We start from the raw sequence: 56,461 nt of genomic DNA, 5'->3' as shown, positions 1-56,461 counted from the left end.
GCGGCGGCCTGCGCACCCCGATGCGCACGCCGTACGAGATCGGCGACGAGGAGTACGCCGCGAAGATCGAGGCCGTCGGCGAGGTGGACGTGCTGTGCACGCACATCCCGCCGGACGTGCCGGAGCTGGTCTACGACACGGTGGCGCGCCGCTTCGAGCGGGGCAGCCGCGCGCTGCTGGACGCGATCCGCCGGACCCGGCCCCGCTACGCCCTGTTCGGCCACGTGCACCAGCCGCTGGCGCGGCGGATGCGGATCGGGGCGACCGAGTGCGTGAACGTCGGCCACTTCGCGTCGACGGGGAAGCCGTGGGTGCTGGAGTGGTGAGCCCGGACGGCCGGACTGTCGCGGGCGGGTGGTGACATCCGCCCTGTCCGTGCGCGATAGCCTTCACGCGGCACACACGTGCGCGCCGCGCGCACGACGATCCTCAGTACCCGGCCCGCATCTGGAGGAGCCACGGCGATGGCGGAACACACCAGCTCGAGCATCACGATCGAGGCGGCACCGGCCGACGTCATGGAGGTGATCGCCGACTTCGCCCGCTACCCGGACTGGACCGGTGAGGTGAAGGAGGCGCAGGTCCTCGCGACCGACGCGCAGGGGCGTGCCGAGCAGGTCCGACTCGTCATGGACGCCGGGGCGATCAAGGACGACCAGACGCTGGCGTACACCTGGACCGGCGACCACGAGGTGTCCTGGACGCTGGTCAAGTCCCAGATGCTGCGTTCGCTCGACGGCTCCTACCTGCTCCGGCCGGCCGGGTCGGGCACGGAGGTCACGTACCGGCTCACCGTCGACGTCAAGATCCCGATGCTCGGCATGATCAAGCGCAAGGCCGAGAAGGTCATCATCGACCGGGCGCTGGCGGGCCTGAAGAAGCGCGTGGAGTCGGTCCCGAAGTAACCGCCGGACCGCAGGACCGGTCGCGCCGAGGCGCCCGCGAGACGCGCGCCGACCGCCGCCGGCGCCGCGACGGCCCGGCGGCACGCGGCGCATCCGCCCGGCAGCGGCCGCCCACCCGGCCACGGGCGTGCGCGCCGCGGGTCGGGGGCGGCGTCACAGGCCCCCGTGGGCGTACGCCGCGAGCTGTACGGCACCCACCGGCCGGGACGGGGGCGAAGGTAGCGTTCAGCCTCATGCGCACCATCCTGATCACGGGTCCGGGCGGCAGCGGTCGTACGACCGTCGCGGCCGCCACCGCGCTCGCCGCCGCCCGTGCCGGCACCCGCACCCTTCTGCTCGGCGCCGACCGCGACGACACCCTCGGCGCCGCGCTCGGGGTGCGCACCGGCCCGCGGCCGGTCCCCGTCGAACCCGGCCTCACCGTCCGGCGGCCCGACGCCGCCCAGGGTTTCCGGGACGGCCTCGCCGCCCTCCAGGACCGTGCCGCCTCCGCCCTCGACCTGTTCGGCGCCGCCCGCCTGGACGCCGAGGAACTCACCCCCCTGCCCGGCGCCGACGAACTCGCCCTGCTGCGTGCCCTGCGCGACGCCGCCCTCGCCGAGGACGCCGGCTCCCCCGAACTGGTCGTCGTCGACCTCCCGCCCGCCCCGCGCGCCCTCGCCCTGCTCGCCCTCCCCGAGGAACTGCGCCGCTACCTGCGCCGCCTGCTCCCGCCCGAGCGGCAGGCCGCCCGCGCCCTGCGTCCCGTCCTCGGCCGGCTCGCGGGCGTCCCCATGCCCGCCGAGTCGCTCTACGAGGCCGCCGCCCGCTGGGACCTGGAGCTGGCCGCCGCCGAGGCCGTCCTCGCCGACCGGAACACCGTCGTACGGTTCGTCGCCGAGCCCGGCCCCGCCGCCGCGGACGCGCTCCGCACCGCCCGCCTCGGCCTCGCCCTGCGCGGCCTGCGCGCCGACCTGCTGGTCGCCAACCGCGTCCTGCCCGAGGACGCCCCCGCGGACAGCTGGCTCGCCGGCCCCCTCGCCCAGCAGCGCAAGGCGCTGGAGGAGTGGCAGGGGACGTACGACGTCCGCACCGTCGCCCACCTCGGACGCGATCCGCGGGGCACGGACGACCTGGCCGCCCTCCACGCGCCGGGCGCAGGCCAGGACGTCACCCCGGTCGAGTGGCCCGTCACCGACCGGCTGGCCGACGACGGCGTCCTCGTCTGGCACATCCCGCTGCCCGGCGCCATACGCGAGGAACTCGACCTCGTCCGGCGCGGCGACGAACTGGTCGTCACCGCCGGACCGTTCCGCCGGATCGTGCCGCTGCCGTCCGCCCTGCGCCGCTGCACCGTCGACGGGGCCGCCCTGCGGGAGGACACCCTCGCCGTCCGGTTCGCGCCGGATCCCCGGCTGTGGCCGCGGGGACGCTGATCCCGTCACGCCCGTTCGGGTAACGTCGGAGGGACGAACCGTAGTCAGGAGTCCGTCATGAGCGAAGAGCTCCCCCCGCCCGAGGCCGCTCGCCACGACGAGGCCGACGCGGTCGGGCCGGCCGGACCGGCCGGCGAGGCGCGGGCGACCGACGCCGACGCCTGGGCGAGGGCGTGCGCCGAGGACCTGGAGGCCGAGAAGGCCCGCCGCCGCGCCGAGCGCGGGCCACAGCCGGGCTCGGCCGCCGAGGAACTCCGCAAACTCGTCGACGCGGTCGCGGACAAGCTGTCCGGCCTCCAGACCCCGCTGCTCGGTCAGGTCGCCGGACCGGCGGCCCAGCAGGTGGTCCGACAGGTCGTCCAGCAGGCCAAGGCCGCCGTCGAACCGGTCATCGAGCGCAATCCGGATGTTTTCGACCACCTCGCGGCCGCCGGCGGTGAACTCCTCGCCGCCTACCGCTCCGCCGTCCAGAACCAGGAGCGCCGCTGGACCTCCGGGACAACCGGTGCCGAGGACCCTCGTAACCCCCGCGACCTGGGCGAATCCCGCGACGACGGCGACGAGGGCACCGGCCCCGGCCAACGCATCGACGTGGACTGAGGTCCCCCTCGGGTACGGTTGGCCGTAGCGGGGCTCGACCGAAACTGAGGGATTCATGGGACTCACCATCGGCGTCGACATCGGCGGCACGAAGATCGCGGCCGGCGTGGTCGACGAGGAAGGCAACATCCTCTCGACCTTCAAGGTGCCGACCCCCACCACACCCGAGGCCATCGTGGACGCCATCGCCTCGGCGGTGGAGGGCGCACGCGCGGGGCACGACATCGTCGGCGTGGGCATCGGCGCCGCCGGATACGTCAACCGCCAGCGCTCGACGGTCTACTTCGCGCCGAACATCGACTGGCGCAACGAGCCGCTCAAGGACAAGGTCGAGGCCCGCGTCGGCCTCCCGGTCGTCGTGGAGAACGACGCCAACGCCGCGGCCTGGGGCGAGTACCGGTTCGGCGCCGGCAAGGGCCACCGCAACGTCATCTGCATCACCCTGGGCACCGGCCTCGGCGGCGGCATCATCATCGGCAACAAGCTGCGCCGCGGCCACTTCGGCGTGGCCGCCGAGTTCGGCCACATCCGCATGGTGCCGGACGGCCTGCTGTGCGGCTGCGGCTCGCAGGGCTGCTGGGAGCAGTACGCCTCCGGCCGCGCCCTCGTGCGCTACGCCAAGCAGCGCGCCAACGCCACCCCCGAGCGCGCCGAGGTGCTGCTCGCGCTCGGCGACGGCACCCCCGACGGCATCGAGGGCAAGCACATCTCGGTCGCCGCCCGGCAGGGCTGCCCGGTCGCCGTCGACTCCTACCGGGAGCTGGCCCGCTGGGCCGGCGCCGGCCTCGCCGACCTGGCCTCGCTCTTCGACCCGTCCGCCTTCATCGTCGGCGGCGGCCTCTCCGACGAGGGCGACCTGGTCCTCGACCCGATCCGCAAGTCGTACAAGCGGTGGCTGGTCGGCGGCAACTGGCGCCCGGTCGCCGACGTGATCGCCGCCCAGCTCGGCAACAAGGCCGGCCTGGTGGGCGCGGCCGACCTGGCCCGCGAGCCCGACCCGATCATGTAACGGTACGGAGCTCGGACGTCCCCGAAGGGGCGCGGGGCGGAGTCCATCCGGGGCTCCGCCCCGCGGGCGCGACAAGCCACGACGTACCGGCAGTCGCCCACGAACCTCGCGCCCCGAGCTGTCGGGCGTACTGTGATCCACATGGAGCCGCTCCCCAACTCCCGCACCGAGCCCGACGGTTCCGCCGTCATCCGGGTCCTCGGCTACAACATCCGCTCGATGCGCGACGACACCGACGCCCTCGCCCGCGTGATCGCCGCCTGCGCCCCGGACCTCGTCCTCCTCCAGGAGGCCCCCCGCTTCTTCCGCTGGCGCAAGAAGCTCGCCCGGCTCGCCGCGGCCTCCGGGCTGGTGATCCTCTCCGGGGGCGCCCCGGCCGCCGGACCGGCGCTCCTGTGCTCCCTGCGGGCCACCGTGGAGCGCACCGAGGACGTACTGCTCCCGCTCACCCCCGGCCTGCACCGCCGGGGCTTCGCCACCGCCGTGGTCCGCTTCGGCGGGGCCCGGCTCGGCGTCGTGAGCTGTCATCTGTCGCTGCAGAAGGACGAGCGGTACGAGCAGGCCGGCCTGCTCCTCGACCGGATCGCCGCCATGGGCGTGGAGCACGTGGTGGCGGGCGGTGATCTGAACGAACGCCCCGACGGCCGCGTCTTCCGGCGGCTCGGCGACGGGCTGCGGGACTGCTGGACCGTCGCGCCCTGGGGCGGCGAGTACACCTCCACCGCCGCCGACCCGCACCAGCGCATCGACGCGATCCTCGCCACCGAGGGCGTCGAGGTGCTGGGCTGCGGGGTGCCCACGGGGCTTTCCGGGGTGGCCGAGGACGACCTGAGGGCGGCCACGGACCACCTCCCGGTCCTGGCCGCCCTCCGCGTGCCCGCGGCCTGAGACCCTCCGGCGCTCAGGCCGCCGCCGGCCTCAGACCACCGCGCCCCGCCCCGGGTCGTCGTCGTCCTCGTCGCCCGTCCGCATCCGCATCACCAGCGTGGCGAAGCCGCCGAGGAAGCCGCCGACGCTCAGGGTCGTCAGCCACCAGGTCATCTCCCAGCCGAGCACCACCGCCAGCAGGAGCAGCACCGGGCCGCCGAGCGCGCCCAGCCACGCGAACTTCGACGTGGTGTCGCCCTCGGGCAGCGGCGGCGGCTCGGGCGGCACGAAGTGGCCCTCGTCGTCCTCGCCCAGATCGTCGTCGGAGGGCTCGGCCAGGCTGTGGTCACGCGGCCCGACACCCGGTGCGAAGGCGACGGAGCTGCCCAGCGGACGGGCCGAGGCCGGCCGCTCCGGCTCGGGCCCGTCGTCGTTCGTCTCCGGCTCCAGCAGAGCCAGGTCCTCCACCGACTTGAACGGCTTGGCGCCCGGCGGGTCCGGCGGCTCCTCCCCGTACCCGGCGACGATCGCCGCCCAGGCCGCGTCCTCGTCGAAGGGCACGGGCCGCTCCTTCGGCGCGCGCTCCTCCCCGGGGCCCGGCCCCTCGCGGCCCTCCCGCTCGACGTCCCGCTCGCGGTCCCGTTCCACGTTCCGCACCTCCTCCCGCTCTCCCCGCTCCTCCCGGTCCTCGCGGTCCTCGCGGTCGGAGCCGTGCTCAGCCACCTGCGGTCGTCCCTTCCTCACCGAGACCGGGCCCCGGCTCCTTGACGGAACCGGGCGCGAGCCGGCCGATGAACGCGATGCTCTCCGCGAAGATCCGGTCCGCGTCGTGGTCCAACGTCGCCACGTGGTAGCTCTGTTCCAGCAGGACCTCCGTCACGTCCGTCGACGACACCCGGCCGAGGATGCGCGCCGAGTCGGCCGGGGGCACCACATGGTCCTGCGGACTGCGCAGCAACAGCAGCGGCTGCGTGACCTGCGGCAGATCGCCGTCGGCCAGACGGAAGAACGTGCGCAGCGAGTGGGCCGCGTGCAGCGGCACCTTGTCGTACCCCAGCTCCGTGCTGAGCGGCTTGGCGATGTCGCTGGCGATGCCCTTCGTCGCGGGCAGCAGATGGCGCAGGACCGGCAGGGCGTGCTGGGCCACGCCATGCATCCGGTTCGCCGGGTTGACGACCATGACGCCCGACACCGCGTCCCCGTGCTTCGCGGCGAGCCGCAGCGCCAGGGCCCCGCCCATCGACAGTCCGGCCACGAACACGCGCGCGCAGCGCTCCCGCAGGGCGCGCAGCTCGCGGTCCACCTCCGCGTACCAGTCCTGCCAGCCGGTGACCTGCATGTCCTCCCAGCGCGTGCCGTGTCCGGGCAGCAGCGGCAGCGCTACGGTCAGATCGCGCTCCGCGAGATACCGGGCCCACGGGCGCAGTGACTGCGGGGAACCGGTGAAACCGTGGCAGAGGAGGACGCCGGCCTCACCGCCCTCGTGGCGGAACGGCTCGGCTCCGGGCAGGACCGGCACGTCTCGGTCTCCTGTCGTCAGGGGTCGGCAGAGCCGGACCGTCGGGTGCGATGGACGCGTGTGCGGTACTTGCGGGTACCTCACCGTACGCGACCGCACCGGCACCGACCAGGGCCGTCGGAGCCATTGGCGGTGCCCCGGGATAGGGTCTGACCCACAGACACAGGAGGCACTCGGTTGTTGTACGGCGCGATGAAGGTCACCGTCGGGGGTTCGCTGAAGCTCGCCTTCCAACCCTGGGTGGAAGGCCTGGAGCACATCCCGGCCGACGGCCCCGCCGTTCTGGCGAGCAACCACCTGTCGTTCTCCGACTCGTTCTTCCTGCCGGCCGTCCTCGACCGCAAGGTGACCTTCATCGCCAAGGCCGAGTACTTCAACACGCCCGGGGTCAAGGGCCGGCTGACCGCCGCGTTCTTCAAGGGCGTCGGCCAGCTCCCCGTGGACCGCTCCGGCGCGCGCGGCGCGGGCGAGGCCGCCATCAAGAGCGGCATAGAGGTCCTGGAGCGCGGCGAGCTGTTCGGCATCTACCCCGAGGGCACCCGGTCCCCGGACGGCAGGCTCTACCGCGGCAAGCCCGGCGGCCTCGCCCGCGTGGCGCTCGCCACCGGCGCCCCCGTCATCCCGGTCGCCATGATCGACACGGAGAAGATCCAGCCGCCCGGCAAGGTGATACCGAAGCTGATGCGCCCCGGCATCCGCATCGGCAAGCCCCTGGACTTCAGCCGCTACCAGGGCATGGAGCACGACCGCTTCGTGCTCCGGGCGGTGACCGACGAGGTCATGTACGAGATCATGAAGCTCTCCGGCCAGGAGTACGTCGACGTGTACGCGACCGCCATGAAGCGGCAGCTCGCGGAGGCGGCGAAGGCCGAGAAGGAGGCGGGCAAGGCGGCGAAGGCCGCGCTCGCCCAGGCGGAGAAGGAACGGGCGGAGAAGGAACAGAGCGCGAAGGAGAAGGCGGCCGGGCAGGACGGGGCCGCCGAGCAGGGGACCGAGCCCTAGCCGGGCCGGTGCCGGGGGTGGGGGACATGGCCAGGCGCGAGAAAGTCATGAGGATGTCGGTCGAGCAGCCGCTGTGGCGCGCGCTCGCCGGCTATCGCGTGCTCACCATGCTGTACGCGATCGGTTTCTTCGCCACCGCCTGGTCCGGCTTCACCCGGCCCTGGCTCGCCGTCGCCTACTACGCCGTCCTCTTCGTCTGGACCCTGGCCACCCTCCCCAGGGTCTCGGGCGCGGCCGGCTGCACCAAGGGCTTCCTCGCCGCCGACCTCACGATCGCGCTCACCGGCGTCCTGCTGACCCCGTTCGCCGACGCGCCCGAGCGGATCATGGACGGCGGACCGACCCTGCCGTCGATATGGACCGCCGGTTCCGTCCTGGCCTTCGCCGTCAAGGGCGGCTGGCGCTGGGCGGCCGTGGCCTCCACCCTCGTCGCCGTCGCCAACCTCGTCGAACGCGGCCACCCGGCCCGCGACACCGTCCACAACGTGGTCCTCGTCTGGGTCGCCTCCATCGCCATCGGCTACGTCGTCGAGGTCGCCCGCGCCTCCGAGCGCACCCTCGCCCGCGCCCTGGAGATCGAGGCGGCGACCCGGGAGCGGGAGCGGCTCGCCCGGGACATCCACGACAGCGTCCTCCAGGTCCTCGCGATGGTGCAGCGGCGCGGCGCCGTCATCGGCGGGGAGGCGGCCGAACTGGGCCGCATGGCCGGCGAGCAGGAAGTCGCGCTGCGCAGCCTGGTCTCCGGCGGACTCGTCCCCGTCTCCCGGGTGTCGTACGACACCGCCGAGGGCGCCGTCGTACGGGCCGTGGAGGAACCGGAGGAGGACGCCCCGGACGCCCCCGTCGACCTGCGCGCCCTGCTCGCCCCCCATGCCGGCGCGCGCGTGCACCTCGCCGAGCCGGGCGCCCCGGTGCCGCTGCCCCCGGTCGCGGCACGCGAGCTCGCCGCCGCCGTCTCAGCAGCCCTGGACAACGTCCGCAAACACGTCGGCGAGGACGCGCGCGCGTGGATCCTCGTCGAGGACGAGCCGGACGAGGTGATCGTCACCGTCCGCGACGAGGGACCCGGTATCCCCGAGGGACGGCTCGCCGAGGCCGAGGGCGAGGGGCGGCTCGGCGTCGCCCTGTCCATCCGGGGCCGGCTGCGCGACCTCGGCGGCACGGCCGAACTGATCTCGGTGCCCGGACAGGGCACGGAGGTCGAACTCAGGGCGCCGAAGGCGCCGGACACATCCAAGAACACCGGCAGCACAGCACGGGGGAAGGCGGACCGATGACCGAACGACAGGATCCGATCAAGGTCATGGTGGTCGACGACCACCCGATGTGGCGCGACGCCGTGGCCCGGGACCTCGCCGAATCCGGCTTCGAGGTGGTCGCCACCGCCGGCGACGGCGACCAGGCGGTGCGCCGCGCCCGGGCCGTCGCACCCGACGTCCTCGTCCTCGACCTCAACCTGCCCGGCAAACCCGGCGTCCAGGTCTGCAAGGAGGTCGTCGGCGCCGACCCGACGCTGCGCGTCCTCGTGCTGTCCGCGAGCGGCGAGCACGCCGACGTCCTGGAGGCGGTCAAGTCCGGCGCCACCGGCTACCTGCTCAAGTCGGCCTCCACCGAGGAACTGCAGGACGCGGTGCGCCGCACGGCCGCCGGCGACCCGGTCTTCACCCCGGGCCTGGCCGGACTGGTCCTCGGCGAGTACCGCCGCCTCGCCTCCGAACCGGCCCCCGCCGCGGACACCGGCGAACCCGGGGCGCCCCGGCTCACCGACCGCGAGACCGAAGTGCTGCGCCTGGTCGCCAAGGGTCTGAGCTACAAGCAGATCGCCGAACGCCTCGTCATCTCCCACCGCACCGTGCAGAACCACGTCCAGAACACCCTCGGCAAGCTCCAGCTGCACAACCGCGTGGAACTGGTGCGCTACGCGATCGAGCGGGGTCTGGACGACGCGTGACCCGCGCGGGACAGCGACCCCGGCCGCCCACCGCGGCAAAGGGGTCGTGCGACGGGGGCCGGAGCAGCGACCGGGGGCGGTGACCGCCCCGGGCCCGGCGCCTTCGACCGCCGGCTCGCGGCCGGGGCCGGCCCGCAGCCGTCGACCGCGTCCGCGACGGCGGCTTCGGCACCCCGGCCGCCCTGCGCGGCACCGGCAGCGTCCGCGTCCCGACCGCCGGGGCCGCGGCCCGGTTCGAGACGGTCGGCCCGAAGCTCTGCGAGGAGACCGGGACCTGCTCCGGCCGACCGGCGGCCGCGGGCCGGGCGCCGTATATTCGGCCCGGAATCCAGCGGAACGGGAGCGGTCATGGAGATCCTGGCCTTCGGCGTCCAGGCCGACGAGAGGCCCCTGATCGAGGAGGCCTTCCACGGCCACCACGCCGTCCACTGCCTGGACGTCTTCCTCACCGAGGACACCGCCCCCATCGCGGCCGGCCACGAGATCGTCTCCACGTCCGTCAACGCCGACCTCGGCGCACGCGTCCTGGAGATCCTCGCGGCCGGGGGCACCCGGATGGTCGCTCAGCGCTCCACCGGCTTCAACAACGTCGACCTCGACACGGCCGAGCGGCTCGGCATGACCGTCGCCCGGGTCTCGTCCTACTCCCCGTACTCGGTCGCCGAGTTCGCCTGGACGCTCGCCACGGCCGTCAACCGCCGCATCGTGCGGGCCTCCACCCGCACCCGCGACTTCGACTTCCGCCTGAACGGCCTGATGGGCCGCGACCTGCACGGCCGCACCGCCGGCGTGCTCGGCACCGGCAAGATCGGCGCGGCCTTCGCCCGCATCGCCCACGGCTTCGGCATGCGGCTGCTCGGCTGGGACGTCGCCGAGAACCCCGCCTGTCTGGAACTGGGCATGCGCTACGTCCCCAAGGACGAGCTGCTCGCCGAGTCCGACCTGGTCAGCCTGCACGTCCCGCTGATGTCCGACACCCGGCACCTGATCGACGCGAACGCCCTGAAGGCGATGAGGGACGACGCGATCCTGGTCAACTCCGGCCGGGGCGGCCTGGTCGACACCGAGGCCCTGGTCGGCGAGCTGCGCGCGGGCCGTTTCACCGGCGTCGGCCTGGACGTGTACGAGGCGGAGGCGGGCCTGTTCTTCCTCGACAAGTCCCTGGAGGCCATCGCCGACGACACCCTGGCCCGCCTCGTCACCTTCCCGAACGTCCTGGTCACTTCGCACCAGGCGTACTACACCGAGGACGCCGTCCGGCAGATCGTCGCCGCCACGGTGAAGAACGTCCTCGACTACCGGGCCGGGCGCCGCTCGGAGAACGTGCTCGTGCCGCGCAGCTGACCGGCCAGCTCCCGCACGATCGCCGCGCCGTTCAGCGTCAGCACCGACTCCGGGTGGAACTGCACGCCGGCGAATGCGGTCCTGGGCACGCCTCCGGCACGACCGGGACCGCGCAGCGCGTGCACCTCGTGCCCGGCGTTCCGGCTCACCTCCACCCCCTGCGCGGCCAGCCGGGCGGCCGCCTCGTCGTCGCAGCGGGCGGTGAAGCTGTTGTAGAAGCCGACCGTCTCCCGCCGCCCGAACAGGTCGATCTCCGTCTGCGCGCCCTGGTACGGCACCTCCTTGCGGACGATGTCCAGTCCCAGCTCGGCCGCGATCAGCTCGTGCCCCAGGCAGACCCCGAGGACGCCGTGCCGGTTGTCCCGGAGCACGTCGGCGGTCAGCGCGCGCAGGAAGCGCATCTTGGGGTCGGCGGGGTCGGACGGGTCACCGGGACCGGGGCCCAGCACCACCGGGCCGTCGTGCCCGAGCACCGTCTCGCGCAGCCCCGGCATGTCGTACCGGCGGACGGTGACGCCGAGCCCGGCCGAGCGCAGCACGTGCGCGAGCATCGCCGTGAAGGTGTCCTCCGCGTCGACGACCAGGGCGTGCCCCGTGAGCGCGTCCGACGGCTCCTGCATCCGCAGCCAGAACGGCGCCAGCGAGGCCCGGCGTCCGTCCAGCGCCGCCCGCACCCGGGGGTCGTCGGCCAGCTTCGGCCGCCCGGCCTCCGCACGCGGCCGGGCGGGACGCACCCCCAGCGCCGCCAGCACCCCGGCCGCCTTGGCGTGCGTCTCCGCGACCTCGCCCGCCGGGTCCGAGCCCCGCACCAGCGTGGCGCCGACCGGCACCCGCAGCCGCCCGTCGGCGTCGATGTCGGCGGTGCGGATGAGGATGGGGGAGTCGAGGGTCTGCGCCCCGCCCGGGTCCCGGCCCAGCAGGGCCAGCGCACCCGCGTAGTAGCGCCGCCCCCCGACCTCGTGGCGTTCGATGACCCGGCAGGCGTTCTGCACCGGCGAGCCGGTCACCGTCGCCGCGAACATCGTCTCCCGCAGCACGTCCCGCACGTCCAGCGAGGAACGGCCGCGCAGCTCGTACTCGGTGTGCGCGAGGTGCGCCATCTCCTTCAGCCGGGGCCCGACGACGACGCCGCCCATGTCGCCGACGGTGCACATCATCTTGAGCTCCTCGTCGACGACCATCGACAGCTCCTCGATCTCCTTGCCGTCGGCGAGGAAGTCCAGCAGGTGCTCCGGGGTCGGCCCCCCGTCGGGATAGCGGTACGTCCCGCTGATCGGGTTCATGACGACCGTCCCACCGGACATCCGCACGTGCACCTCGGGGCTCGCCCCCACCAGCGTCCGCTCCCCGGTGTGCACCACGAACGTCCAGTACGCGCCCCGCTCGCCCACCAGCAGCCGCCGGAACAGGGCGAGCGCGTCGGCGCGCCCGAACCCGGGGATGCGCCCCTCGTACGTCCGCCGGATCACGAAGTTGGCGCCCTCGCCCCGGCCGATCTCCTCGTCCAGCACCCGCCCGACGATCCGCGCGTACTCCTCGTCGGCCACGTCGAAGCCGCCGCCCTCGACGCGGACGTCGTGCGCGGGCAGCTGCTCCAGGGCCCGGGCGAGCGGAATGCCGTACCGCTCCTCGGGGCTCAGCACCAGCAGGGGCGTGCCGTCGTCGCGCACGTCGAAGCCGCGCTCGCGGATCTGCCGGAAGGGCACCAGCGCCAGTCCCTCGTCGGGCAGGGTGGCGAGCCGGTCGTGTTCCGTCACCGGGCCGAGCAGCAGCTCCACGGTGTCGGGCGCGTGGCCCGGGGTGCGGCGGCGGAGCAGGGCGAACGGACGGGGGTCGTCGAGCAGGTCCAGCAGGTTCATCGGTCGTGTTCCCTCGGTGCAGGAGAGACGACCCGGAGCCCGAGAACACCGAAGGCCGCCTCTCGGGCGGCCTTCGCGAAGTCTTGCGTACGCGCAGTCAGTGGGCCGCCGGAGGGACGGTCCACCACCAGTTCTGGATCGAGTGCGCGAACATGGGATGGACCGTACACCATGGGGCCGTGCCCCGGGGGCCCGTCGTTGTCGTCGCTCCTGCCGTGCTCCCCGCCCCCGTGGCGCTGCGAGCCGGGGCGCGCCCGTCTCACGGACTGGGCGCGGTGCTGGACGCCGTGACCGACCGCGTACTGTTGAGCGTGTGACCGTGAACGCTGATTCCCGAAGCGTCGCCGCTCAGGCGACTTGGCGAAACCTGCCCGCGGCGCAGCAGCCCGAGTACCCGGATGCCGAGGCTCTGCGCGATGTGATCGCCGAGCTCGAGTCGTATCCGCCGCTCGTCTTCGCCGGAGAGTGCGACCAGCTGCGCACTCGCATGGCCGCGGTCGCCCGGGGAGAGGCTTTCCTGCTCCAGGGCGGCGACTGCGCCGAGTCGTTCGACGCGGTGTCCGCCGAGCACATCAGGGCGAAGCTCAAGACCCTGCTCCAGATGGGCGCCGTGCTGACGTACGCCGCCTCCGTGCCCGTGGTGAAGGTCGGCCGGATCGCCGGCCAGTACTCCAAGCCGCGCTCCAAGCCGACCGAGACCCGCGACGGCGTCACCCTGCCGACCTACCGCGGCGACTCCGTCAACGGCTTCGACTTCACCGAAGAGGCCCGGATCCCGGACCCCGAGCGGCTCAAGCGCATGTACCACGCGTCGGCGTCCACGCTGAACCTGGTGCGCGCCTTCACCACCGGCGGCTACGCCGACCTGCGCCAGGTGCACGCCTGGAACCAGGACTTCGTGAAGTCGTCCCCGTCCGGCCAGCGCTACGAGCAGCTCGCCCGCGAGATCGACAACGCGCTGAACTTCATGCGGGCCTGCGGCACGGACCCGGAGGAGTTCAAGACCGTCGAGTTCTTCTCCTCGCACGAGGCGCTGCTGCTCGACTACGAGTCGGCGCTCACCCGCGTCGACTCCCGCACCGGGCAGCTGTACGACGTCTCCGGGCACATGGTGTGGATCGGTGAACGCACGCGGCAGCTGGACCACGCCCATATCGAGTTCGCCTCGAAGATCCGCAACCCGATCGGCATCAAGCTGGGCCCGACGACGACGGCCGAGGAGGCGCTGCAGTACATCGAGCGCCTGGACCCGGAGCGCGAGCCCGGCCGGCTGACGTTCATCGTGCGGATGGGCGCGGACAAGATCCGCGACAAGCTCCCCGAGCTGGTGGAGAAGGTCACCGCGTCCGGTGCCGCCGTCGCCTGGATCACCGACCCGATGCACGGCAACACCTACGAGGCGGCCTCCGGCCACAAGACCCGCCGCTTCGACGACGTGCTCGACGAGGTCAAGGGCTTCTTCGAGGTCCACAAGGCGCTCGGCACCCACCCGGGCGGCATCCACGTGGAGCTCACCGGTGACGACGTCACCGAGTGCGTGGGCGGCGGCGACGAGATCTTCGTCGACGACCTGCACCAGCGCTACGAGACGGCCTGCGACCCGCGCCTGAACCGCAGCCAGTCGCTCGACCTGGCCTTCCTGGTGGCGGAGATGTACCGGGACCAGTGACGGTCCGCCCCGAACGGGGCGGCGGAACGGGGAATGGGGCGCGGGTCACACACGATCCGCGCCCCCTTCCCTTTTGTCGCCCTGCGCGATGGGTTAGGTTAGGTTTGCCTCACCGATCAGTCGGGTCTCCCGGTCGTCGGTACGGCACGACCTTGTACCCCGCTCGGGAGGTGAACCGCGTGTTCGTCTGCAGCTGCTTCGGTGTCACCGAGGAACAGGTGAGGAGCCACGCGGAAGCCGGCGCCTGCACGCCCCGGCAGATCGCCTCCGCCTGCAAGGCCGGCACCGACTGCGGCGGCTGCGTGCGCCGCATCCAGGCCCTGCTCGGCCGCGGCGCCTGCCCCCGTCGGCAGCTGGCCGACCAGGGGGAACCGGTCCTCTCGGAGCTTCCGGAAGCCGCCTAGCCTCAGATCGGCTTCGGCCCCGAGGAGTCCGGCTGGGACTGTTCGATGACCGTCGACAGGTAGAGCGACTCGCCCAGTTTGTCGATCAGGTCCAGCTGGGTGTCCAGGTAGTCGATGTGGTGCTCCTCGTCGGCGAGGATCGCCTCGAAGACGTTGGCCGACGTGATGTCGTTCTTGGCCCGCATCACCTCGACGCCCCGGCGCAGCCGGTCGATGGCCTCGACCTCGATCTCCCGGTCCGCCTGGAACATCTCCGTCACGCTCTGGCCGACCCGCACGTGGAAGAGGCGCTGGTAGTTCGGCAGGCCGTCGAGGAGCAGGATGCGGTCGGTGAGCAGCTCGGCGTGGCGCATCTCGTCGAAGGACTCGGCCCGCGTGTACTTCGCGAGCTTGGTCCAGCCCTTGTGGTCCTGCAGCTTCGAGTGCAGGAAGTACTGGTTGATCGCGGTGAGCTCGGCGGTCAGCTGCTCGTTGAGGAACTCGATGACCTCGGGGTCGCCCTGCATCGCGTAAGGCTCCTTCCACGCGGGAACTGGCGGGTTGCGCCGCATGATTGCACCGACGCCGAAGATCTTCCAGTAAGTCCTGACTTAGTAAGTGCGTACATACTTGGCCATGTTTGCTTATTTTTGGCATGTCTATCCGATGTGCCCGATGTAGGGGGTCGTGTCAGGGGCACCGGCCCCGGTCTGTCAGGATGGAGGCATGGGTCAGCCGGTGGAACACGGGTCGGGAGAGGGCGGTTCGCAAGAGGCGCCGCGGTTCGAGCTTCCGCCGGGACAGCGGCTCCAGCGCGGCTGGCCGGTCACGCACTACGGCCCGGTCCCCAAGTTCCGGCCCGAGCGGTGGGAGTTCCGGGTCTTCGGCGCCACCGCCGACGGCGACAAGCACTGCTGGACCCACGACGAGTTCACCGCCCTGCCGTACACCACGGTCGTGGGCGACCTGCACTGCGTGACGAAGTTCAGCATGCTCGGCTCCGAGTGGGGCGGCGTCCCGGCCCGCACGATCCTCGAGATCGCCCCGCCCGCGCCCGCCGTCACCCATGTGATGGTGTGGGCGGAGTACGGGTTCAGCTCCAACCTCCGGTTGTCCGACTTCGCCGCCGAGCACACCCTCTTCGCCACCCACAAGGACGGCGAGCTGCTGACCGCCGAGCACGGCTTCCCGCTCCGCCTGGTCGTTCCCCACCTGTACGCCTGGAAGGGCCCGAAGTGGGTCCGCGGCATCGAGTACATGACCGCCGACCGCCGCGGCTTCTGGGAGGAGCGCGGCTACCACAACATCGGCGACCCGTGGCGCGAGCAGCGTTACTCCTACCAGGAGGAGCCCGGGGACGGCCCCGAGCTCTGACCCGGCCGCCCGATCAGCCGTCGCGCAGCTTCTTCAGCCGCTCCACGTCCGCGGCGTGCCCCTCCTTGCCGCCCGGCGTCTCGATGACCAGCGGCACGCCCTCGGTCGCGGGGTGCGTCATCAGCGCCCGGAAGGGATCCTCGCCGATGTGGCCGGCGCCGATGTTCTCGTGCCGGTCCTTGTGCGCGCCCGCCACGTCCTTGGAGTCGTTGGCGTGGATCAGCTTCAGCCGGCCCTCGCCGACCGTGTCCACCAGCAGGTCCAGGGTCTGGTGCATGCCGGCCGGGCCGGTCAGGTCGTGTCCCGCCGCGAAGACGTGGCAGGTGTCCAGGCACACGCCCAGCTTCGGATGGGAGTCCAGCGCCTCGAAGTACGGCCCGAAGTCCCAGGTCCGCGAGCACAGGGAGGCGCCCTGGCCGGCGGTCGACTCCAGCAGCAGGTACGGGTCGTCGTCGTGGGTCAGCTCGTCCAGCAGCGGCAGCATGAACTCCCGTACCTGCCTCAGCGCCACCGAACGGTCCCGGCCGCCGGTCGCGCTGCCGGTGTGCACGACCACGCCAAGCGCCCCGATCGCGCGCGCCCGCCGCAGCGAGTGCCGCAGCGACTCGACCGACCGCTCCACCGTCGCCTCGGTGTGCGAGCCGAAGTTGATCAGGTACGGCGCGTGCACGTACGCCGGGATCGACCCGGCGGCGCAGGCCTCACGGAACGCCTCGTCCTGCTTCGGGTTGCCGGCCGGAGTGGCCCAGCCGCGCGGGTTGGCGACGAAGACCTGTACGGCCTCCGCCCGCAGGTCGCGGGCGTAGGACAGGCCCACGGAGTGCAGGCCGCCGGCCACGGGCACGTGACCGCCGACGGGGTTGCGCGGGAGGGCGGACTGCTGACTGTTCACCCATTCAGGGTGTCATGCCGGGTCGTGCGTCCGGACCGTGAGAGCCGTCACCTGATGGTGATCTTTATGGAGGAGCCCTTGGGCGCCGTGTCCCCGCCGTCGACGGACTGGTCCTTCACGGTGTCGCCGAACAGCCCGAGCAGGCCGCGGTCCTCCTTCACCTCGAACCCGGCGTCCTCCAGGGCCCGCCGCGCCGCGTCCACGCTGTCGCCGACCACGTCCGGGACCTCGATCATCTCGGGACCCTTGGAGAGGATCAGCGTCACCGTGTCGCCCTCGGCGGCCCGGCTGCCGGCGCCGGGCGTCTGCCGGGCGACCTGGCCCTTGTCGTAGTCGGAGGTGACCTGCTCGGCGGCGACCTTCACCTTCAGACCGGCGTCCGTCAGTTCCGCCCTCGCGTCCGCCAGGTCGGTGCCGGTGACGTCCGGCACGTCGATCGGGCTGCCCTTGCTGACGACGAGCGCGACCGCCGAGCCCGCGCGCACCTCGGTGCCCGTCCCCGGGTCCGTGGAGATCACGAACCCCTTGGGGACGTCCTGGCTGAACGCCTGTGTCACCATGCCCGGCTCCAGTCCCTCGTCCTTGAGGAGGGACCGCGCCCGGTCCAGCTTGTAGCCCTGCACGTCCGGCAGCTTCACCCGGTCGGGGCCGTCGGAGATCGTGAACGACACCGAGTCGTTCTTGCGGATACGGGTGCCGGCCGCCGGGTCGGTGCTGATGACGGTGCCGCGTTCGACGGTGTCGCTGTAGGCGTGCCGGACCTTGCCGACGTCCAGCCCGGCCTCCTCCAGCCGGTCCTCGGCCTGCGCCCGGGTCTTCGACAGCAGCGGCGGCACCTTGGTGAACTGGCCGGAGTTGATGTACCAGATGCCCGTACCGACGCCGAGGACCAGCAGCACGGCGACGACGATCGTCAGCGGGCCGCGCCCGACCCGCAGGCGGCGCCGGGGCGGCAGCGGCGGGGGCGCCGTCAGCCGGCTGGTGCGGTGGACGCCGTCCGCGGGAGCCGCGTCGCCCCGGACGCCGTCCCCGTCCTCGTCCTCGTTCACCGGCAGCGGCCGGGGCATGGTCAGCGCGCGCGGGATCACACTCGTGCGGTCCTCGGCGTTGTCGTGGTCCGCGGCGAGGGCCTGCGGGGGCACGGTGTCCAGCTGCTCGGCGCTCAGCGCCCCACGCGCCTCACGGACCCGCGCCAGCAGCGCCACGGCGTCGTGCGGACGGACCTCCGGTGTGCGCGCGGTCGCCGACGCGACCAGATCGTCCAGCGCGTACGCCATCCCCGGGACGGCGGCCGACGGCGGCGGCACGTCCTCGTGGAGGTGCTTGTAGAGGATCTGCGCGGGGGAGTCTCCCTCGTGCGGCTTGCCGCCGGTCAGCATCTCGTACAGGACGACACCGCACGCGTACACGTCGACCCTCGGATCGGCGGCGCCGTGCTCGATCTGCTCGGGTGCCAGGTAGGAGACCGTGCCCAGGACCGACCCGGTGGTGCTGGTGACCGTGTCCACGGCCCGCACCAGCCCGAAGTCGGCGACCTTGACCCGGCCGTCGTCCCCTATCAGCACGTTCTCCGGCTTCATGTCCCGGTGCACGAACCCGGCCCGGTGCGCGGCGCCCAGCGCGGCCAGCACCGGCTCCAGGATGTCCAGCGCGGCCCGCGGCTGGAGCGCCCCGCGCTCGCGCAGCACGTCGCGCAGGGTGCAGCCGGCGATGTACTCCATGGCCAGGTAGACGTACGCCCCCTCGGCCCCCTGGTCGAAGACCTGGACGACGTTGGGGTGGTCGAGCCGGGCCACCGACTTGGCCTCGCGGATGAACCGCTCGACGAAGGAGGCGTCGGTGGCGAGCGTCGGGTGCATCACCTTCAGCGCGAGCACGCGGTCCAGGCGGGTGTCCACGGCCCGGTAGACCGTGGCCATCCCGCCGACCGCGATCCGCGCCTCGACGCGGTACCGGCCGTCGAGCACCTGCCCGACCAGAGGGTCCTGAAGGGTCGTGTCCACGCAGGCGAGTGTACGAGCCACCGCGGACCCCACGCCGCCACGCCCGGAAAGACGGGGCGCCACTGCAACGGTCCTGTGACGCTTCCCACGCCGTCCGCGGGCGGGGCCCGCCTCTCGACCGGCCGGAAACGGGTGGTGCCTGGGCGGAAGGGCTCGGCACCGCAGCGCGCGGTCACTGGAAAGCGGGCCGCTCCGGATCGAGCACCGCCAGGCCCTCCGCAGGAGAGGACGCCTCGGCGAAGTGCCGCCGCGGCATCCGCCCCGCCCGCCGCGCCAGCCGCCCCGCCTCCACCGCCGAGCGCATGGCGGCGGCCATCAGCACCGGTTCCTGCGCCCGCGTCACCGCCGAGGCCAGCATCACACCCGCACACCCCAGCTCCATCGCCAGCGCCGCGTCCGACGCCGTACCGGCCCCCGCGTCCAGGATCACCGGCACGCGCGCGTGCTCCACGATCAACTGGAAGTTGTGCGGGTTGCGGATGCCGAGCCCGGATCCGATCGGCGACCCGAGCGGCATGATCGCCGCACACCCGACGTCCTCCAGCTTCCGGGCGAGGACCGGGTCGTCGTTCGTGTACGGCAGCACCGTGAAGCCGTCGTCCACCAGCGTCTCCGCCGCGTCCAGCAGCTCGACCGGGTCCGGCAGCAGGGTGCGCTCGTCGGCGATGACCTCCAGCTTGACCAGGTCCGTGCCGAGGGCCTCGCGCGCGAGGCGGGCGGTGAGGACGGCCTCCCCGGCGGTGAAACAGCCGGCCGTGTTCGGCAGCACCCGGATGCCGAGCTTCTCCAGGACCGACAGCACGGACCCGTGCACGGACGGGTTCACCCGGCGCATCGCGACGGTCGTCAGCTCCGTCCCGGACGCCACCAGAGCGTGCTCCAGCACCTCCAGGCTGGGCGCACCGCCGGTGCCCATGATCAGGCGGGACGAGTAGGCCGTACCGCCGAGGACGAAGGGATCGTCGGCCATGGGTCAGCCTCCTTGGACGGCGGTGAGCACTTCGACGCGGTCGCCGTCGGACAGGGCGGTGGCGGACCACCGCGCGCGCGGGACGACGGTCTCGTTCAGGGCGGCGGCCACTCCGGACGGCGCCGCGGTGAGCGTGCCCACCAGGGTGTCCAGGGCGGTGCCGGGAGCCACCTCGCGCGGCTCCCCGTTGACGGAGATCTTCATACGGTCCGCTCCGTGAGTGCGGCGGCGCCGAAGCGCCGGGGAGTGAAGGGACGGGCCTCCTCCGGGAGCTCCCCGGTGACCAGGACGTGCGCCATGACGTCGCCGGTGACCGGGGTCAGCAGGACGCCGTTGCGGTGGTGCCCGGTGGCCAGCAGCAGCCCCTCGAGACCGGCCGGGCCGAGCAGCGGGGCGTTGTCCGGGGAGCCGGGGCGCAGACCCGCGCGGGTCTCCGCCAGCGGCAGCTCGGTGATGCCGGGGACCAGCTCGTGGGCGTCGCGCAGCAGCTCGTAGACGCCGCCCGCGGTCACCGTCGTGTCCCATCCCAGCTCCTCGCTGGTGGCGCCGACGACCAGCTCGCCGCTCTCCCGGGGCACCAGGTAGAGCGGGTTGCCGCGCACCACGGCCCGCACCGTCCGGCTCAGCAGCGGCCCGTGCGTCCGCGGCATGGTCAGGCGCAGCACCTGCCCCTTCACCGGCCGCACCGGCGGCAGCACGGCGTCCGGCACGCCCGCGAGGCGCCCGCTCAGGCTGCCCCCGGCCAGTACCACCTGCCCGGCCTCCAGCGCCGTGCCGTCGGCCGTGACGACGCCGGTCGCCCGGTCCCCGGCGACGGTGAGCCGGTCGGCCCACACCCGGTGGAGGACCACACCCGCACGCTCGCAGGCGGCCACCAGCGCGCCGGCCAGACGCCGGGGGTCGATCTGGTGGTCGCCGTCCACCCGCAGCCCTCCGCGCACGCCCGGCGCGAGCATCGGCTCCAGGCGCCGGCACTCGCGCCCCGACAGCCACTCGGAGTCCAGACCCGAGCGCTCCTGCAGCGCGTGCAGTTCCCGCAGGTGGGCGCGGTCGTCGGCGTCCAGCGCGACGGCCAGGGTGCCACAGCGGCGGTACCCGAGGTCGTGGCCCGTGAGGTCGGTCAGCTCGGCGGCGAACTCCGGATAGCGGCGGGCCGAGGCGAGGTTCAGCGCGAGCAGCGTCTGCTCGCCGTGGTGCAGCTCCGTGACGGCGGCCAGCATCCCGGCCGCCACCTGGGCGGCGCCGCCGCCCGGCTCCGGGTCCACGAGGGCCGTGGCGAGCCCGCGCTGCGCGGACCGCCAGGCCGTGACCAGGCCGATGATCCCGCCGCCCACGACGAGGACGTCCGGCGTCCGCGGTGACGTGCGGGGTGACGACGGTGCGGACGGTGTGATCGGTGGGGACGACATGGGCGTCCAGCCCCTCCCTTCGCCGGCATGACCCGGATCAGGTTCGTACGGTCGGAGGCCGCCAGCCTCCCTCTCAGCCCGGTGCGTCCGGGCTCCCGCGAGTGCTTTACGTTGGCCACCCTAGCCCGCAGCCGGTCCACCTCGTAAGGGAGCCTCCGCCATGGCCCGTTCGCTCGACGGTCTCGTCCTCGCCCCGGTCGCCGACCAGGCCCCCGGCCAGGTGGGCACCCGCACCCGGTTCGCCTACCACGAGGCGGACGGCGAGGTCTGGGCCGAGTACGCGGGCGGCGACGTCGTACGGGGCCGGCTGGTGGGCACCCGCGAGGGCGACCGGCTCGACTTCCGGTACGTGCAGCTCAGGACCGACGGCAGCACGTCGTCGGGCCACTGCGTGTCGACGGTCGTCGACCTGCCCGACGGGCGGGTGCGCCTGGAGGAGACCTGGGAGTGGGAGTCGCGCCGGGGCAGCGGGACGAGCGTTGTGGAGCAGATCACCGCGTCCGAGGACTGACCGGCGACCCGCCGGGTGCCTAAGGTGATCAGGTGAGCGAGCAGACGCAGGAGCGGGGAGCGGACGCGGGGCGTCGTGTGGTCGTCGTCGGTGCGGGCATGGCGGGCGTGCAGACCGCGGTCGCCCTGCGCGAACAGGGCTTCACCGGCACCGTGACCCTGATCGGAGCCGAACCCCACCAGCCGTACGACCGTCCCCCGCTGTCCAAGGCCGTCCTGCTCGGCACGGCCGAGGGCTCCGCCTTCGACGTCGACTTCGAGGCGCTCGGCATCGAGCTGCGGCTCGGCTGCGAGGCGCTGGGCCTGCGTCCCGACGCGCACCTCCTGGACACCTCCGCCGGGCCCGTGCCGTACGACGCCCTCGTCGTCGCGACCGGCGCCGAACCGGTCCGGCTGCCCGGCGGCGAGGGCGTCCCCGGCGTGCATCTGCTGCGCACCCTGGACGACGCCGAGCGGCTGCGCCCGGTGCTCGCCCGGCAGCACGACATCGTGGTCGTCGGCGCGGGCTGGATCGGCGCCGAGTTCGCCACCGCCGCGCGCGAGGCGGGCTGCGCGGTGACCGTCGTGGAGGCCGCCGACCGGCCCCTCGCCGACGCGCTGCCCGCCGAGGTCGCCGCCCCCATGACCGCCTGGTACGCCGACGCGGGCGCCGTACTGCGCACCCACGCGCGCGTGGAGCGCGTCGAGCCCGGTGAGCCCGGCGAGTCCGGTCACGTCGTCGTCCTCGACGACGGTTCGCGGCTGCCCGCCGGCGCCGTCGTCGTCGGCATCGGCGCCCGGCCCGCCACCGCCTGGCTCGCCGGCTCCGGCGTCGAGCTCGGCCCGCACGGCGAGATCCTGGCCGACGACCACCTGCGCACCTCCGTGCCGGACGTCCACGCGGTCGGCGACTGCGCCTCCTTCCCCTCCGGCCGCTACGGCGAGCGGCTGCTCGTCCACCACTGGGACAACGCCCTCCAGGGCCCGCGCACGGTCGCCGCCGACATCCTCGGCGCCGCCGCCGGCGAGGCCCCGGCGGCCTACGACCCGGTGCCGTACTTCTGGTCCGAGCAGTTCGGCCGGTTCGTCCAGTACGCGGGTCACCACACGTCCGCCGACACCACCCTGTGGCGCGGCGATCCCGCCGGCCCCGCCTGGACGGTCTGCTGGCTGCGCGAGGAGCGGCTGATCGCCCTGCTGGCGGTGGGCCGCCCCCGGGACCTGGCCCAGGGCAGGCGCCTGATCGAGGCGGGCGCCAGGATGGATCCGCGTCTGCTCGCCGACCCCGCGAGGCCGCTGAAGGCGGCGACGGCGTAGTTTGCCGTCGGCGGGTTGGGGCGGCCCCGGCTTCCGACTGTCAGTGCCAGATGGCAGGCTGGAGACGTGACCGAGATTGACGCAAAGATCGATGCTCTCGTACCCGCCTGGCTCACCGTTCCCGACATCGCCGAGATGCTCGGCGTCGAGGTGACCCGCGTGCGGCAGCTGATCAAGGAAGGCCAGCTCATCGCCGTACGCCGCGGGGAGAACCGCGCGCTGCACATCCCGGCGGCCTTCATCGACGGGGACAAGGTCGTCAAGGGCCTGGCCGGGACCCTGACCCTGCTGCGGGACGACGGCTTCACGGTCGAGGAGATGCTGGAATGGCTCTTCACGCCCGACCCGAGCCTGCCCGGCACCCCCGCGCAGGCGCTGAGCGAGAATCGTGGCACGGAGGTGAAGCGCCGCGCCCAGGCGCTCGCCGTCTGACCTGACGCACCGCCCGGCGTACGGGCCGCGGCACCCGAGGCCCGTACGCCACGGCCGCCACCGGCGGCGGCCCCGTGCGACGCCGCCGCCCGTACGCCACCGACCTGGGGGACACACGTATGCCCGAGACCGCCGCCACCGCTCGCGCCCGGCTCGCCGAGGCCCGGCTCTACCTGTGCACGGACGCCCGCCGGAGCCAGGGCGACCTGCCCGAATTCCTGGACGCGGTGCTGGCCGGCGGCGTCGACATCGTGCAGCTGCGCGACAAGGGCATGGAGGCCGCCGAGGAGCTGGAACACCTGCGGGTCTTCGCCGACGCCTGCGCCCGCCACGGCAAGCTTCTCGCGGTGAACGACCGGGCGGACGTCGCCCACGCCGCCGGGGCCGACGTGCTGCACCTCGGCCAGGGCGACCTCCCGGTGCCCGCCGCCCGGGCCATCCTCGGCGACGACGTCCTCGTGGGCCGCTCCACGCACGCCGAGTCCGAGGCCGCCGCGGCCGCCGCCCAGGAGGGCGTGGACTACTTCTGCACCGGCCCGTGCTGGCCGACCCCCACCAAGCCCGGCCGTCACGCGCCCGGCCTCGGCCTGGTCCGGTACACCGCGTCCCTGGGCACCGACCGTCCCTGGTTCGCCATCGGCGGCATCGACCTCGGCAACCTCGACGAGGTGCTGGACGCGGGCGCCCGCCGGGTCGTCGTCGTCCGCGCCATCACCGCGGCGGACGACCCCGGCGCGGCGGCGGCCGAGTTCGCGAAGCGCCTGCGGCAGGCGTAGGACGCGAGCGCGTCCGGCGCGGTTGCCGGCGGCATGTGTCCAAGGGATGGACAACAAGTCGACAATACGGACAAATTCCCGCATCCGGTTGGGAGGCCGCCGCTCCCTGGCTAACCTGCCCGTATGGCCCTCGGAACCGCATCCACCAGGACTGATCGCGCACGCACCGTGCGGGACATCCTCGCCGCCGGCAAGACGACGTACTCGTTCGAGTTCTCCGCGCCGAAGACGCCCAAGGGCGAGAGGAACCTGTGGAGCGCGCTCAGGAGGGTGGAGGCGGTCGCCCCCGACTTCGTCTCCGTGACCTACGGCGCGGGCGGCTCCACCCGCGCGGGCACGGTCAGGGAGACCGAGCAGATCGTCGCCGACACGACCCTGACCCCGGTCGCCCACCTCACCGCGGTCGACCATTCCGTCGCGGAACTGCGCAACATCATCGGCCAGTACGCCGACGCGGGGATCCGCAACATGCTGGCCGTGCGCGGCGACCCGCCCGGCGACCCGACGGCCGAGTGGGTCCCGCACCCCGAGGGCCTCACCTACGCCGCCGAACTGGTCAGGCTCATCAAGGAGTCCGGCGACTTCTGCGTCGGCGTGGCGGCCTTCCCGGAGATGCACCCGCGCTCCGCGGACTGGGACACCGACGTGAGGCACTTCGTCGACAAGTGCCGGGCCGGTGCCGACTACGCGATCACGCAGATGTTCTTCCAGCCCGAGTCGTACCTGCGCCTGCGCGACCGGGTCGCCGCGGCCGGCTGCGAGACCCCGGTCATCCCCGAGGTCATGCCGGTGACCAGCGTGCGGATGCTGGAGAGACTGCCGAAACTCAGCAACGCCTCGTTCCCGGCCGGGCTGAAAGAGCGGATCCTCTCGGCACAGGACGATCCGGCGGCTGTACGCTCCATCGGTATCGAGTTCGCCACGGAGTTCTGCGCGCGACTGCTGGCCGAAGGTGTGCCCGGACTGCACTTCATCACGCTCAACAACTCCACGGCGACGCTGGAAATCTACGAGAACCTGGGCCTGCACCACCCCCCGCGGGCCTAGACCGGCCGCATGCGTGTACGACACACTGCGTAACGGCCACTGGGAGAGGGGCGTACATGGGCTGGACGGTCCTCTACATCGCGTTCGGCATCGTCGCGTTGTGGCTGCTGGGCGAGGTGCTGCTGCAGTACAAGGCGCGGCTGCGCTGGCGGCTGCTCGCCTTCGGCGGGTTCACCTGCGTGGTGGCCGGCGTGCTGATGTCGAACGTGCTCGTCATCGGGGTGGGCGCCGCCGCCTTCGCGGTCGGCCAGACCTACGTCACCCTGTCGTTCCGCCGCGGCTTCGAGGCCGGGTGGGCGGTCAACGCCCCGGAGGGCCTGGTCGGCGGCAAGCGCCGCCGACCCGAACGGGGCCGCCGCGAGCCGACGTTGGAGGTCTCCGCCCTGGAGGCGGGCGACGCCGTTCCCGCCACCCTCGGTGATGCCGCCCCCGCCTCTCACGAGGATCCCGCGCAGGGCCACGACGGCCTCTCCTACGGTCACGACGACTACGACCGGGACGACGTCTTCACCCCGGTCCGCCCCGCCGAGACCACCGCCGTCTACGCGCCGCAGCCCCTGCCGGACGACACCGGTTCGTACGGCGTGTACGGCGACGACCCCGGCTACGGCCGGGACCGGCAGACGCCGGCCGCGCAGAGCCCCGACCAGGCCTACGCCCACGACCGCTCCGGCTACGGCCAGGAGAACTACGGCTACGACACCGGGCAGCAACAGCAGTACGCCGCCTACTCCGACCCGTACATCGGCACCCACACCTACGGCGGCGGAACGTACGACACCGGCGGCTACGACACCACCGGCGGGGCGCAGTACGGCCAACAGGACTACGGGCAGAGCCAGTTCCCCGCAGGCGTACCCGGCGGCCATGTCGGCGAGACCCCGCCCGGCGGCGTATGGGTGCCGCAGCAGCGCACCGCCGACGATCCCTATGGCGGCGAACTCCCGCCGGAGCAGACGTACCCGTACCAGGGCAACGGCCAGGCGCAGGGCCCGAGTCAGGGATACGACGAGCAGTACCGCTACTGACGGCGCCCGGGCCCGGTGACGGGCCCGCCGGTCGTTCCGGTCACTGCGAGCCCCGGAAGTCCGGTCCCTCCACGACGAGTCCGGCGACCAGCGCGCCCGACATGCCCGCGTGCGGCAGTCCGCCGCCGGGATGCGACCAGCCGCCCGCCGTGAACAGTCCCTCGAGACACGTGCTGTTGGCCGCGTGCAGCAGCCGCCCGCCCGCCGCCGCCAGTGCCGGAGCCGGAACCGCGCCGCCTGCCGCCCCGGTCTCCGCCGCGATGTCGGCCGGGGTTCGCACCTCCTGCCACAGGAGACGGTCGCGCAGTCCCGGTACGGCCCGCTCGGCGACGGTGACGAGACGCTCGGCACGGCCTTCCACGTCGGCGCCCGCGGGCACCACCGCCGTGAGCGTGACCGCCTCGTGGTCCGCGTCGGGGACCAGCCCCGGGTCGTCGGGCCGCAGGATCGTGACGGTCGGAGCCGCGGGCACATCCGGCGCGGCACCGAACAGGGAGTCCAACTCGCCCGCGCGGTCCTGGGCGTGCACCACCGTCCGGTGTGCCGTGCCCCCGGGACGGCCGCCCCGCAGCGCCAGCAGCACCGTGACCCGGCTCGCCGCCGAGCGCTGCGGCGGGACCTCGTCCGCACCGCGCACCACCGTGTCCCCGGCGAGGCGGTCCAGCACGCCCGGCGCCACGCCGGCGACCACGTACTCGGCCTCGGCGAGTTCGCCGCCGGCCAGCTCCACGCCCGCCGCCCGGCCGTCCTTCTCGACGATCCCCGTGACCTCGGTGTCGAAGCGGAACTCGACCCGGCGGGCCCGGCACCGCTCGTACACCGCCCGCGCCAGCTCCCGCAGACCGCCGCGCACGTACCACATGCCGAAGGCGTGCTCCATGTACGGCAGCACGGCCGCGTTCGCCGGGACCGTCCGCGGATCGAGGCCGTACGCCAGCGCGTGGCTCTCCAGCAGGGCGGTGAGCCGGGCGTCCCGCAGTTCCCAGGCGGCGACCTCGGCGAGCGTGCCGGCCCGGCGGGTGCGCAGCAGCCGCTTGTGGGGGACGGCGGGGTAGGGCTCGCGTTCGGCCAGCACCCGCCAGTCGGGCCACAGGGGCTCCTCGAGCAGCGGCCGACGGGTGCGGTCCCAGGCATCCCGGGCCCGCACCAGCAGGTCACCCCAGCGCTGCCCGGCGGGCGGGCCGAGTGCCTCGTCCAGGGCGGCGACCACGCCCGCCCGCGACGCGTTCGGCAGGGAGACCTCCGTGCCGTCCGCGAACACGTGCCGTGACGACGGGTCGACCTGGACCAGCTCGACGCAGGACTCCAGCGGCTCCTTGCCGGTCTTGACGAACAGGTCGCGCCAGACCGCGGGCAGGGGCAGCAGCCCCGGGCCGGTGTCGAAGGCGAAGCCGTCCCGCTCGAAGCGGCGCACCGCCCCGCCGTACGTCCCGCTCCGTTCGTACACCGCCACCCGGTGGCCCGCGACGGCCAGCCGGGCGGCGGCCGCCATCGCGCCCATCCCGGCGCCGATCACCGCAATCCGTGCCATGCCAGGGACTTTATCCGCCGCCACCGACGGTCCGGCCCGAGGGGCCGTGAGGGACCCGGGAGTCCGGCCTGGGGGGACTGGACGGGCCCGGCGCACGCCGGCCGTGCCGTGTCGGGGCCCGCCGGGTACGCCGACGGGCGTTCGGACGGCCGGGCGGTGCCGCGCCCCGGTGGGCACGCGTGCGCAGGACTGAGTACCCGTACCTAGCCGAGGAGATGAGTACGCACGCGGATGGGTCCCGGTCCGCGATGACGAGAGAGTGGGGGCCACGGAGACGGGCACGGCTCCGGCACCGGCGACACGGGGTGCCGGAACGGAGCCGGGCCCGCGATCCGCTCCTTCCGCCGGCCGTGGCCGGCGGGAGCGAGGCACGGGGGACGACCGGGAACGGGGGTCCACGGGGGATGTACGGGGGATGTACGGGGGAGCAGGAGAAGGCGCCGGTCCGACGGTGGCCCGCGGGGGACGCGGCCACCGCGGGCCGGCGCCCTTCATGTCCGGACCGCGCCTCCCGGTCCGTGTCTCAGGGGCGGCCGCTCACCCGCCCCTGGAGCAGCCGGGACAGGGCCACGTGCACGTCGTCGAGGGACCGCTCCGGCTGGAACGACTTCCAGTCCAGCGCGGCCACCAGGACCATGCCGACCAGCGCCGCGGCGGTCAGCGGCACGTCGATCTCCTCGCTGAACTCACCGCTCTCCACCCCGTCGCGCAGCACGCCCTCCACCACCGCCACGGCCTGCTGCCGGACCACCAGCAGCGTGGACTGCCAGGCCCGGTTGGTCCGCCACAGCTCGGCCACGTACAGCTGGGTGAAGGCCGGGTAGCGGTCGATGAAGACCAGCCCCGCGCGGATCATCGCGTCCAGGGCGTCCACCCGGCCCCGGCCCTCCCGCGCAGTCCGCTCCGCCGCCTCCCGCAGAGAGGCCGTCAGGAGCTCGACACCGTGCCGCAGCAGCTCCTCGAAGAGGACGGACTTGCTGGCGAAGTTGTAGTAGACCGTGCCCTTCGCGACGCCGGCGCGCTCGGCGATCTCGTCCACGGTGGTGGCGGAGAAGCCCTGCTCGGCGATGAGGGTGACGGCCGCCTCGTAGAGCTTCTGCCGGGTGGCCTCGCGCCGGCTGCCGCCCTGCGAGGCGGTGCTGCTGCTTTCCATGGTCCCGATTCTCACAGCACCCCGCCCGGGGCTGTCACCGCAGGGCTCGGCGCCGCACCAGGAACCGAACGCACGATCGCGTCGAAAGTCCAGGTCGGAACGGATTGTCAGTGGCATACCGCACGATGGGCGCATACGGCACCTCGTCACCGTGCGTGCCGTCACGGAGACGACAGGAGGATCGTCATGGCCCACTCGTCCGCAGCCGCCGCCCGGCGGCCCCGCGCAGCCGGCCCTGCCCCCTCACTGAACGGCCCGGCGAGCGACGTGCACCCCGTGCTCCGCCGGGCGTCCGCCCCGCCCGCCGCCCTCGACCTGCTCGCCCAGGCCCGCGCCGGACTGGCGGAGGCCGCCGTCCTCGAAACGCCGAACGAACGGTACGCGACGGCCCACCTCGCCGCCCTGCGCACCGCCGCCGCCGTGCTCGCGGCGCGCGGCCGGCCCGAGACCACCCCGCGGGCCCGGGCCCGCATCCGCAGCGCCTGGGACGTGCTCCCCGAGATCGCGCCCGAGCTCGCCGACTGGAGCGCGCTGTTCGCCTCGGGCGCCCGGCGCCGTGCCCGGGCCGAGGCGGGCATCCGGGGAGCGGCCGGCAACCGGGACGCCGACGACCTGATACGCGACGTGGCGATGTTCCTGCGCATCGTGGAGCGGATGCTCGCCCTCCAGCCGGTCCTGCCCCAGCCCCGCCCCGACACGCAGAGCCCGGACCCCGACCGTCCGGTCCCGGACCGTCCGGGCCGGGACCGCCCGGATCCGCCCGTTCCCGGCCCGGACGGCGCGGGCCGTGAGCTGCCCGACGCGGGATGAACGCGCCGGTCCGCCGGCGGCGGGCGGCGGTACCCGGAGTGACCGGCCGGCGCACCGGAGGCAATAGGGTGGGAGACGCCTGAAGCCTGCCCCTTCCCGCTCCCGGGCCGGGGAGGCAGCCCGTTCGCTCCGCCCCTGCCAGAGGCGGTGCCGCGCCGAGGAGTCAACTGCCGTGTCGGACCCGATGCGCCCGCCCGCCTCCCCCCACCGCCCCCAGGCGGAGTCGCTGCGCTCCGACCCCTCCCGGTCCCGCGCCGCCCTGCGCACCGCCGTGGTCTGGGAGGTCCTCCAGGACGCCCTCGACCGCCGGGTCAAGGCCACGGGCCGCCAGGCGCTGGACGTCCTGGACACCGGAGGCGGCAGCGGCAACTTCGCGGTGCCCCTGGCCCGCCTCGGCCACCGCGTCACCGTCGTCGACCCCAGCCCCAATGCGCTCTTCGCCCTGGAGCGCCGGGCCGCCGAGGCCGATGTCGCCGACCGGGTGCGGGGCGTGCAGGGCGACGTCCACGGCCTCTTCGACGTCGTCGAGCGCGGCGGCCACGACGTGGTGCTGTGCCACGGCGTCCTGGAGTACGTGGACGACCCCGCGGAGGGCGTCCGCAACGCGGTGGCCGCCCTGCGCGCCGAGGGCGTCCTCAGCCTGCTCGCCGCGGGCCTCGGCGGCGCCGTTCTCGCGCGGGCCCTCGCCGGCCACTTCACGGAGGCCCGGCAGGCGCTCGGCGACCCGGACGGCCGCTGGGGCACGGGGGACCCGATGCCCCGCCGGTTCACCGCGGAGCAGCTCACCGGCCTGGTCGAGGGCGCGGGGCTCCGGGTCGGCGCCGTGCACGGCGTGCGGGTCTTCGCCGACCTCGTCCCCGGCGCACTGGTGGACACCGAGCCCGGTGCCCTGGAGGCGTTGCTCAAGCTCGAGGCCGCGGCGGCCGAGCTCGCCGCCTTCCACTCCGTGGCCACGCAACTCCATGTGCTCGGCGAGACCGGGGAGACCGAGGAGGCCTGAGCGCTGGCTCGTGAGGCAGGGCGTTGATCAGGACCGCGGCGGCAGATGGAGTACGCCACAGGCCACCCGAACGGGGGGTCGGCGCCGTATGATCGAGGGAGACCGCCCGGCATGACGGGTCGGCCGCTGGGGAAAGGAAACTTCAGCGAGCCGGCGCGGCCATGACGGACTCCGGTTGGCCAATTGGCGTAGAGGGGCGGGTTTCACGGGGGCGATTCCCTGCCTATCCTGAAGGGACCCCCCGGGTCGCCCCGGCGACTGCACGATGAGGAGGACTCCGTGCCGCTCTCGGAGCACGAGCAGCGCATGCTCGAGCAGATGGAGCGAGCGCTGTACGCCGAAGATCCCAAGTTCGCGTCGGCGCTCGAGGGAAGCGGGCTGCGTACGTACACCCGGCGGCGGGTCTACCAGGCGGTCGCGGGCTTCCTCGTGGGAATTGCGCTCCTCATGGCCGGTATGGTCGCCAAGCAGGTCTGGCTCAGCGTGATGGGTTTCCTCGTCATGCTGGGGTGCGCGGTCCTCGCCGTGACCGGCTGGCGCAAGGCGCCCAAGCCGGGCGAGCAGCCCGCCGCGGGCGTCGTGGGCGCCGGACCACAGGTACGCCGCCAGGTGCGGCAAAGGCGCTCCATGATGGCCCGCATCGAGGAGCGCTGGCAGCGCCGCCGGGACGAACAGCAGGGCGGCCAGTAGTCGGCCGCCGCCCACCACGACGGTTCGCGTGAGGGGTGACCACCGATCGGTGGTCACCCCTCACGCATGTCTGCACCCCCCCCCGCGAGACCCGTTACCGGGCCGGGGCCGGGGCCCTTCGTGAGAGACCCGCCACCGGCACCGGACCCGTCGCGTGAACGACCGGGCCCGGTGCTCCCTCGCGCTCGTGGAACTCGGCCCTGCCGCCGCTAGGCCTTCCGCAGAGTCGGCCGGACCGCCGCGATCCGCCGCCTGAGCGCCGCCCACCGGGCCGACACCCCCCACACCGCCCGGACGGCGGAGCGCGGGACGAACCGTGCGCGCAGTGCCGTGCGACGGCTGACCGTGCCCCGCAGCCCCGTACTCACGCGGTGCGCGTCCTCCGTGAGACCCGCGACCGGTCGCGGCCGGGGTGCGTAGAGAACCTGTTCCACGGCGTCCGCCACCCGGTGCACCGAGGTCGCCGCGGCCGCGTCGAGCCGTCCGAGCCGGACGATCCGGTCCGCCGCCCTGCGGGGCGTCTGCGACTCCTGTGGCGGGATGCCGAAGTCCCACGCCGTGTCGGTCAGCTCCTCCCAGACCGCCAGGACGTGCGGCGCCGCGTCCGCCTCGCCACGCCCGTGCGCCCCCAGCCGGACCGACCGGATCCGCATCCGCCACAGCATCGGTGCCAACGGGAGCACCAGTACCGCCAGCCCGCCCAGCGACCAGGCCAGGACCGCGTACCACGTCGGCCCGCCGCCACCCGTGACCGGCACCGCCGCCGCCGACTCGCTCGGGCAGGCTTCCAGCTTCTTCTGCTGGGCCGAGCAGCTCTCGCCCACCGAAGGCGCCGCCGACGGCTCCGACGTCGTGTTCCGGGACGGCAGCGCGGGGTCGGGGACCGCGTTGCCCGGCGTGTTCTGCACCGTGTAGGAGGGCACCGAGCCCCGGGTCGGCGTGGGCTCGAACCGGGTCCAGCCCACACCCTCGAAGTACAGCTCGGGCCAGGCGTGCGCGTCCCGCAGACCCACCGCCACCGAACCGTCCGCCTGCGGGGAGCCCGGCGCGAACCCGACCGCGACCCGCGCCGGTATGCCCAGGGACCGGGCCATCGCCGCCATGGCGAAGGAGAAGTGGACGCAGAAGCCCTGCTTGTCCTTCAGGAAGCGGGCGATCGCCTGCGAACCGCTGCCGACCTGCACCTGGGTGTCGTACTCGAAACCGCCGGTGACCGCGAAGTACTCCTGGAGCGCGACCGCCTGCTCATACGCGTTCGACGCTCCCTCGGTCACCTCCCGGGCGGTCCGCGTCACCACCGACGGCAGCGAGTCGGGCAGCTTGGTGTACTCCCGCATCAGGGACGCCGGCGGCTGCGGTGCCGAGGCGAGCTGATCCGCCGTCGGCCGCACCTCCAGGCTCCGCACCTCGTACGTCAGCCCGCGCGTGTTCTGGCCGTGGTCGCCGACCAGCGTCATGCCGACGGGCTCGTAGCGCCAGTTGCCGTCGACCCGGACACCGCTCGGCGGGTACGGCATCGGCAGCCAGTCCTGGGCGTACCAGTCCGCGGCCGAGATCGTGGTCTCCGTCCGGACGCGCTCGACGTCGGGGCCGAGGCCGGCCGGGGTGGGGAACGTGCCCTCCGGCACGGCGGTGATGCGCCGCTTGGACGGCTTCCAGGTACTGCCGTCGAAATCGTCCAGGGAGACGATCCGCAGGTACAGATCGGAGAGGGCGTCCGAATCGGTCTTGACGGACAGGACCTGGCGGTCCTCGTCGACGTTGAGGCTGTCGCGCAGGGAGACCAGCGGGTTCACCGCGGAGATCGTGCCGCCGCCCCCGGTCCCGGAGCCGACGCCCGTCCCGGTGCCGTCGAGCAGCCCGCCGTCCATCGCGGGCAGCGCGAGCGGCACCACCAGGGCCACGCCCAGCGCCAGCGCGCCGATGCGGCGCCCGGTGCGGACCGGCACCGCCGGGCCGCCGCGGTCACCGCCCGGCGGACGCGGTGCGCCGCCGAAGACCCGGCCCCACTGCGAGAGCCGCTCGCGGCCCTCGGTCAGCAGCAGCATCAGATAGCCGGCCGCCGCGACCAGGAACCACAGCCAGTCGGCGCCGCCGTCGGACAGCCCCGCGGCCACCGAGTACAGAGCGAGCAGTGGCAGCCCGGCCGGGGCCGCGCTGCGGAAGGTCACGGCGAGGGTGTCCACCAGCAGGCCGATCACCAGCACGCCGCCGACCAGCATCAGACGGATGCCGTCGGACTCGAGCGGTGCCGGGATCGCGTACCGCGCGATGTCGTCGCCGCCCTGCCGCAGCAGTTCGGCGAAGCGCCGGAAGGCCTCCGGGCCGGGGATCAGTCCGGCGAGGGCCTGCCGACGGGCGAAGTCCAGGGTCAGCAGCACCAGCCCGGTCACGGCCTGCGCGGTGATGGTCAGCGGCCGGGCCAGCGGCACCCGGCGGGCCGCCGCGCCCACCCCCGACTGGACCGCCAGCAGGATCGCCGCCTCGACGATCCAGGAGGCCGGGTCGACCAGGGGCAGCAGCGCGCACGCCGCCATCAGCGTGGCCGCCCAGGCCCACAGCGCCAGCCGCGCCCGCCCGCTCACCACGCCCCCTCCGCACGACGCGCCGCCGCCGGTCCGCCGGTCCGGCGGTCCGTGGCCGCCGGGGCGCACGGCGCCGGCCGTGCCCGTCCGCTCATCGTGCGCCCTCCCCGCCACTCGCCGCCGCGAGCCCCGTGCGCTCCCGGTCCGCCAGCCGCCACAGCTCCTCCAGGCCGGTCCCCCGCGGCACGCCCACGGCGCTCCAGCCCGCCTCGCGCAGCATCCGCAGCCGTTCCCCGCTCCCGTCCGAGGGGCCGGGCACGTCGCCCGGTTCCCGCCGCCACGTCTCGCCGTCCAGCACGAAGGCGACCGCGCCGCCGCTGCGCTGCCGCATCCTGGCGGCCACGCCGGCCTGCTCCTCGTCCAGATCACCGAAGAACGCCACCAGCAGCCCCTCGTTCCCGCCGCGCAGCACGTCGTAGGCCCGGGACAGGCCCGTGCCGTCGGAGTGGCCGATCACGGCGAGGGTGTCCATCATCAGGCCGGCCGCCTCGGCCGACCCCTGGCTCACGCCCGCGAACCCGTCGGTGCCCTCGCCGGGCACCGAGTCGCCGGTGTCGGTGAGCAGCCGGACGGAGTACCCCTGCTCCAGCATGTGCACCAGCACCGACGCCGCGCCCGACACGGCCCACTCGAAGGCCGAGTCGGGGCCCGCGCCCTCGAAGGCCGCGCCCCGGGTGTCCAGGAACACCGTGCACCGGGCGCGCTGCGGCTGCTCCTCGCGGCGCACCATCAGCTCCCCGTAGCGCGCGGTGGAGCGCCAGTGCACGCGGCGCAGGTCGTCGCCGTAGCGGTACCCGCGGGGGATCACGTCGTCCTCGCCCGCCAGCGCCAGCGAGCGCTGCCGTCCGTCGCCGTACCCCTTCGCCTCACCGCTCAGCCGCACCGGCGGCAGCGGCTCCACCCGCGGGATCACGGTCAGGTCGTCGTGCGTGGAGAAGGACCGGGTCAGTTCGCACATGCCGAACGGGTCGGTCAGGCGCAGCTGGAGCGGGCCCAGCGGATAGCGGCCGCGCAGGTCGGAGCGGACCCGGTAGGACACCTCCCGGCGGCCGCCCGGCTCCACCCGGTCGAGCACGAAGCGGGGACGCGGCCCGAGCACGTAGGGCACCCGGTCCTGGAGCATCAGCAGACCGGTGGGCAGCCGCGAGACGTTGTCGACGCGCAGATGGACCCGTGCCTCGCTGCCCGCGGGCACCCGCCCGGGGGAGAGACGACGGCTGCCCGCGACCCGGTAGCGCGTGCGGTACAGCACCGTCGCGCACACCAGCGGCAGCACGCCGAGCAGCAGCCCGACCCGCAGCAGGTCGCTCTGCCCGAGAACGAAGGCGCAGACCGCGGCGGCGATGCCGGCGGCCAGGAAGGAGCGCCCGCGGGTGGTCAGGCCCGCCAGGGCGGTGCGGACGCCGCCGGTCCCCCCGCGGTCGCTCCCCGCCCGCCCCGTCCCCCCGGCGTCCATCACAGCCTCCGAGGCTGCTGCCGGCCGTACGCCGGCTCACCGTGGCCCACGCCGTAACCGGTCTGCTGCTGGGGCGCCGCGGGCACCGGGGTGCGCTGCAGGATCTCCTGGACGATCTGCTCGGCGCTGCGGCGGCCCAGCTGGGCCTGGGCGGTGGGCAGCAGGCGGTGCGCCAGGACGGCGACGGCGAGGGCCTGCACGTCGTCCGGCAGCGCGTACTCCCGGCCGCTCAGGGCCGCGGACGCCTTCGCCGCGCGCAGCAGGTGCAGCGTCGCGCGCGGCGAGGCGCCGAGTCTCAGCTCCGGGTGGATCCGTGTGGCGGCGACCAGGTCCACCGCGTACCGCCGCACCGGGTCCGCGACGTGGACGCCCCGGACCGCCTCGATCAGCTTCACGATCTCGTGCGCGTGCGCCACCGGCTGCAGATCGTCCAGCGGGCTCGCCCCGCCGTGCACGTCGAGCATCTGCAGCTCGGCCTCCGGGCTGGGGTAGCCGATGGAGACGCGGGCCATGAAGCGGTCCCGCTGGGCCTCCGGCAGCGGGTAGGTGCCCTCCATCTCGACCGGGTTCTGCGTCGCCACCACCATGAAGGGGCTGGGCAGCTCGTAGGTCTGGCCGTCGATGGTGACCTGGCGCTCCTCCATCGACTCCAGCAGCGCGGACTGCGTCTTCGGCGAGGCGCGGTTGATCTCGTCGCCGATCACCACCTGGGCGAAGATCGCGCCAGGCTTGAACTCGAAGTCCCGGCGCTGCTGGTCCCAGATGGACACCCCGGTGATGTCCGACGGCAGCAGGTCCGGCGTGAACTGGATCCGCCGCACGGAACAGTCGATCGACCGCGCCAGCGCCTTGGCCAGCATGGTCTTGCCGACTCCCGGGACGTCCTCGATCAGCAGATGCCCCTCGGCGAGCAGCACGGTCAGCGAGAGCCGTACGACCTCGGGCTTGCCCTCGATCACGCCCTCCACCGAGCCACGCACCCGCTCGACCACGGCGGTCAGATCGTCCCCCACCCTCGAATACGCTCGGGCGGGGGTACCCCCATGGCTCGCCTGATCGTCATAGGTCGTCACCCGGCCCTCCTCGGCCTTGCCCCGCGCTTCCTCGAAAGCGCGGGGTACCCCAGCATTCCGGACCGGCCCCGTACGGCCGGCCGGCCCACCCCGAATCACGGGTGTCGCGCGGAAACAGTTCCGCGCGGCACCGCACTTCCCCGCATTCTTGCCGCCGTTACCGATTAGTGTCACTCGCCTGTGGACAACTGACCTCGATATGTCGGTTCTTACGGCCTTTGCGGGTCTTGCGCGGCGGGGGCCACCGGCGCGGAGGCGGCCGAGGCGGCCGAGGCGGCGAGGGTCAGACGGACGTGACCTCGCTGAGCCGGCCCGTCCTCACGTCGAAGACGAAGCCGCGCACGTCGTCGGTGTGCAGCAGGAACGGTGAGGTGCGCACCCGCTCGATCGACTGGCGGACGTCCTGCTCGACGTCCCGGAAGGACTCCACCGCCCACACGGGACGCTGGCCGACCTCCAGCTCCAGGTCGTGCCGGAAGTCCTCGGTGATGGTCTCCATGCCGCAGCCGGTGTGGTGGATGAGGACCACACTGCGGGTGCCCAGCGCCCGCTGGCTGATGGTGAGGGAGCGGATCACGTCGTCGGTGACGACACCGCCCGCGTTGCGGATGGTGTGGCAGTCACCGAGATCGAGGCCGAGCGCGGCGTGCAGGTCGAGCCGTGCGTCCATACAGGCCACGATCGCGACGCGCTGGACCGGGCGGGCGTCCATCCCGGGATCGGTGAACGCGGCGGCGTACCGTGCGTTCGCCTCGACGAGCCGGTCGGTGACGGTGCTGTCGCCGACTGTGGCGGATTCTGAACCTGTGGGAACCGATGCGGAAGTCGTCATAACCATGACGTTACTGGCCGCTCGTGCCCGGAGCCCGCTGTGAAGAGGGACAAAGAACGCCATCACGGCTTGTTGTGAGCCAATCCACAGGGCGTGAGAATGCGCCTGTACGGGTGGAAAGCCTCGCCGTACCGGTTTGCGTGCGCCGGTGTCCGCGACGCGCAGGCCGGTTGATTGACCGGGCGACAGGGTGGACTAAAGTGACGCGAAGCGGGAGGCCAAGCTCTCCCTGCTGGACTGAACACCCCGGAGACCTGGGCGATGTCCCACCAGATCTCCCCACGTGCGCGGCGCGTACGTACGGCTCGGCCTCCTCCCGCTCCCGGCCGGCTGACGCTTTTGGCGCCGGCAGGCCTCCCCTTCACGAGCGAGCGGGAGGGGACCCAGCGGTGCGTGACGCCGTGCCGGACCCGAGAGGCCGTCCCACTTGAGCCAGAGTCGACACGTCCCGGTGATGCTCCAGCGGTGCCTGGACCTGCTGGCACCCGCCCTCCAGGAGCCGGGAGCCGTGGTGGTGGACTGCACGCTCGGGCTCGGCGGACACAGCCAGGCACTGCTCGACCGCTTCCCCGAGGCCCGTCTCGTCGCCCTCGACCGGGACAAGGAAGCCCTGCGCCTGTCCGGCGAACGGCTCGCCCCGTACGGGGAACGCGCCACCCTGGTCCACGCCGTCTACGACGAGCTGCCCGACGTCCTCGACCGGCTCGGCGTCCCCCGCGTCCAGGGCGTGCTGTTCGACCTCGGTGTCTCCTCCATGCAGCTCGACGAGGCCGACCGGGGCTTCGCCTACGCCCAGGACGCCCCGCTCGACATGCGCATGGACCAGACGACCGGCATGAGCGCCGCCGAGGTCCTCAACACCTACCCCCCGGGCGAACTCGTCCGCATCCTGCGGGCCTACGGCGAGGAGAAGCAGGCCAAGCGGATCGTCTCCGCGATCGTGCGGGAGCGCGAGAAGGAGCCGTTCAGCAACAGCGCCCGGCTGGTGGAGCTGATCCGCGCCGCCCTGCCGCAGGCCGCCAAGCGCACCGGCGGCAACCCGGCCAAGCGCACCTTCCAGGCCCTGCGCATCGAGGTCAACGGTGAGCTGTCCGTCCTGGAACGGGCGATCCCGGCCGCCGTCGAGGCGCTCGCCGTGGGCGGACGGATCGCCGTGCTGTCGTACCACTCCCTGGAGGACCGGCTGGTCAAGCAGGTGTTCGCGGCCGGCGCCGCCAACACCGCGCCGCCCGGACTGCCGGTGGTGCCCGAACGCTACGCGCCCCGCCTCAAGCTGCTCACGCGCGGTGCCGAACTTCCCACCGAGGAGGAGATCACCGAGAACCGGCGGGCGGCACCGGCACGGCTGCGGGGAGCCGAGCGGATCAGGGAGTCCATCGGGTGAAACGAGTGAGGCAGACCAGGCGGGCCCGGGTGTGCCAGCCGGGTCGAGGGGAGGGCGAGTGAGCGGGAAACCCCAGCTGAGGGGGAGGGCCGCCCGGCTCGCCCGGCTCCTCCCGCCCGGCAGCGGACGTGCCCGGGCCGCCCGGGCGCCCTTCGTCCTCCTCGTCGTCCTCCTGCTGGGCGGCGGACTCATCGGGCTCCTGGTCCTGAACTCCGCCCTGAGCGAGGGTTCGTTCCAGCTGGACGACCTCGAGCAGGAGACGAAGAGCCTCACCGACGAGGAGCAGGCGCTGCAGCGGGACATCGACGCCTACTCCGCTCCGCAGGCCCTCCAGTACCGTGCCCGCGAACTCGGCATGGTGCCCGGCGGAGACCCCGCCTTCCTCGCCCCCGACGGCACCGTCAAGGGCTCGCCCCGTCCGGCGGCGGCGACCGCCGCCGCTCCGCTCGTCCTCGCCCCGGAAGCACTGATCGGGCTGTCCGCCCCAGCCACCCCGACCCCGACCCCCGGCAGGTGACGGAAGTGTCCGACAGGCAACCGCCGCGCCGCCGTGTGCCCGGACCCGCGAGGCCCGACCGCCCCGGCGGCCGACGGCAGCCCGGACCGGGCGCCCGCCCGTCCCGGCGGCCCGCCCCGCCCCGGCGGCCGGGCGCGCCCCGCACCATCCGGCTGGGCAGCCCCCGGCCCCGGCTGCGCATGGTCGCCCTCGCGCTGACCCTCGTCCTGGCCGCCTTCGTCGTACGGCTGCTCCAGGTGCAGGCCGTCGACGCCGGCACCTACACCGCCAAGGCCGAGCAGAACCGCTACGTCGTCCACACCCTGACCGCCGACCGCGGCGGCATCACCGACCGCAACGGCGTCGCCCTCGCGGCCACCGTGGACGCGTACGACATCACGGCCGACCCCACGATGTTCACCCGCGAGGCGCTGAAGATCGGCGACGGCCCCGAACAGGCGGCGGCGCTCCTCGCGCCGATCCTCGGCATGGACCAGCGGGAACTCGTCGACCGGCTCCGTCCCGAGAACAGGAAACTGCGGTACGTCCGGCTCGCCCAGCGGCAGACCCCGCAGGTCTGGAACCAGATCAAGGACCTGAAGACCGCGCTCGGCAAGAAGGCCGAGACGGACAAGTCCGCCGTCAACGTCCTCGCGGGTGTCCTCGCCGACCCGAGCAGCAAACGCGTGTACCCGGGCGGCGACCTCGCCGCCGGCATCCTGGGCTGGGTCGGCGCCGACGGCAAGGGCGGCGGCGGCCTCGAGCGGCAGCTCGACAAGACGCTGGCCGGCAAGGACGGCGAGATCCGCTACGTGCAGTCCGGCGGACGCCAGGTGCCCACCGCCGACGCCAGCGAGACGCGCGCCGTGCCCGGCAGTGACGTCGAGCTCACCATCGACCGCGACATCCAGTGGGCCGCGCAGGACGCCATCAGCCGGCAGGTGGAGAAGTCCAAGGCGGACGGCGGCTACGTCATCGTCCAGGACACCCGCACCGGCGAGATCCTGGCCCTGGCCAACTCGCCCGGCTTCGACCCGGGCGACCTGGCCCACGCCGACCCCGACGCGCTCGGCAACGGAGCCCTCCAGGACGCCTTCGAGCCCGGGTCCACCGCCAAGGTGCTGTCGATGGCGGCCGTGCTGGAGGAGAACGTCGCCACGCCGGAGACCCGCCTCACCGTCCCCAACCGGCTCAAGCGCGGCGACCGGCTCTTCAAGGACGACATCGACCACCCCACCTGGCACCTCACGCTCAACGGCGTGCTCGCCAAGTCCAGCAACATCGGCACGATCATGGCCACCGGCGAACTGGGCAGGACCCAGCAGGAGGCCAACCGGGTGCTCTACTCCTACCTGCGCAAGTTCGGTCTCGGCGAGTACAGCGGGCTCGGCTTCCCCGGTGAGACCAAAGGCATCCTCGCGCCGCCCGACCAGTGGTCGACCTCGCAGCAGTACACGATCCCTTTCGGCCAGGGCGTCTCCGTGACCGCGCTCCAGGCGGCCTCCGTGTACTCGACGATCGCCAACGGCGGCGTCCGTGTGGAACCCACGCTCGTACGCGGCACCAAGGGGGACGACGGGCGCTTCACCCCGGCCCCCGAGCCCGAGAAGACTCGTGTGATCAGCGAGAAGACCGCCAAGACCCTCGCGCAGATGCTGGAGTCCGTCGTCGACGACGAGGAAGGCACCGGCACCAAGGCGCGCATCCCCGGGTACCGCGTGGCGGGCAAGACGGGCACGGCCAACCGGGTGGATCCGGCCACCGGCAAGTACCGCGGCTACACCTCGTCGTTCGCCGGGTTCGCCCCCGCCGACCAGCCCCGCGTCACCGTCTACTGCGCCATCCAGAACGCCACCGCGGGCAGCTACTTCGGCGGCCAGATCTGCGGCCCCATCTACAAGCAGGTCATGGAGTTCGCCCTGAAGACCCTTCAGGTCCCGCCGACCGGGGCCGCCCCAGCCAACCTCCCGGTCGCCTTCAAGCCCTGACCGGCCGAGAGACGCCGACAGACCCAGCACCGAGCCAGCACCGAGCCACCAGGAACCATCCGTGACAACGATCACCCCGGATCCCGGGAACCAGAGCGACCCCCACCCCTCGCTTCGCCCGGAAGCGGGTACTCCCGGTACGCTCACCGCCGTGCCACACGCTGATCAGTCCCAATCCACCCAGAAGGGCCACCCCGTGACATATCCGGGACCGCCCCGGCCGGTGCAGGTCTCCGCCACACCCGTCGCGGAACTCGCCGATCAGCTGGGTGTCGTCGCGCCGGACAGCACCGTCGGGGTCACGGGCATCACCCATGACTCCCGCGCCGTCCGCCCCGGTGACCTGTACGCCGCCCTCCCCGGAGCCCGTGCCCACGGCGCCGACTTCGTCACCCAGGCCGCCGGTCTCGGCGCCGCCGCCGTGCTGACCGACCCGGCCGGCGCGGAGCGCGTCGCCGCGACCGGACTGCCGGCGCTGGTCGTCGACGACCCGCGCGCGCGGATGGGCGAGCTGGCGGCCACGATCTACGGCCACCCCGGCCGCGATCTCCTCCGGATCGGCATCACCGGCACCTCCGGCAAGACCACCACCGCCTACCTCGTCGAGGGCGGCCTGCGCACCGCGCGGACCACCGGGCTCATCGGCACGGTCGAGATGCGCATCGGCGACGAACGCATCAAGTCCGAGCGCACCACGCCCGAGGCCACCGATCTCCAGGCCCTGTTCGCGGTCATGCGCGAGCGCGGCACCGAGGCGGTCGCCATGGAGGTCTCCAGCCACGCCCTCGTGCTCGGCCGGGTCGACGCCTGCGTCTTCGACGTCGCGGTGTTCACCAACCTCAGCCCGGAGCACATGGAGTTCCACTCCGGCATGGAGGACTACTTCCAGGCCAAGGCGCAGCTGTTCACGCCGGAGCGCAGCAGGCTCGGGGTCGTCAACACCGACGACGAGTACGGCCGCCGGCTCGCGAACGAGGCCACGGTCCCCGTCGTCACCTACTCCGCCGAGGGCCACCCCGACGCCGACTGGCGCGCCGAGGACGTCCGGGTCGGACCGATGGACTCGACGTTCACCGCGGTCGGCCCCAAGGACGAGCGGATCAGCGCCAGGTCGCCCCTGGCCGGTCCCTTCAACGTGGCCAACACCCTCGCCGCGATCGCCGCGCTGGCCGCCGCCGGCCTCGACCCGCAGACCGCCGCCGACGGCATCGGCGCGGTGCCGGGGGTGCCGGGCCGGCTGGAGCGCGTGGACGAGGGCCAGCCCTACCTCGCGGTGGTCGACTACGCCCACAAGACCGACGCCGTCGAGTCCGTGCTGCGGGCCCTGCGCAAGGTGACCGAGGGCAAGCTGCACGCCGTGCTCGGCTGCGGCGGCGACCGGGACACCACCAAGCGGGAGCCGATGGGCGCCGCCGTGGCCCGGTTCGCCGACACGGCCGTCCTGACCTCCGACAACCCCCGTTCCGAAGACCCCCTGGCCATCCTCGCCACCATGCTCCGGGGCGCGGCGTCCGTGCCCGCGCACGAGCGCGGCGAGGTCCAGGTCTTCGAGGACCGGGCCGCCGCGATCGCCGCCGCCGTCGCCCGGGCCGAGCCCGGCGACACCGTGCTGGTGGCGGGCAAGGGCCACGAGCAGGGCCAGGACATCGCCGGAGTGGTCCGCCCCTTCGACGACCGCCAGGTGCTTCGCGAAGCCATCCGGAAGACCCAGGGATGAAAATCCTGAAGACCCAGGGGATGAACTTGTGATCGCCCTCTCCCTCGCCGAGATCGCAGACGTCGTCGGCGGGCAGATGCACGACATACCGGACGCGTCCGTCGAGGTCACCGGGCCGGTGGTCCGGGACTCCCGGGAAGCGGTGCCCGGCAGCCTCTTCGTCGCCTTCGTCGGCGAGCGCGTGGACGGCCACGACTTCGCGTCGGCCGTCGTGGAGGCGGGTGCGGTGGCCGTGCTCGGCTCCCGGCCCGTCGGTGTGCCCGCGATCGTCGTGGACGACGTCCAGGCCGCCCTCGGCGCCCTGGCCCGCCACGTCGTGCGGCGCCTCGGCACCACCCTCGTCGCACTCACCGGATCCGCCGGCAAGACCAGCACCAAGGACCTCATCGCACAGGTCCTTGGGCGCAAGGCGCCGACGGTGTTCACGCCGGGCTCGCTCAACAACGAGATCGGGCTGCCGCTGACCGCCCTCACCGCCACCGAGGAGACGAAGTTCCTCGTCCTGGAGATGGGCGCCCGCGGCATCGGCCACATCCGGTACCTGACCGAACTCACCCCGCCGCGGATCGGCCTCGTCCTCAACGTCGGCAGCGCCCACATCGGCGAGTTCGGCGGCCGGGAGCAGATCGCCCAGGCCAAGGGCGAACTCGTCGAGGCGCTTCCACCGGCCGAGGAGGGCGGCGTCGCGGTCCTCAACGCGGACGACGCCCTCGTACGTGCCATGTCCTCCCGTACGAAGGCGAAGGTGATCCTTTTCGGAGAGTCCGACGAAGCGGACGTTCGCGCCGAGAACGTGCGACTCACGGACAGCGGACAGCCTTCCTTCAGGCTTCACACACCCTCCGGTGCAAGTGATGTGACCATGCGCCTGTACGGTGAGCACCACGTGTCGAACGCGCTCGCCGCGGCCGCCGTCGCCCACGAGTTGGGCATGTCCGCAGACGAGATCGCCACCGCGCTCTCCGATGCGGGCTCCCTCTCCCGCTGGCGGATGGAGGTCACCGAGCGCCCGGACGGCGTGACGGTCGTCAACGACGCCTACAACGCGAACCCCGAGTCCATGAAGGCCGCGCTGCGTGCGCTGGTCGCCATGGGAAAGGGGCGTCGCACGTGGGCGGTGCTCGGCAAGATGGCCGAGCTCGGGGACGAGGCGCTCGCCGAGCACGACGCGGTCGGACGGCTCGCCGTCCGGCTCAACGTCAGCAAGCTCGTCGCGGTCGGGGGCAGGGAAGCCCGATGGCTGCAACTGGGCGCATATAACGAGGGTTCGTGGGGTGAGGAGTCGGTGCACGTGTCCGACGCACAGGCGGCGATCGACCTGTTGCGCAGCGAGTTGCGCCCGGGGGACGTCGTCCTCGTGAAGGCGTCCCGTTCGGTGGGTCTGGAGAGCGTCGCCTCGGCGCTGCTCGAGACCGGCGCCGAGGGTGAGGTCGCCGCCCGATGATGAAGCAGATCCTGTTCGCGGGAGTCATCGGCCTCTTCCTGACCTTGGTCGGCACCCCGCTGCTGATCAAGCTGCTGGCCCGCAAGGGCTACGGCCAGTACATCCGCGACGACGGCCCGCGCGAGCACGCCAGCAAGCGCGGTACGCCGACCATGGGTGGTATCGCCTTCATCCTGGCGACGGTCATCGCCTACTTCCTGGCCAAGGTGATCACCGGCTACCTGGACGAGGAGGCCGACGCGGGGCCGACCTTCTCGGGCCTGCTGGTGCTGGGCCTCATGGTCGGCATGGGCCTGGTCGGTTTCCTCGACGACTACATCAAGATCGTCAAGCGGCGTTCGCTGGGCCTGCGGGCCAAGGCGAAGATGGCCGGCCAGCTCATCGTCGGCATCGCCTTCGCGGTCCTCGCGCTCCAGTTCGCGGACAACCGCGGCAACACCCCGGCGTCCACCAAGCTGTCGTTCATCACCGACTTCGGCTGGGCCATCGGCCCGGTGCTGTTCGTGGTCTGGGCGCTGTTCATGATCCTCGCCATGTCGAACGGCGTGAACCTCACCGACGGCCTCGACGGCCTGGCCACCGGCGCCTCCGTCCTGGTCTTCGGCGCCTACACCTTCATCGGCGTCTGGCAGTTCCAGGAGTCCTGCGCCAACGCGCTGACCCTGACCAACCCGGGCGCCTGCTACGAGGTGCGCGACCCGCTCGACCTGGCCGTGGTCGCCTCCGCGCTGATGGGTTCCTGCCTCGGCTTCCTGTGGTGGAACACCTCGCCGGCCAAGATCTTCATGGGCGACACCGGTTCGCTCGCGCTCGGCGGTGTGCTCGCGGGTCTCGCGATCTGCTCGCGCACCGAGCTGCTGATGGCCATCCTCGGTGGCCTGTTCGTCCTGATCACCATGTCGGTGGTCATCCAGGTCGGCTCCTTCCGCATGACCGGCAAGCGGGTCTTCCGGATGGCGCCGCTCCAGCACCACTTCGAACTCAAAGGCTGGTCCGAGGTCCTTGTCGTGGTCCGCTTCTGGATCATCCAGGGCATCTGCGTGATCGTCGGACTCGGCCTCTTCTACGCGGGATGGGCAGCGGACAAGTGACCTCCTCGGTGCCTTCGGACTTCACGGGCAAGCACGTCACCGTCGCCGGACTGGGCGTCTCCGGCGTCCCGGCGGCCAAGGTCCTGCACGGCCTCGGCGCGCACGTCACCGTCGTCAACGACGGCGACGACGAGCGCGCGCGGGCGCAGGCGGCCGAACTCGAGGCGCTCGGCGTCACCGTGCGCCTCGGTGACGGGGACACGCTCCCCGAAGGCACCGAGCTGATCGTCACCGCGCCCGGCTGGAAGCCGGACAAGCCGCTGTTCACGGCGGCACGTGAAGCGGGCGTCCCGGTCTGGGGCGACGTCGAACTGGCCTGGCGCCTGCGCGGCCCCGACGCCGCGCCCTGGCTGGCCGTCACCGGCACCAACGGCAAGACGACCACCGTCCGGATGCTGGCGTCCATCCTGAAGGCGGCCGGTCTGCGCACGGCCGCCGTCGGCAACATCGGCGTCTCGCTGCTGGACGCGGTCACCGGCGAGGAGGAGTACGACGTCCTCGCCGTGGAGCTGTCCAGCTACCAGCTCCACTGGGCGCCCTCCCTGCGCGCCCACTCGGCCGCGGTGCTCAACCTCGCCCCCGACCACCTCGACTGGCACGGCTCCATGGAGGCGTACGCCGCCGACAAGGGCCGTATCTACGAGGGAAATCGCGTCGCCTGCGTCTACAACGCCGACGCCACCGACAAGCCGTCCACCGAGGACCTCGTCCGCGCGGCCGACGTCGAGGAGGGCTGCCGGGCGATCGGCTTCACCCTGGGCACCCCCGGCCCCTCCCAACTCGGCGTCGTGGAAGGCATCCTGGTCGACCGCGCCTTCGTGGAGAACCGGCAGAAGAACGCCCAGGAGCTCGCCGAGGTCTCCGACGTGAACCCGCCGGCCCCGCACAACATCGCCAACGCCCTCGCCGCGGCGGCCCTCGCCCGCGCCTACGGCGTCCCCGCCGCCGCCGTCCGCGACGGACTGCGGGCCTTCACGCCCGACGCCCACCGCATCGCGCACGTCGCCGACGTCGACTCGGTGGCGTACGTGGACGACTCCAAGGCCACCAACACCCATGCCGCCGAAGCCTCGTTGGCGGCGTACGAGTCGATCGTGTGGATCGCGGGCGGACTGGCGAAAGGCGCCACCTTCGACGAACTGGTCGCCGGGGCGGCGAAGCGGCTGCGCGGCGCCGTCCTCATCGGCGCCGACCGCGCCCTGATCCGCGAAGCCCTGGCGCGACACGCGCCGGAAGTACCCGTGGTCGACCTCGACCGGACCGACACTGGGGCGATGCTCCAGGCCGTCCAGGAGGCGCGGCGGCTCGCGCGGCCCGGCGACACGGTGCTGCTGGCTCCGGCCTGTGCCTCCATGGACATGTTCACCAACTACAACAAGCGCGGTGACGCGTTCGCGGAAGCCGTTCGCGGACTCGGCGCCTGACCCGGCCACTCCTGCGCCGGGTGATCTCGGGAGGGACGCGTGGGACGGTCCAGGCCGATGTACAGCGGAGGCAGCGATGCCCGGTAGCCGCACCGGACGCCCGCCCGTGCAGCGGGCCGTCAAGCGGCCGGCCCCGTCGGGGCCGCCGCACGAGAACCCGGCCCTCGGCCTCTACCTCCGCCTGCGCCGCGCCTGGGACCGGCCGCTGACCGCGTACTACCTGATCTTCGGCGGCAGCCTGATGATCACCGTGCTCGGTCTGGTGATGGTCTACTCGGCCTCCCAGATCACCGCGCTCCAGCTCTCCCTGCCCGGCTCGTACTTCTTCCGCAAGCAGTTCCTGGCCGCCCTGATCGGCACCGGGCTGCTGGTGGCCGCCATGCGGATGCCGGTGAAACTGCACCGGGCGCTGGCCTACCCCATTCTCGCCGGGGCCGTCTTCCTGATGGTCCTCGTGCAGGTGCCGGGGATAGGGATGTCGGTCAACGGCAACCAGAACTGGATCTCTCTGGGCGGCTCCTTCCAGATCCAGCCGAGCGAGTTCGGCAAGCTCGCCCTGGTGCTGTGGGGCGCCGACCTGCTCGCGCGCAAGCAGGACAAGAAGATGCTGACCCAGTGGAAGCACATGCTCGTCCCGCTGGTGCCGGCCGCGTTCATGCTGCTCGGGCTGATCATGATCGGCGGCGACATGGGGACGGCGATCATCCTCACGGCGATCCTCTTCGGTCTGCTGTGGCTGGCGGGTGCGCCCACCCGGCTGTTCGCCGGGGTGCTCTCGGTCGCCGCGCTGCTCGGTGTGATCCTCATCAAGACCAGCCCCAACCGCATGGCCCGGCTGAACTGCATCGGCGCCACCGACCCCGGTCCGGGCGACTCCTGCTGGCAGGCCGTGCACGGCATCTACGCCCTCGCCTCGGGCGGGCTGTTCGGGTCCGGGATCGGTGCCAGTGTGGAGAAATGGGGCGAACTCCCCGAAGCGCACACCGACTTCATCTTCGCCGTCACCGGTGAGGAACTGGGCCTGGCGGGGACGCTGTCGGTGCTCGCCCTGTTCGCGGCTCTAGGCTATGCGGGTATCCGCGTGGCCGGACGCACGGAGGACCCCTTCGTCAGGTATGCCGCGGGAGGCGTGACCACCTGGATCATGGCGCAGGCCGTGATCAACATCGGTGCGGTCCTCGGACTGCTGCCGATCGCCGGTGTTCCCCTCCCGTTGTTCTCCTACGGAGGATCCGCCCTGCTGCCGACCATGTTCGCCATCGGCCTGCTCATCGCCTTCGCACGCGACGAGCCCGGTGCGCGGGCGGCGCTTGCGCTGCGGCAACCTCGCTTTGGTAGAAAGCGGGGAACGGGGGGAACCGGGGGCTCCGGGTCCAAGCGGACCCCCCGGAGTCGGAACACGATGCGACGACGTGCCTCGGCGGCGCGCTCGTCCGGAGAGCGGTGAATTTCGGTGCATGTCGTACTCGCCGGCGGAGGAACCGCGGGCCACATCGAGCCCGCGCTCGCCCTCGCGGACGCCCTGCGCAGGCAGGATCCGACCGTGGGCATCACGGCCCTGGGCACGGAACGCGGCCTGGAGACCCGGCTGGTGCCCGAGCGCGGTTACGAGCTGGCGCTGATCCCGGCCGTTCCGCTGCCGCGCAAGCCCACGCCCGAGCTGATCACCGTCCCGGGCCGGCTGCGCGGCACCATCAAGGCGACCGAGCAGATCCTGGAGCGCACCAAGGCGGACTGCGTGGTGGGCTTCGGCGGTTACGTCGCGTTGCCCGGCTACCTCGCGGCCAAGCGGCTCGGTGTGCCGATCGTCATCCACGAGGCCAACGCCCGTCCCGGCCTGGCCAACAAGATCGGCTCGCGGTACGCGGCCCAGGTCGCCGTCTCCACGCCCGACAGCAAGCTGCGCAACGCCCGTTACATCGGCATCCCGCTGCGCCGCTCCATCGCCACCCTCGACCGCGCCGCCGCGCGCCCCGAGGCCCGCGCGGCGTTCGGGCTCGACCCCAACCTGCCGACGCTGCTGGTCACCGGCGGCTCGCAGGGCGCCCGGCGCCTCAACGAGGTGGTGCAGCAGGTCGCGCCCTGGCTCCAGCAGGCCGGTATCCAGATCCTGCACGCGGTCGGCCCGAAGAACGAACTGCCGCAGGTGCACCAGATGCCGGGCATGCCCCCGTACATCCCGGTAAGTTACCTGGACCGGATGGACCTCGCGTACGCCGCGGCCGACATGATGCTCTGCCGCGCGGGCGCGATGACCGTCGCCGAACTCTCCGCCGTCGGACTCCCGGCCGCCTACGTCCCGCTGCCCATCGGCAACGGCGAACAGCGGCTCAACGCCCAGCCGGTGGTGAAGGCCGGTGGCGGTCTGCTGGTCGACGACGCGGAACTGACGCCCGAGTGGGTGCAGCAGAACGTCCTGCCCGTGCTCGCCGATCCGCACCGGCTGTACGAGATGTCCCGCGCCGCCGCCGAGTTCGGCCGCCGGGACGCCGACGACCTCCTCGTCGGCATGGTGTACGAGGCGATCGCCGGCCGCGCACACCGCTAGGGAACGTACCGGCGAGTGAGCCGAAGGGGCGCGTCGGTGCCGACAGGGCGAGCGCGCGGAGGCCCGAAGGGTTGAGCACGGTCGGGCTGTCGGCACCGACCGAGGCGCCCCGGAGGTGAACGGAGCCAGGAAAGGGAGTGCGCGTGGCCGGACCGACCACCGCCGAACGCGGTGAACGCCAGCAGGAGTCGTCCGGCCCGCCCGGCGCGAGGCGGTTCAGGCTGCCCCGTCTTCGTACGATCATCATCTTGACCGGCGTGCTCGTGCTCGCCGGGGGTGTGACGCTGTGGGTGCTGTACGGGTCGAACTGGCTCCGTGTGGAACGGGTGTCGGTCTCCGGCACCCGCGTTCTGACGCCGGCCCAGGTCCGCGAGGCCGCCGACGTGCCCGTCGGGGACGCACTGGCCTCCGTCGACACCGAGGCGATCGCGGACCGGCTGAGCCGGAAATTGCCCCGTATCGACGAAGTCGACGTGGTGCGTTCCTGGCCGCACGGAATCGCGTTGAAAGTGACGGAGCGCACTCCGGTTATGGTGGTGCAAAAAGGCCGAAACTTCATCGAAGTGGACGAAGAAGGCGTCCGATTCGCCACGGTTTCCCAGGCCCCGAAAGGCGTGCCCGCGCTGAAATTGGAGCCTGCGCGTTCGGGTCCGGCCGCGGCGAGCCTGCGCCGCTTCGGCGAGGACCGTCTGGTGCGCGAGGCGGTACGGGTGGCCGGGAGCGTCCCGGACGCGGTCGCGCGGCGGACCCGCCAGGTCAAGGTCCGTTCCTACGACGACATCTCGCTGGAGCTCGCCGACGGCCGGACCGTGGCCTGGGGGAGCGGTGAGCAGGGCGAGCGCAAGGCCCGGGTGCTCACCGCGCTGATGAAAGCGACGCCCGACGCGCGGCACTTCGACGTCAGTGTTCCCACCGCACCGGCGTCATCGGGGAGTTGACGGGTATACGTGCAGGCCAGCACCCTGGTTGGGCAGCGCTACGGCTGATCACATAGGGTGAAAAGAAAAACGGGAGGTTCGGCGTGTTCGTTGAACGCGCGCCACTTGTCGACTTAGTGTCCTGTTCAGAAGACTCCAAGGAACAGACACACTGGTAACCCTAAACTTCAGCGTTAGGGTTCGGGTCGGCGCTACGGACCGTCCCATTCGGCATCAGTCGTCGGTCGCGGGGCATCAGTGCTCCGGTGATCCGACGACACGTAACTCGAGGCGAGAGGCCTTCGACGTGGCAGCACCGCAGAACTACCTCGCAGTCATCAAAGTCATCGGTGTCGGCGGCGGTGGTGTCAATGCCATCAACCGGATGATCGAGGTCGGTCTCAAGGGCGTCGAGTTCATCGCCATCAACACCGACGCGCAAGCTCTGTTGATGAGCGACGCCGACGTCAAGCTGGACGTCGGCCGCGAACTCACCCGCGGACTCGGCGCCGGAGCCAACCCGGCCGTCGGCCGCAAGGCCGCCGAGGACCACCGCGAGGAGATCGAGGAGGTCCTCAAGGGGGCCGACATGGTCTTCGTGACGGCCGGTGAAGGCGGCGGCACCGGCACCGGCGGGGCGCCCGTCGTGGCCAACATCGCCCGCTCGCTCGGCGCCCTCACCATCGGTGTGGTCACGCGCCCGTTCACCTTCGAGGGACGACGCCGCGCCAACCAGGCCGAGGACGGCATCGCCGAGCTCCGCGAAGAGGTCGACACCCTCATCGTCATCCCCAACGACCGGCTGCTGTCCATCTCGGACCGCCAGGTCAGCGTGCTCGACGCCTTCAAGTCCGCCGACCAGGTACTGCTGTCCGGTGTGCAGGGCATCACCGACCTCATCACCACGCCCGGTCTGATCAACCTGGACTTCGCCGACGTCAAGTCGGTCATGTCCGAGGCCGGTTCGGCCCTCATGGGCATCGGCTCGGCCCGCGGCGACGACCGCGCGGTGGCAGCGGCCGAGATGGCGATCTCCTCGCCGCTCCTCGAGGCGTCCATCGACGGCGCCCGCGGTGTGCTGCTCTCCATCTCCGGCGGGTCCGACCTCGGTCTGTTCGAGATCAACGAGGCCGCCCAGCTGGTCAGCGAGGCCGCGCACCCCGAGGCCAACATCATCTTCGGCGCGGTCATCGACGACGCTCTCGGCGACGAGGTGCGGGTCACCGTGATCGCGGCCGGCTTCGACGGAGGCCAGCCGCCGGCCAAGCGGGACAACGTCCTCGGCTCGGCCTCGGCCAAGCGCGAGGAGCCCGCCCCGGCACGGCAGCCCGAGAGCCGCCCGTCCTTCGGCTCGCTCGGCAGCGTCAAGCCGAAGGAGGAGCCAGAGCCGGTTCCGGCACCCGAGCCGGTCAGTGACCTGCCGCCGGTCGCCCCGCCGCCGGTCCCGCCGTCGCGGACCTACTCGGACAGCGCGGCCGAGGAACTGGACGTGCCGGACTTCCTGAAGTGATAGGACAGCGCGACACCGTGAACGGCGCGCACTTCGGCTTCACCGACCGGTGGGGCGGGGTGAGCGCCGTTCCGTACGAGGAGCTCAACCTCGGCGGCGCGGTCGGCGACGACCCGGCCGCCGTGACGGCCAACCGCGAACTGGCCGCGAAGTCGCTGGGCGTCGACCCGGCCCGGGTGGTCTGGATGAACCAGGTGCACGGGGCCGACGTCGCCGTGGTCGACGCGCCCTGGGGGGACCGCCCGGTCCCGCGGGTCGACGCGGTCGTCACCGCCGAGCGCGGTCTCGCCCTCGCCGTCCTCACCGCCGACTGCGTACCCGTCCTGCTCGCCGACCCCGTCGCCGGCGTCGCCGCCGCGGCCCACGCGGGCCGGCCCGGCCTGGTCGCCGGGGTCGTCCCCGCCGCCGTACGGGCCATGGCCGGACTCGGCGCCGACCCCGCCCGTATCGTCGCCCGCACCGGACCCGCCGTGTGCGGCCGGTGCTACGAGGTGCCGGAGGGGATGCGCGCCGAGGTCGCCGCCGCCGAACCGGCGGCGCACGCCGTGACGAGCTGGGGCACTCCGGCCCTCGACGTGAGCGCCGGAGTGCGCGCGCAGCTCGAGCGGCTCGGGGTGTGCGACCTGGCGCAGTCGCCGGTGTGCACCCGGGAGTCGAAGGACCACTTCTCGTACCGACGCGACCGCACCACCGGGCGGCTCGCGGGCTATGTCTGGCTGGACTGATGGGCATGACGGACCGTAAGAACGAACTCGCCGGGAATCTGGCGAAAGTGGAAGAGCGCATCGCCGCCGCGTGCGAGGCCGCGGGCCGCCGCCGTGAGGAGGTGACCCTGATCGTGGTCACCAAGACCTACCCGGCCGACGATGTGCGCATTCTCTCGGAACTCGGTGTGCGCCATGTCGCCGAGAACCGCGACCAGGACGCGGCCCCCAAGGCCGCCGCCTGTTCGGATCTGCCGCTTTCGTGGCATTTCGTCGGTCAGCTGCAGACCAACAAGGTGCGTTCCGTGGTCGGTTACGCGGATGTCGTGCAGTCCGTCGACCGGGCCAAGCTCGTCACCGCCCTGTCGAGGGAAGCGGTGCGGGCCGGCCGCGAGGTGGGGGTGCTCCTCCAGGTCGCGCTCGACGCGGGGGAGAGCGCACGCGGCGAGCGCGGTGGCGTCGCGCCCGCGGGAATCGAAGAGTTGGCCGACCTGGTCGCCGGGTCGGACGGACTGCGGCTCGACGGGCTGATGACCGTGGCGCCGCTCACCGGTGAGTACGCCGGACGCCAACAGGCGGCGTTCGAGCACCTCATGGATTTGTCGACCCGCCTGCGCCGAGCCCATCCGGCTGCGAACATGGTTTCCGCAGGGATGAGCGCGGACCTCGAGCAGGCCGTGGCCGCCGGAGCGACACATGTACGCGTCGGCACCGCGGTACTCGGAGTCCGCCCCAGGCTCGGGTAACGTCGCCAAGAAGTCGGACCACAGCAGAAAATATGGTCATTACCGCCGAAAGGCGGAGGCAACGACCTAGTGGATCGCGGGCATTTGGCAGTCGTCAGCCGATCCACCACAGAGCGGAGGACTCAGAGCATGGCCGGCGCGATGCGCAAGATGGCGGTCTACCTCGGCCTCGTGGAGGACGATGGGTACGACGGCCGGGGGTTCGACCCCGACGACGACTTCGAACCCGAACTGGACCCGGAGCCCGAGCGGGATCACCGGCGGCACGAACCGGCACACCAGTCGCACGGTTCACACCAGCCCCAAAGGGACGAAGAGGTACGAATCGTCCAACCGCCCGCGCAGCGTGAGCCGGTGGCCCGTTCCGCTTCGCTCGCGGCGGAATCCGGCCGCCCGGCGCGCATCGCGCCCGTGGCATCCATCACACAAGAACGCGCAAGCCTGGAAAAGAGCGCACCGGTCATCATGCCCAAGGTCGTGTCCGAACGAGAGCCCTACCGGATCACCACGCTTCACCCCCGGACCTACAACGAGGCCCGTACCATCGGGGAACACTTCCGTGAGGGCACGCCGGTGATCATGAATCTCACTGAGATGGATGACACAGATGCGAAGCGACTTGTCGACTTTGCTGCCGGTTTGGTGTTTGGTCTTCACGGCAGTATCGAGCGGGTGACGCAGAAGGTGTTCCTGCTGTCTCCTGCTAACGTCGATGTCACGGCGGAGGACAAGGCCCGCATCGCAGAGGGCGGGTTCTTCAACCAGAGCTGAGACGCACGACCGGTTAGAGCAAGAGCACGGACCCGAGGACGGGTCCGAGAGATGGTTCAGGGGAGAGGGAAGCACAGGTCATGAGCGTGGTCCTGGATGTGGTCTACATCGCGCTGATGTGCTTCCTCATCGTGCTCATCTTCCGGTTGGTCATGGACTACGTCTTCCAGTTCGCCCGCTCGTGGCAACCCGGCAAGGCGATGGTGGTCGTTCTGGAGGCCACCTACACTGTCACCGATCCACCGTTGAAGCTTCTGCGGCGGTTCATTCCGCCGCTGCGTCTCGGGGGCGTGGCGCTCGACCTGTCCTTCTTCGTACTGATGATCATCGTCTACATCCTGATCTCGATCGTGAGCCGGCTGTGAGCGATGAGAGAGATACGGGCTTGCCGAATGCCGACGACTACGTTGAGGTGAAGAGATGCCGTTGACCCCCGAGGACGTGCGGAACAAGCAGTTCACGACCGTCCGCCTCCGAGAAGGCTATGACGAGGACGAGGTCGATGCCTTCCTCGACGAGGTCGAAGCCGAACTGACCCGGCTGCTCCGCGAGAACGAGGACCTGCGCGCCAAACTGGCCGCGGCGACGCGCGCGGCTGCGCAGAACCAGCAGAACATGCGCAAGCCCCCGGAACCGCCCCAGGACCAGCAGCAGCATCAGCAGCATCAGCAGCAGCACCCGCAACAGCAGGGCGGCATGCCGCAGCAGGGCATGCGAGGTCCCGGCGCTCCGGTGCCCGCCGGCATATCGGGCCCGCCGCAGCAGCAGATGGGTGGCCCCATGGGTGGTCCGCCCCAGCTGCCGAGCGGTGCCCCGCAGCTGCCCGCCGGTCCCGGCGGTCAGGGTGGCCCGCAGGGGCCCGGCCCGATGGGCCAGGGTCCGGGGCCGATGGGCCAGGGCCCGGGTCCGATGCAGGGCCAGATGGGTCCCGGTCCGATGGGCGGCCCCATGGGCGGTCCGCAGGGCCCCGGTGGCCCCGGCCTGCCCGGTCAGGGCGGCCCCGGCGGCGACAGCGCCGCCCGTGTCCTCTCGCTCGCCCAGCAGACCGCCGACCAGGCGATCGCCGAGGCGCGCTCCGAGGCCAACAAGATCGTCGGCGAGGCGCGTTCGCGTGCCGAGGGTCTGGAGCGGGACGCCCGTGCCAAGGCCGACGCCCTGGAGCGGGACGCGCAGGAGAAGCACCGCGTCGCGATGGGCTCCCTGGAGTCCGCTCGCGCCACGCTGGAGCGCAAGGTCGAGGACCTGCGCGGCTTCGAGCGCGAGTACCGGACGCGACTGAAGTCCTACCTGGAGTCGCAGCTGCGTCAGCTGGAGACCCAGGCGGACGACTCGCTCGCCCCGCCGCGTACGCCCGCGACGGCCTCGCTGCCGCCGTCCCCGGCGCCCTCGATGGCTCCGGCCGGCGCGAGTGCCCCGTCCTACGGCGGCAACCAGTCGATGGGCGGCGGGCCGAGCCAGTCCGGTCCGTCCTACGGCGGGCAGCAGCAGATGTCGCCGGCGATGACCCAGCCGATGGCGCCGGTGCGGCCGCAGGGTCCGTCGCCGATGGGGCAGGCGCCTTCGCCGATGCGGGGGTTCCTGATCGACGAGGACGACAACTGATCCGTAGTACGGCGTAGCCTTCGGCAGCGTTCAGGGCGGGCCCCGGGTTTCTGACCCGGGGCCCGCCCTTTTGCGCGCCTCCGTAGCTGCGGGCGATCGTGCCCCCAGTGCCTGAACGGCCCGGGAGGTGCCCCCAGGGGCGATGGGGTCCCCCGCGCGAGCGAAGTCGAGCGTGGGGGAGGGCGGGCGCTGGGGGTACCTCCTCCGGGGGAGGCACCCGGCGAACGCCGGCGAGCGAAGTCACCCGTCGGTCCGCACCGACGGACAGCACCGGGCCCGGCGCCCCTCGCGTGAGGGAGGCCGGGCCCAGGTGCGTCCAGGCGGCTACTGCTTACGCAGGCGGAACACCAAGGACAGTCCCTCGTCCGTGAACGGAGCACCGTACGTGTCGTCCGCCTCGCCCTGGGTGAAGTCCGTCGCGAGGACCTCGTCGGCGATCAGCGCGGCGTGCTCGGTCAGGGCGGCGATGGTCGCCGGGTCCGTGGCCGTCCAGCGCAGGGCGATGCGGTCGGCGACGTCGAGGCCGCTGTTCTTGCGGGCCTCCTGGATCAGGCGGATCGCGTCACGGGCGAGGCCCGCCCGGCGCAGCTCCTCCGTGATCTCCAGGTCGAGGGCGACCGTCGCACCCGAGTCCGAGGCGACCGACCAGCCCTCGCGCGGCGTCTCGGTGATGATCACCTCGTCGGGAGCGAGGGTGATCGTCTCTCCCTCGACCTCCACCGACGCCGT

General features: G+C 72.8%; 55 protein-coding genes and 1 riboswitch (2 of these 56 only partly in view). Of the genes, 38 read left to right on the top strand and 17 right to left on the bottom strand.

What is annotated here, in order from left to right; genetic code table 11:
* The 6 genes from ACIRFH_RS14895 to ACIRFH_RS14870 form a co-directional block, all read left to right on the top strand.
* Positions 1-326: the 3' portion of a metallophosphoesterase gene (locus ACIRFH_RS14895; RefSeq protein ID WP_403520491.1), read on the top strand. The gene continues 430 nt to the left of window position 1, outside the view; the window shows 326 of its 756 coding nt (coding positions 431-756); its start codon lies beyond the left edge, outside the window; the stop codon is at positions 324-326.
* Positions 327-464: 138 nt separating this feature from the next.
* Positions 465-905 carry an SRPBCC family protein gene (locus ACIRFH_RS14890; protein ID WP_403520436.1) on the top strand — a complete coding sequence of 147 codons (441 nt, stop codon included), beginning with the start codon at positions 465-467 and terminating at the stop codon, positions 903-905.
* Positions 906-1,138: 233 nt separating this feature from the next.
* A complete protein-coding gene (locus ACIRFH_RS14885; protein WP_403520434.1) occupies positions 1,139-2,320 on the top strand; it encodes an ArsA-related P-loop ATPase in 1,182 nt (393 codons plus the stop codon).
* Between the two features lie 57 nt (positions 2,321-2,377).
* Positions 2,378-2,920 carry a DUF5304 domain-containing protein gene (locus tag ACIRFH_RS14880; RefSeq protein ID WP_403520432.1) on the top strand — a complete coding sequence of 181 codons (543 nt, stop codon included), beginning with the start codon at positions 2,378-2,380 and terminating at the stop codon, positions 2,918-2,920.
* Between the two features lie 55 nt (positions 2,921-2,975).
* A complete protein-coding gene (locus ACIRFH_RS14875; RefSeq protein WP_403520430.1) occupies positions 2,976-3,929 on the top strand; it encodes an ROK family glucokinase in 954 nt (317 codons plus the stop codon).
* Between the two features lie 141 nt (positions 3,930-4,070).
* Positions 4,071-4,817, top strand: coding sequence for an endonuclease/exonuclease/phosphatase family protein (locus ACIRFH_RS14870; RefSeq protein WP_403520428.1), 747 nt, complete (start codon positions 4,071-4,073; stop codon positions 4,815-4,817).
* 30 nt (positions 4,818-4,847) lie between these two features.
* On the opposite strand, the gene ACIRFH_RS14865 is transcribed toward ACIRFH_RS14870, so the two are convergent.
* Together ACIRFH_RS14865 and ACIRFH_RS14860 are read right to left on the bottom strand one after the other, a co-directional pair.
* Entirely contained in the window at positions 4,848-5,519 is a 672-nt protein-coding gene (locus ACIRFH_RS14865) for a hypothetical protein (protein WP_403520426.1), read from the bottom strand.
* Positions 5,512-6,315 (bottom strand): alpha/beta hydrolase, encoded by an 804-nt coding sequence (locus ACIRFH_RS14860; RefSeq protein WP_403520424.1) that lies wholly within the window; start codon positions 6,313-6,315, stop codon positions 5,512-5,514. The genes ACIRFH_RS14865 and ACIRFH_RS14860 overlap by 8 nt, the downstream gene beginning before the upstream one ends.
* Before the next feature lie 192 nt (positions 6,316-6,507).
* Between ACIRFH_RS14860 and ACIRFH_RS14855 the strand changes: the two genes are divergently transcribed.
* From ACIRFH_RS14855 to ACIRFH_RS14840, 4 genes are all read left to right on the top strand, one after another.
* Entirely contained in the window at positions 6,508-7,317 is an 810-nt protein-coding gene (locus ACIRFH_RS14855; protein ID WP_403520489.1) for a lysophospholipid acyltransferase family protein, read from the top strand.
* Between the two features lie 26 nt (positions 7,318-7,343).
* Complete coding sequence (macS, locus tag ACIRFH_RS14850; RefSeq protein ID WP_403520422.1) at positions 7,344-8,594, top strand: MacS family sensor histidine kinase; 1,251 nt, start codon at positions 7,344-7,346, stop codon at positions 8,592-8,594.
* Positions 8,591-9,268 (top strand): response regulator, encoded by a 678-nt coding sequence (locus tag ACIRFH_RS14845; protein ID WP_403520420.1) that lies wholly within the window; start codon positions 8,591-8,593, stop codon positions 9,266-9,268. The genes macS and ACIRFH_RS14845 overlap by 4 nt, the downstream gene beginning before the upstream one ends.
* 348 nt (positions 9,269-9,616) lie before the next feature.
* Positions 9,617-10,612: a 2-hydroxyacid dehydrogenase gene (locus ACIRFH_RS14840; protein ID WP_403520418.1), complete on the top strand. Its 996-nt coding sequence runs from the start codon at positions 9,617-9,619 to the stop codon at positions 10,610-10,612.
* Here the strand turns inward: ACIRFH_RS14840 and ACIRFH_RS14835 are convergent.
* Together ACIRFH_RS14835 and ACIRFH_RS14830 are read right to left on the bottom strand one after the other, a co-directional pair.
* Complete coding sequence (locus ACIRFH_RS14835) at positions 10,564-12,471, bottom strand: anthranilate synthase family protein (RefSeq protein ID WP_403520416.1); 1,908 nt, start codon at positions 12,469-12,471, stop codon at positions 10,564-10,566. The genes ACIRFH_RS14840 and ACIRFH_RS14835 overlap by 49 nt on opposite strands.
* 97 nt (positions 12,472-12,568) lie before the next feature.
* Positions 12,569-12,625, bottom strand: coding sequence for a trp operon leader peptide (locus ACIRFH_RS14830; protein WP_403520487.1), 57 nt, complete (start codon positions 12,623-12,625; stop codon positions 12,569-12,571).
* Positions 12,626-12,784: 159 nt separating this feature from the next.
* Here ACIRFH_RS14830 and ACIRFH_RS14825 point away from each other — a divergent pair, with 159 nt between their 5' ends.
* Complete coding sequence (locus tag ACIRFH_RS14825) at positions 12,785-14,140, top strand: class II 3-deoxy-7-phosphoheptulonate synthase (protein ID WP_403520414.1); 1,356 nt, start codon at positions 12,785-12,787, stop codon at positions 14,138-14,140.
* A gap of 170 nt (positions 14,141-14,310) precedes the next feature.
* Positions 14,311-14,544, top strand: coding sequence for a bacterioferritin-associated ferredoxin (locus ACIRFH_RS14820; protein ID WP_171990815.1), 234 nt, complete (start codon positions 14,311-14,313; stop codon positions 14,542-14,544).
* A 2-nt stretch (positions 14,545-14,546) separates the two neighbouring features.
* On the opposite strand, the gene bfr is transcribed toward ACIRFH_RS14820, so the two are convergent.
* Positions 14,547-15,050, bottom strand: coding sequence for a bacterioferritin (bfr, locus tag ACIRFH_RS14815; RefSeq protein ID WP_403520412.1), 504 nt, complete (start codon positions 15,048-15,050; stop codon positions 14,547-14,549).
* A 199-nt stretch (positions 15,051-15,249) separates the two neighbouring features.
* Between bfr and ACIRFH_RS14810 the strand changes: the two genes are divergently transcribed.
* Entirely contained in the window at positions 15,250-15,897 is a 648-nt protein-coding gene (locus ACIRFH_RS14810; protein ID WP_403520410.1) for a sulfite oxidase-like oxidoreductase, read from the top strand.
* Between the two features lie 13 nt (positions 15,898-15,910).
* On the opposite strand, the gene ACIRFH_RS14805 is transcribed toward ACIRFH_RS14810, so the two are convergent.
* The 5 genes from ACIRFH_RS14805 to thiO all read right to left on the bottom strand — a co-directional run bounded on the left by ACIRFH_RS14805 (position 15,911) and on the right by thiO (position 21,171).
* Positions 15,911-16,789 (bottom strand): deoxyribonuclease IV, encoded by an 879-nt coding sequence (locus ACIRFH_RS14805; protein WP_403520408.1) that lies wholly within the window; start codon positions 16,787-16,789, stop codon positions 15,911-15,913.
* Positions 16,790-16,836: 47 nt separating this feature from the next.
* Positions 16,837-18,792, bottom strand: coding sequence for a Stk1 family PASTA domain-containing Ser/Thr kinase (pknB, locus tag ACIRFH_RS14800; protein ID WP_403520406.1), 1,956 nt, complete (start codon positions 18,790-18,792; stop codon positions 16,837-16,839).
* A gap of 172 nt (positions 18,793-18,964) precedes the next feature.
* Positions 18,965-19,762, bottom strand: a complete 798-nt coding sequence (locus ACIRFH_RS14795) for a thiazole synthase (RefSeq protein ID WP_403520404.1) — start codon at positions 19,760-19,762, stop codon at positions 18,965-18,967.
* Positions 19,763-19,765: 3 nt separating this feature from the next.
* Positions 19,766-19,966, bottom strand: coding sequence for a sulfur carrier protein ThiS (gene thiS, locus ACIRFH_RS14790; protein ID WP_403520402.1), 201 nt, complete (start codon positions 19,964-19,966; stop codon positions 19,766-19,768).
* Entirely contained in the window at positions 19,963-21,171 is a 1,209-nt protein-coding gene (thiO, locus tag ACIRFH_RS14785) for a glycine oxidase ThiO (protein ID WP_403520400.1), read from the bottom strand. Before thiO ends, thiS begins: the two co-directional genes overlap by 4 nt.
* Positions 21,169-21,280: riboswitch (TPP riboswitch) on the bottom strand. Its footprint overlaps the gene before it by 3 nt.
* Before the next feature lie 51 nt (positions 21,281-21,331).
* On the opposite strand from thiO, the gene ACIRFH_RS14780 reads away from it, so the two are divergent.
* The 6 genes from ACIRFH_RS14780 (at position 21,332) to ACIRFH_RS14755 (ending at position 26,260) form a co-directional block, all read left to right on the top strand.
* The gene (locus ACIRFH_RS14780) at positions 21,332-21,682 is read left to right on the top strand and encodes a hypothetical protein (protein WP_403520399.1); all 351 of its coding nucleotides are present in this window, start codon (positions 21,332-21,334) and stop codon (positions 21,680-21,682) included.
* 32 nt (positions 21,683-21,714) lie between these two features.
* The gene (locus tag ACIRFH_RS14775) at positions 21,715-22,977 is read left to right on the top strand and encodes an NAD(P)/FAD-dependent oxidoreductase (protein WP_403520397.1); all 1,263 of its coding nucleotides are present in this window, start codon (positions 21,715-21,717) and stop codon (positions 22,975-22,977) included.
* Positions 22,978-23,043: 66 nt separating this feature from the next.
* On the top strand, positions 23,044-23,409 hold the full coding sequence (locus tag ACIRFH_RS14770) for an Rv2175c family DNA-binding protein (RefSeq protein ID WP_403520394.1): 366 nt from the start codon (positions 23,044-23,046) through the stop codon (positions 23,407-23,409).
* 119 nt (positions 23,410-23,528) lie between these two features.
* Positions 23,529-24,185 carry a thiamine phosphate synthase gene (gene thiE, locus ACIRFH_RS14765; RefSeq protein WP_403520393.1) on the top strand — a complete coding sequence of 219 codons (657 nt, stop codon included), beginning with the start codon at positions 23,529-23,531 and terminating at the stop codon, positions 24,183-24,185.
* A 123-nt stretch (positions 24,186-24,308) separates the two neighbouring features.
* Positions 24,309-25,232, top strand: a complete 924-nt coding sequence (metF, locus tag ACIRFH_RS14760; RefSeq protein WP_403520391.1) for a methylenetetrahydrofolate reductase [NAD(P)H] — start codon at positions 24,309-24,311, stop codon at positions 25,230-25,232.
* A 56-nt stretch (positions 25,233-25,288) separates the two neighbouring features.
* Positions 25,289-26,260: a hypothetical protein gene (locus tag ACIRFH_RS14755; protein WP_403520390.1), complete on the top strand. Its 972-nt coding sequence runs from the start codon at positions 25,289-25,291 to the stop codon at positions 26,258-26,260.
* 40 nt (positions 26,261-26,300) lie between these two features.
* Here the strand turns inward: ACIRFH_RS14755 and ACIRFH_RS14750 are convergent, their stop codons facing one another.
* A complete protein-coding gene (locus ACIRFH_RS14750) occupies positions 26,301-27,791 on the bottom strand; it encodes a phytoene desaturase family protein (protein ID WP_403520388.1) in 1,491 nt (496 codons plus the stop codon).
* Positions 27,792-28,314: 523 nt separating this feature from the next.
* Positions 28,315-28,944, bottom strand: coding sequence for a TetR/AcrR family transcriptional regulator (locus ACIRFH_RS14745; protein ID WP_403520386.1), 630 nt, complete (start codon positions 28,942-28,944; stop codon positions 28,315-28,317).
* Positions 28,945-29,130: 186 nt separating this feature from the next.
* Between ACIRFH_RS14745 and ACIRFH_RS14740 the strand changes: the two genes are divergently transcribed.
* The 3 genes from ACIRFH_RS14740 to ACIRFH_RS14730 all read left to right on the top strand — a co-directional run bounded on the left by ACIRFH_RS14740 (position 29,131) and on the right by ACIRFH_RS14730 (position 31,444).
* Complete coding sequence (locus tag ACIRFH_RS14740) at positions 29,131-29,754, top strand: SAV_6107 family HEPN domain-containing protein (protein ID WP_403520384.1); 624 nt, start codon at positions 29,131-29,133, stop codon at positions 29,752-29,754.
* A 172-nt stretch (positions 29,755-29,926) separates the two neighbouring features.
* Complete coding sequence (locus ACIRFH_RS14735; protein WP_403520382.1) at positions 29,927-30,754, top strand: methyltransferase; 828 nt, start codon at positions 29,927-29,929, stop codon at positions 30,752-30,754.
* Between the two features lie 279 nt (positions 30,755-31,033).
* Positions 31,034-31,444 (top strand): DUF3040 domain-containing protein, encoded by a 411-nt coding sequence (locus ACIRFH_RS14730; protein WP_403520380.1) that lies wholly within the window; start codon positions 31,034-31,036, stop codon positions 31,442-31,444.
* Positions 31,445-31,653: 209 nt separating this feature from the next.
* Here ACIRFH_RS14730 and ACIRFH_RS14725 read toward each other — a convergent pair whose 3' ends face one another.
* From ACIRFH_RS14725 to ACIRFH_RS14710, 4 genes are all read right to left on the bottom strand, one after another.
* Entirely contained in the window at positions 31,654-33,981 is a 2,328-nt protein-coding gene (locus ACIRFH_RS14725) for a DUF3488 and DUF4129 domain-containing transglutaminase family protein (protein WP_403520485.1), read from the bottom strand.
* 139 nt (positions 33,982-34,120) lie between these two features.
* On the bottom strand, positions 34,121-35,485 hold the full coding sequence (locus ACIRFH_RS14720) for a DUF58 domain-containing protein (RefSeq protein ID WP_403520378.1): 1,365 nt from the start codon (positions 35,483-35,485) through the stop codon (positions 34,121-34,123).
* Complete coding sequence (locus ACIRFH_RS14715; RefSeq protein ID WP_403520376.1) at positions 35,485-36,558, bottom strand: AAA family ATPase; 1,074 nt, start codon at positions 36,556-36,558, stop codon at positions 35,485-35,487. The genes ACIRFH_RS14720 and ACIRFH_RS14715 overlap by 1 nt, the downstream gene beginning before the upstream one ends.
* A gap of 283 nt (positions 36,559-36,841) precedes the next feature.
* Positions 36,842-37,390, bottom strand: coding sequence for a beta-class carbonic anhydrase (locus tag ACIRFH_RS14710; RefSeq protein ID WP_403520374.1), 549 nt, complete (start codon positions 37,388-37,390; stop codon positions 36,842-36,844).
* A gap of 427 nt (positions 37,391-37,817) precedes the next feature.
* On the opposite strand from ACIRFH_RS14710, the gene rsmH reads away from it, so the two are divergent.
* From rsmH to divIVA, 16 genes are all read left to right on the top strand, one after another.
* Positions 37,818-38,774: a 16S rRNA (cytosine(1402)-N(4))-methyltransferase RsmH gene (gene rsmH / locus ACIRFH_RS14705; protein WP_403520372.1), complete on the top strand. Its 957-nt coding sequence runs from the start codon at positions 37,818-37,820 to the stop codon at positions 38,772-38,774.
* 58 nt (positions 38,775-38,832) lie between these two features.
* Entirely contained in the window at positions 38,833-39,291 is a 459-nt protein-coding gene (locus ACIRFH_RS14700) for a hypothetical protein (protein WP_403520370.1), read from the top strand.
* The gene (locus ACIRFH_RS14695; RefSeq protein ID WP_403520368.1) at positions 39,288-41,258 is read left to right on the top strand and encodes a peptidoglycan D,D-transpeptidase FtsI family protein; all 1,971 of its coding nucleotides are present in this window, start codon (positions 39,288-39,290) and stop codon (positions 41,256-41,258) included. Before ACIRFH_RS14700 ends, ACIRFH_RS14695 begins: the two co-directional genes overlap by 4 nt.
* Before the next feature lie 196 nt (positions 41,259-41,454).
* A complete protein-coding gene (locus tag ACIRFH_RS14690; RefSeq protein ID WP_403520366.1) occupies positions 41,455-42,975 on the top strand; it encodes a UDP-N-acetylmuramoyl-L-alanyl-D-glutamate--2,6-diaminopimelate ligase in 1,521 nt (506 codons plus the stop codon).
* Positions 42,976-43,003: 28 nt separating this feature from the next.
* On the top strand, positions 43,004-44,419 hold the full coding sequence (gene murF / locus ACIRFH_RS14685) for a UDP-N-acetylmuramoyl-tripeptide--D-alanyl-D-alanine ligase (protein ID WP_403520364.1): 1,416 nt from the start codon (positions 43,004-43,006) through the stop codon (positions 44,417-44,419).
* Entirely contained in the window at positions 44,419-45,510 is a 1,092-nt protein-coding gene (gene mraY, locus ACIRFH_RS14680) for a phospho-N-acetylmuramoyl-pentapeptide-transferase (RefSeq protein ID WP_403520483.1), read from the top strand. The genes murF and mraY overlap by 1 nt, the downstream gene beginning before the upstream one ends.
* Positions 45,511-45,518: 8 nt before the next feature.
* Positions 45,519-46,934, top strand: a complete 1,416-nt coding sequence (gene murD / locus ACIRFH_RS14675) for a UDP-N-acetylmuramoyl-L-alanine--D-glutamate ligase (protein WP_403520481.1) — start codon at positions 45,519-45,521, stop codon at positions 46,932-46,934.
* Between the two features lie 76 nt (positions 46,935-47,010).
* Complete coding sequence (gene ftsW / locus ACIRFH_RS14670) at positions 47,011-48,381, top strand: putative lipid II flippase FtsW (RefSeq protein WP_403520362.1); 1,371 nt, start codon at positions 47,011-47,013, stop codon at positions 48,379-48,381.
* A 6-nt stretch (positions 48,382-48,387) separates the two neighbouring features.
* Positions 48,388-49,482, top strand: coding sequence for an undecaprenyldiphospho-muramoylpentapeptide beta-N-acetylglucosaminyltransferase (gene murG / locus ACIRFH_RS14665; RefSeq protein WP_403520360.1), 1,095 nt, complete (start codon positions 48,388-48,390; stop codon positions 49,480-49,482).
* A 143-nt stretch (positions 49,483-49,625) separates the two neighbouring features.
* Entirely contained in the window at positions 49,626-50,420 is a 795-nt protein-coding gene (gene ftsQ / locus ACIRFH_RS14660; protein ID WP_403520358.1) for a cell division protein FtsQ, read from the top strand.
* A 286-nt stretch (positions 50,421-50,706) separates the two neighbouring features.
* A complete protein-coding gene (gene ftsZ / locus ACIRFH_RS14655; RefSeq protein WP_403520356.1) occupies positions 50,707-51,909 on the top strand; it encodes a cell division protein FtsZ in 1,203 nt (400 codons plus the stop codon).
* Positions 51,906-52,634 (top strand): peptidoglycan editing factor PgeF, encoded by a 729-nt coding sequence (pgeF, locus tag ACIRFH_RS14650; RefSeq protein ID WP_403520354.1) that lies wholly within the window; start codon positions 51,906-51,908, stop codon positions 52,632-52,634. The genes ftsZ and pgeF overlap by 4 nt, the downstream gene beginning before the upstream one ends.
* Positions 52,635-52,639: 5 nt before the next feature.
* A complete protein-coding gene (locus tag ACIRFH_RS14645) occupies positions 52,640-53,359 on the top strand; it encodes a YggS family pyridoxal phosphate-dependent enzyme (protein ID WP_403520352.1) in 720 nt (239 codons plus the stop codon).
* A gap of 129 nt (positions 53,360-53,488) precedes the next feature.
* Entirely contained in the window at positions 53,489-54,130 is a 642-nt protein-coding gene (locus ACIRFH_RS14640) for a cell division protein SepF (RefSeq protein WP_403520350.1), read from the top strand.
* A gap of 80 nt (positions 54,131-54,210) precedes the next feature.
* Complete coding sequence (locus tag ACIRFH_RS14635; protein ID WP_007448661.1) at positions 54,211-54,495, top strand: YggT family protein; 285 nt, start codon at positions 54,211-54,213, stop codon at positions 54,493-54,495.
* A gap of 55 nt (positions 54,496-54,550) precedes the next feature.
* The gene (divIVA, locus tag ACIRFH_RS14630) at positions 54,551-55,732 is read left to right on the top strand and encodes an apical growth/hyphal branching protein DivIVA (protein ID WP_403520348.1); all 1,182 of its coding nucleotides are present in this window, start codon (positions 54,551-54,553) and stop codon (positions 55,730-55,732) included.
* Between the two features lie 324 nt (positions 55,733-56,056).
* On the opposite strand, the gene ileS is transcribed toward divIVA, so the two are convergent.
* Positions 56,057-56,461: the 3' portion of an isoleucine--tRNA ligase gene (gene ileS, locus ACIRFH_RS14625; protein WP_403520346.1), read on the bottom strand. Its footprint extends 2,742 nt past the window's final position; only the last 405 of its 3,147 coding nucleotides appear in the window; its start codon lies beyond the right edge, outside the window — the gene reads right to left on this strand; its stop codon occupies positions 56,057-56,059.

Origin of the sequence: Streptomyces sp. NPDC093586 (assembly GCF_044764905.1) — a bacterium.
In the GTDB taxonomy this organism is placed as follows: Bacteria; Actinomycetota; Actinomycetes; order Streptomycetales; family Streptomycetaceae; genus Streptomyces.
The sequence above is the reverse complement of the archived record's forward strand: the minus strand, read 5'-3'. Positions and strand labels throughout refer to the sequence as shown.

Bases quoted from the DNA above. Each gene is read 5' to 3' on its own strand.
- ACIRFH_RS14780 (WP_403520399.1), top strand. From the start codon at position 21,332: ATGGCCCGTTCGCTCGACGGTCTCGTCCTCGCCCCGGTCGCCGACCAG.
- ACIRFH_RS14885 (WP_403520434.1), top strand. From the start codon at position 1,139: ATGCGCACCATCCTGATCACGGGTCCGGGCGGCAGCGGTCGTACGACC.
- divIVA (WP_403520348.1), top strand. From the start codon at position 54,551: ATGCCGTTGACCCCCGAGGACGTGCGGAACAAGCAGTTCACGACCGTC.
- ACIRFH_RS14720 (WP_403520378.1), bottom strand. From the start codon at position 35,485: ATGGACGCCGGGGGGACGGGGCGGGCGGGGAGCGACCGCGGGGGGACC.
- ACIRFH_RS14845 (WP_403520420.1), top strand. From the start codon at position 8,591: ATGACCGAACGACAGGATCCGATCAAGGTCATGGTGGTCGACGACCAC.
- thiE (WP_403520393.1), top strand. From the start codon at position 23,529: ATGCCCGAGACCGCCGCCACCGCTCGCGCCCGGCTCGCCGAGGCCCGG.
- ACIRFH_RS14740 (WP_403520384.1), top strand. From the start codon at position 29,131: ATGGCCCACTCGTCCGCAGCCGCCGCCCGGCGGCCCCGCGCAGCCGGC.
- metF (WP_403520391.1), top strand. From the start codon at position 24,309: ATGGCCCTCGGAACCGCATCCACCAGGACTGATCGCGCACGCACCGTG.
- ACIRFH_RS14635 (WP_007448661.1), top strand. From the start codon at position 54,211: ATGAGCGTGGTCCTGGATGTGGTCTACATCGCGCTGATGTGCTTCCTC.
- ACIRFH_RS14855 (WP_403520489.1), top strand. From the start codon at position 6,508: ATGAAGGTCACCGTCGGGGGTTCGCTGAAGCTCGCCTTCCAACCCTGG.
- macS (WP_403520422.1), top strand. From the start codon at position 7,344: ATGGCCAGGCGCGAGAAAGTCATGAGGATGTCGGTCGAGCAGCCGCTG.
- mraY (WP_403520483.1), top strand. From the start codon at position 44,419: ATGAAGCAGATCCTGTTCGCGGGAGTCATCGGCCTCTTCCTGACCTTG.
- ACIRFH_RS14795 (WP_403520404.1), bottom strand. From the start codon at position 19,762: ATGGCCGACGATCCCTTCGTCCTCGGCGGTACGGCCTACTCGTCCCGC.
- ACIRFH_RS14870 (WP_403520428.1), top strand. From the start codon at position 4,071: ATGGAGCCGCTCCCCAACTCCCGCACCGAGCCCGACGGTTCCGCCGTC.
- ACIRFH_RS14745 (WP_403520386.1), bottom strand. From the start codon at position 28,944: ATGGAAAGCAGCAGCACCGCCTCGCAGGGCGGCAGCCGGCGCGAGGCC.
- ACIRFH_RS14645 (WP_403520352.1), top strand. From the start codon at position 52,640: ATGACGGACCGTAAGAACGAACTCGCCGGGAATCTGGCGAAAGTGGAA.
- ACIRFH_RS14710 (WP_403520374.1), bottom strand. From the start codon at position 37,390: ATGACGACTTCCGCATCGGTTCCCACAGGTTCAGAATCCGCCACAGTC.
- ACIRFH_RS14755 (WP_403520390.1), top strand. From the start codon at position 25,289: ATGGGCTGGACGGTCCTCTACATCGCGTTCGGCATCGTCGCGTTGTGG.
- ACIRFH_RS14725 (WP_403520485.1), bottom strand. From the start codon at position 33,981: ATGGCGGCGTGCGCGCTGCTGCCCCTGGTCGACCCGGCCTCCTGGATC.
- ACIRFH_RS14810 (WP_403520410.1), top strand. From the start codon at position 15,250: ATGGGTCAGCCGGTGGAACACGGGTCGGGAGAGGGCGGTTCGCAAGAG.
- ACIRFH_RS14880 (WP_403520432.1), top strand. From the start codon at position 2,378: ATGAGCGAAGAGCTCCCCCCGCCCGAGGCCGCTCGCCACGACGAGGCC.
- ACIRFH_RS14835 (WP_403520416.1), bottom strand. From the start codon at position 12,471: ATGAACCTGCTGGACCTGCTCGACGACCCCCGTCCGTTCGCCCTGCTC.
- ACIRFH_RS14840 (WP_403520418.1), top strand. From the start codon at position 9,617: ATGGAGATCCTGGCCTTCGGCGTCCAGGCCGACGAGAGGCCCCTGATC.
- ACIRFH_RS14890 (WP_403520436.1), top strand. From the start codon at position 465: ATGGCGGAACACACCAGCTCGAGCATCACGATCGAGGCGGCACCGGCC.
- ACIRFH_RS14640 (WP_403520350.1), top strand. From the start codon at position 53,489: ATGGCCGGCGCGATGCGCAAGATGGCGGTCTACCTCGGCCTCGTGGAG.
- ACIRFH_RS14750 (WP_403520388.1), bottom strand. From the start codon at position 27,791: ATGGCACGGATTGCGGTGATCGGCGCCGGGATGGGCGCGATGGCGGCC.
- bfr (WP_403520412.1), bottom strand. From the start codon at position 15,050: ATGCAGGGCGACCCCGAGGTCATCGAGTTCCTCAACGAGCAGCTGACC.
- thiO (WP_403520400.1), bottom strand. From the start codon at position 21,171: ATGTCGTCCCCACCGATCACACCGTCCGCACCGTCGTCACCCCGCACG.
- ACIRFH_RS14875 (WP_403520430.1), top strand. From the start codon at position 2,976: ATGGGACTCACCATCGGCGTCGACATCGGCGGCACGAAGATCGCGGCC.
- thiS (WP_403520402.1), bottom strand. From the start codon at position 19,966: ATGAAGATCTCCGTCAACGGGGAGCCGCGCGAGGTGGCTCCCGGCACC.
- ftsW (WP_403520362.1), top strand. From the start codon at position 47,011: ATGCCCGGTAGCCGCACCGGACGCCCGCCCGTGCAGCGGGCCGTCAAG.